Below are 55,046 nucleotides of genomic sequence, written 5' to 3' on the forward strand. Positions count from 1 at the left end.
CGCCTGCGCACCCTGCGAGAGTTGCTCGGACTCACCGGAGCTGCACTGTCTGATATGTGTGGTATGAGTAAGAGTTGGATCTCTCAAGTCGAGACCAAGGCTCGGGAGGCCTCCGAGGAAGGCCTCCGAGCCGTAGCTGAGAGCACCGGAACGCCGATGTCTTTCTTCTACGCGCGTCCCTCGTCTATCCCTCTCGATTCATTGCACTTCCGGAAACTCGCGTCTGCAAGTCGCACTGTCACGAAGCGCGTTCAAGCTTTCTATAGCGAAAGCTATCGGATTACTGAAGACCTATTGCGTGATGCCAAATATCCGGCACCCCCTCTCCCCTATGCGACGTCAGACGACCTCGCAATGGACGATATCGAGGAACTAGCCGCGCAGACCAGAGAGGCATTGCGCATTGCTCCAGACAAGCCAATTCCGAATCTGACCCGCGCGATGGAGCGGTCCGGAATCGCAGTGGCACCTATTGTGCTTACCGATCCGGCCGGGGAAGAACAAAGTGGCACACAGCATCATTTCGGCCTATCTCACTGGGGCGGAATCGGAGACGTAGCGCTCGTGGCTTACTTCCCCGGGGCGCAAGGAGACCGCGATCGCTTTACGCTTGCTCACGAGCTAGGCCATTTGGTACTGCACACGTTTCGTCCACACGCTAAAGACCCAGAGGCAGAAGCGAATAGCTTTGCGGCAGCGCTGCTCGTTCCGAAAAGTCGCGCCACTGTGGATATTACCGATCGGCTATCGTTGACGGGATACGCACGCCTGAAGGCGACGTGGGGAGTTTCTATTCAGGCATTGATTATGCGCGGTCATGCCATTGGAAATATCAACGAGAGCCGCAAGCGCTCGCTCTTCGTTCAGCTGACTCAACGAGGCTGGCGTAAGGAAGAGCCTGTAACCGTAGGACATGAATATCCTCTCTTGCTATGGACAATGCTGGAGAGGGGGTATGGGTCGAAGCCGTACCTGTCGGCGGCGGAAGAACTAGCGATCCATCCGACGGTTCTGCGCTCTATCGCACCGACTCCTGCTAGTAAATCTGCCGCGAGGCAGGTTATGCAACCAGAAAAGCAAGCTGATGTGCTTGAGTTTCGCCGTTCGTCGAAGCGTCCTGACGGTGCTCTCGACGTAGCTGTCCGCTGACCGTCCTCTCGCAGGTGCAGAGGGTGTTTGTGGGGCCGCTGGCTGACTGCGCTGGCGCGCCCTGCGCGGTTTGGGCGATCGCTAGGCAGGGCTTGGCACAATGTGAGGAGTTAGCCAATGCGTCGAGAGGCTCGCATACTCAAAGAAAAGTCGCTAGCATCGCTTACAAATGCTGTTACAGCATTCAACTCTCCACAGGCTAGCGGGATCCGAGTCACAATCGTCCTAATGTCCACTCAGCATGCCTTTGAAATGTTGCTGAAGTCTGCTCTAGTGCAGCAGCGCGTTGACGTGTTTGATCGCGACGCCGATATGAGCTTCGGCTTCGACAAATGCGTCAATTTGTGCACCGAGAGGTTGCAGGTCTCCACCCAGGAGGCCGGGTTCTTGCGGATGCTTGCCAAGTTGCGAGACGCAGAACAGCACTGGTATGGAGTGGTTTCAGAAGGAATTCTGTACACGTGCATGAGAGCTGCGGTGACTCTTTTTGATGAGCTGCTTCGCCGTGCCTTCTCAGAATCTCTAGCGAAACACCTGCCGGATCGAATTCTTCCTATATCCACTTACCCGCCTAAGCATATACAAGCCTTGATTGATGAGGAGTTCAGGCAAGTTCAGGAGCTCTTGCGACCTGGCAAACGTCATGGCGCGGAAGCGCGTGGAAGAATACGAACGCTACTGGCCATTCAGGCTCTAGAAATCGAAGAATTTCGCATCAGTGAGCGTGATATTGATAAATTTGAACAAGGGGTCAGGAAAGGTGAAGGGCGGGCTGATTTGCTGCCGAACCTGTCCACTGTAGGAACAGAAGTCAGTGGTGAAGGCATTAATGTGACGGTGCACTTCACTAAGACTCAAGGCGCTCCCGTCCGCTGGGCTGGCGGTGATGACGCAGCGGCTGCCGTTAAGGTGGAGGATCTCTGGAATAAGTTCCATTGGACTCGGGGAAAGCTGGCAGCGAAGCTCGGTCTCAGCACCGGTTACGCCGCCGCACTAAGGTGGAAGCTGGGCATCGATGATGATGAGAGCTGTCACATGCATAGATTCCACAATAGAACTCGCATCGATGGCTATTCGGACAACGCCTTCCGTAAGATGAAGGAAGTGATGACTGCACCAGGCTTCGATATTCGGGCCATCTATCAAGAATATCGGTTTAGGAATTCGATATAAGGTGCGCTTCCGGCATTGGAGGTAGTTGGACAAGCGGGGGAGTCTCGATGACTCAATCAAGCCCATGATGCGCCGCCGATCCGTGGGGGCGGCGCATCACGGGCAACGCAGGCTTTGAGGCCTGACTTCATCCTTATCAGGTCGATCACGGGGAGTTGGCGACATCGGTCAACCGGCTCGGGTGCCTCGGTTGATCATCCGCCACTGATTGCCGACATCCGACCCTGTTGGTCAGCGCACTTAAGCGGCAAAACGTGCACTAAGACTTGGCTAAAAACGATTGACTGCTACTCCACCACACAAGCCCATACTCACTCCAGCTCCCATCCCGTCCGCCGTCGACCCACACACCGTGGAGCGGGCGTGGCTCATGGCGTCCAGGTGGAGCGCGCCACTGTACGAACGACCTGGACGCCATGAGCCGCGGCTGCTCGGCTCTGCCTGGGTCGACGGCGGACGGGATGGGAGCACCCCGCGCACGCCACTACGGGCCCGCACTCGGGAACGGCGCCCCTCCATCCCGGTGCTGGCCGATCCCCTGCCGGAGGCATCGTTCTGACCGCGGCCGCTCCCATGCGGAACTCGAGTCGCGGCCTTCGGCTCGTTGATGTACGCGCGGCACGGGCGCCGGCCGGGCTGGAGCGGGGCGGAGACAGGAGCGCAGGCCCGGCCGGGGGTCGGGCCGCGCGCGGGGAGCGGAGCGAGCCGCCTTGAACCCGTAGAGAAGGTTGTTACTCACCGGCTCCGCAGGCTCCGCGGAGCGAGCGTTGGCCTTGGGGTGAACTGACTTGCACACGGCGGGAGCTGGGCTGCCTGGCGGTTGGCCAGTGTCAGGAAGATGACCGGGCGGGCTGTCCAGGTGATCCGCGTGCTTCGGTGGTGGATCGTGAAGGCGCACTGCTCGCCGCTCGCCAGGGCTTCCAGGTCGGCTACGTAGCCTCCGCTGAGCCACTCCCAGGCGTTCGCGAACGCGTTGCGGTCGAGTGCTGAGGCGATCGTGCGGACTGCGATGCGAATCCAGCGGATCGACGTGACTGCGTTCGGGGCGTCGAGCGACGCGAGCAGCGCCGGCACTTCGCCGGTTGCCGGGCTCTGGGTCCAGCACTCGCACCAGTACCCCGGGGTGACGAGCGGAGCGTTCGGCTTCATCGGGCGGCTCCCGTCGGGCGGGCCGTCAGGGCGTAGCGCATCGGGTCGTCGAAGACGGTGAAGACATAGGGCTCGCCGCTGGCCAACAGCGCTAAGGCGCGTTCGTGTTCGGCGGTGTCGTTGATCCAGTGGCGGCCTGGTCGTGCGGCTCGTGGGTCGAGCTGGTCGGTGATGTCGCGGGCTCGGCGCATGAGCCATCGCAGGGCGAGACGTGGTGTGGCGGCCGGGAGCGCGCCAAGGGGGAAGCACTGGCGGTCGTCGGGGGTGTATGCGACCGCTTCGCACTCGTACGGGGCCTGCGGCCTGCGGTCCGGTGGGACTCCGCCCCCGCTGCCGCCGGGGTCCGCCCATGCGGAATCCATGGATGTGGCGAAAGCGGCTGTGCTGAGCGGCTGACTGCTCGTATACTCGTGCATACAAGTTGCTTTCTGCTAGTAGGCCGCCATGGGTAGGGATTACGGGCTAGACGAGTTTCACGCCGTCATGGGCGCGGACGGCTGGCGGGGACGCTGCGTCGAGGGCGTCCAGGACGCGGATCGCGTAAGCCTCGTCGGCGAGTTCGGCCACTTCCTCGCGGGTCGCCCAGCGAAGTGCGCGGGTCTCCGCGCCCGTGGTCGGGCTGCCGTCGATCGCCTCGCAGCGGAAGACCATGGAGACGATCAAGCGGGACATGTTCTTGTAGATCCCGGTCAGGGTCGCCGGAAGCGCGATCTTGATGCCGGTCTCTTCGAGTACCTCGCGCTGCAACGCGTCCGGGACGGTCTCGCCGGACTCCAGGACTCCGCCGGGCGGCTCCCACTGGCCGTTGTCCCGGCGCTGGATCAGCAGGGCACGGCCGCAGTCATCCACGATGACTCCGGCGACGCTCACGGAGTGCGGACGCTCGATCGGCACGGTGGGGACCCTCTCGGCTGGCTAGGCTTCCCACCGTAGCAACAAAAGTCAGCCGCTCGTCTAGATACCTAAAGGAGTGGATATGCCCTCTGCGTCTCCCACCGTTCTCGGGGCGCTTGACCCGACCAGCGACCGCGCGGTGTTCCGGCAGATCGCCGACCAGCTGCGCGAAGCGATCGACAAGGGCCGCTTCAAGGAGGGCGACAAGCTCCCCTCGGAGGCCGAGCTGGTGGAGCACTACGGCGTCTCGCGGATGACCGTACGCAACTCGCTGTCCGTCCTCCAGGGTGAGGGCCTGGTGGTCTCCGAGCACGGCAAGGGCGTCTTCGTCCGTCCCCGGCCTCCGGTTCGGCGGCTGGCCTCGGATCGCTTCGCCCGCCGGCACCGCCAGCAGGGCAAGTCCGCCTTCACGGTGGAGGCCGAAGCCGCGGGCTCCCGACCGGAGGTCGACAGCCTGGAGGTCAAGGAAGAGCGACCCACCCAGGAGATCTCGACTCGGCTCGGCGGACCTCGCCGGGTGCTCGCGCGGCGCCGCCGCTACCTGCTGGACGGGCGGCCGGTCGAGTTCGCCGTCTCCTACCTCCCGCTGGACCTGGCCAGCGAGACACCGATCGCCGAGCCGAACCCCGGGCCCGGCGGCATCTACGCCCGGCTGGAGGAGAACGGCCACCGCCTGGACCACTTCGACGAAGAGGTCTGCGCCCGGATGCCCTCCCCGCAGGAGGCCAAGACGCTCCGGCTCGCCGCCGGGGTCCCAGTCATCCATCTGATCCGCACCGCATACGACACCGAGGGCCGCGCGGTGGAGGTCTGCGACACGGTGATGGCGGCTGACGCCTACGTTCTCGCGTATCAGCTTCCGGCCACCTGACCTGCGGCGATGCCGGCGTTCCTGGGTCTTGTCCCGAACTCGTACACATCGGCACGGAAACTCGTATAGACGAGTAGCCCTCCCTCGTGTCATAGTGGCTCCGTTCCCGGCTCCCCGGGGGCAAAGAACACAGCTTGTCTAGACGACTAGCTGTCATGACGGGAGAGAGCTTTGCGTTCCATTCGAGTCGAGACCTCGGCGGCCACGATCCTGCTGACCGAGGCCCCGGAGAAGAAGGTCAAGGACCGCAGGTCCGGCGAGATCGCCACCGATCCGGTGACAGGTGAGGTGCTGTGGACGGTCGGCGTGGTCTACATCGAGGGTGGTGAGTCGTCGTTGATCAAGGTCACGGTCCCCGAGCGCGGAGTCACCGAAGGGCTGACCCTGGGGGCGCCGGTCTCGCTGGTCGACCTGGTGGCCCGGCCGTGGGAGTCGACGTTCAACGGGCAGCAGCGGCACGGCATCGCCTACCGCGCGGCCGTCGTCGCCCCGGCGGCCTTCCCGGCCGAGGTGGGGGCCTGACCGCCGTGTCCGACGTGTTGACGCTGATGGAGGTGGGAGGTCCCGCTGCCGGTCTGGTCGGCGGGGCCGCCTACCTGCGGGCCAAGCATCCTGCCGCGTACTGGTCGACGGCCGGTCTGCCGGTCTCGACGGCCCGGCTGATCGGCTCCTACGGCTCGGTGATGGAGGCCTGTGGACTGACCGTGGCTCCGTCACGGCTGAGGGTGCTGGCGGTGCGGTCGATGACTCGGCGGGAGGTGCGGCCGGTTCCGCCCAGGCGCGGGATCATCCGTCCGACCGCGACCGGGATGCGTATTCGGCTGCGGCTGGCGCCGGGGCAGGAACCGCAGGACGTCGCCGCCGCGGCCGAACGGCTCCGGCACGCCTGGGGCGTGCACGCGGTCTACGTCTCGGTGGTCAAGCCGGGCGTGGTCGAACTGCGGCTCGTCGGCTTCGACGTGCTGCGCAAGGTCCGCATGCCCCGGAAGGTGCAGGGTGGGTTCCTGCGGGTGCCGGTGGCGCTGCGGGAGGACGCGACCGCGTTCGTCCGCGACTACCGGGCCATACCGCACCAACTCACGCTCGGCGCCACCCTGTCGGGGAAGTCGATGTTCCTGCGCCACCTCGTTGCCGGGCTCGCCCGCCAACCGGTCGCGCTGGTCGGGGTCGACTGCAAGCGCGGGGTGGAGCTGGCCCCGTTCGCGCCCCGCCTGTCGGCGCTGGCCACCGACCCGGAACAGGTCGCCGAGCTGCTGCCGGTGCTCGTGCGGCTGATGGAGGAACGGTACGACCTGATCAAGGCCCGGCAGGGCATCGCCCCGTCGACGCCGGACGAGGAGATCACCTCTGACGTGTGGGGGCTGCCGGAGGGTGAGCGGCCGGTGCCGGTCGTCGTGGTCATCGATGAGGTGGCCGAGCTGTTCATGGTCGCCACCCGTAAGGATGAGGAACTGCGGGACGAGTTGGTAACCCAGCTCATCCGCCTCGCCCAGCTCGGCCGCGCCGCCGGCATCTACCTGGAGGTCTGCGGCCGGCGCTTCGGCGCCGAGCTGGGCAAGGGCGCCACCATGCTGCGGGCCCAACTCACCGGCCGGATCTGCCACCGCGTCAACGATGAAGCCTCCGCCAAGATGGCGCTCGGCGACATCGCCCCCGAAGCGGTCGACGCCGCGTGCGCCATCGCCCCGGAACGCCCTGGGCTGGCTGTTGCCGGGGACACCTCGGGCGGCTGGTCCCGGATCCGCACCCCGTACCTGTCCCTCGCCGCCGCTGCCGCCGTCTGCGCCGAGTACACCGACCTCGTACCGCGCGTGCCCGCGCTCGATCCGTTCCGGCCCGCGGTACCGGCTCCACCTGTCGACCGCCCGGTGACGCTGGTCAAGCCGCTACCCGCCACCGACTGAGCGGCTTCTTCCCGACGGTCGGCGCGACCGCCTCGCGCCAGGTCCCAACCCCCGCCATGCCTGATCTGCCGGGAGGAAACCACTCGTGTCTCGTCCCACCGTTTCCGAGGTCTCGGCGTTCCTCGCCGACCTGAGGTCCCACCACGACGACCCCTCGGCGTACGCCGACCTCATGGCCCGCAAGGCGGACCTCCTCGAACGCATCGCCGCCGACCGCCCCGACGACCCCGAGGCCGCCCAGATCGCTGCCGCTGCCCGCGCCCGCGCCGAACGACTCACCAGCAACTGATGCAAGGAAGGAGGCCGCGCCATGCGCGCGTACCTAACCCGTGTTGACGCGGTGCTCGTCCAAGCCGTCATCGCCGCCGCGCTGTCCTTCGCCCACCTGCACGACATCGCCGCGCTCGCTGGTCAGAGCGGATGGAAGGCGTGGGCCTACCCCGTCTCGGTGGACCTGCTGCTCGTCGCAGCCTGGCGACGGCTCCGTGGTGGCACCTCGCGGGCGGCGGCATGGTGCTGGTTCGTCATCGCGCTCACCGCGTCCCTCGGCGCGAACGTCGCCACCGCTGGACTGCTCGACGTGCACGCCGTCCCGGCCTGGCTGCGCATCCTCGTCGCCGGATGGCCCGCGGTCGCCTTCCTCGGCGGAACGCTGCTCGCCCACACCGTCGAACCGCCGGCCCAAACCGACCTCGAAGCGGCGCCCGAACCTGTTGCTGTCGCTGCCGAGTTGGGCTGCCGCGAACCGACCCCGGAAGCGCCCCCCGCCGCACCGCCGACCGCTGCGGCGCCCTCGGTCCCCCCGGTACCGCCGACCGTCCCCGCGGCCCTGATCGACCACGCCCGCAAGGTCGCCGCCGACCACCACGCCCGCACCGGCCACCCGATCGACACCCCGACCCTGCGCGCCCGCCTCGGCGTCCCCGCACCACTCGCCGAAGCCATCGCCGCCCAACTCTGACAAGGAGAGCTGCTCGTGCCCGCCAACCGCCGCTTCCGCAACGTCGTGCGCATCGGCCCCGTCCGCGTCGGCACCGCCTACGACCACCACGGCCGCGAGAAGCACACCGCCGCCTGCACCGCGCCCCGCTGCGGCTTCTCCGCCGACTACGACTCCCGCGCCGCCGCCGAGCTGGCCGCCCGCACCCACCGCTGCCCCGTCCGCTGAGAGAAGGTTCCGACCCCGTGTCCGTCACGCTGCCGCTGGTCTTCGTCCTGGGCGTCATCGCCTGGGCCGCCATCAAGTTCATGGGCATCCGCCTGTGGGTCGCCGTCGTCATCGCACTTTTCGGCTTCTACCTCGCCCACACCTTCCTCGCCCCCGCCGTGGAGTCCGGCGCCCGCACCGGCGTGCACATCTTCAATGGACAACACACCTAGACGAGTAGAGGAGATCGCTCCCGTGTTCCTCCGCCCCGAGTACCCCGAGGCACCGACCTTCCCGACCGCTGTCACCGCCGACCCGGTCATCCCGACCCAGGCCACTCACCCGCAGCACGCCCCGGCGCCGTGCTCCTGCCGGCACTCCGCCGCCGCCGTCCCGGCTCCTCGCCGGTCCGCCGCGCCCCTCGTCGCCGCCGGTGCGGGCGGAGTCGCTGCCGTGATCGCCGTCGGCGTCGTGCTCACCGCGCTCCTGGCCACCGTCGCGGTCACCGCCGTGTCCGTCGCCGTCTGCGCCCTCGTCCTGCGCGCCCTGCTCGCCGACACCCGCCGCCACCGCTGAAAGGAGACACGCACCCGATGGCCACTCGCACCACCCCGCCACCCCTCCACGACCTCGCGGACCTAGCCTCCCTGGGCACCATGCCCGCCCTGCTCCGGCAACTCTCCGGCCTGGGCGGGTGTGCCCGTCCCATCCGGCTCGACGGCCACCGCACCGAGTACGCCTTGGACACCGCCACCGGCGAGATCGGCCCGGCCGTCCACCGGTTGACCTCCGACAGCCTGCCGGCCGGTCACCTCCTGGTCCGCTGCAACAACCGCCGCACCACCCGCTGCCCCGCCTGCGCCGAGACCTACCGCCGCGACACCTACCACCTGATCACCGCCGGCCTGCGCGGCGGCAAAGGCACCCCGGAGCATGTCGCGACGCACCCCCGGGTCTTCGCCACCTTCACCGCACCGTCCTTCGGCCCGGTCCACAACCGCCCCGACTCCGGCCGTTGCCGCTGCGGCGTCCAGCACCCGCAAGATGCCACCGAGTTGGGGACCCCGCTCACTCCGCAGACGTACGACTACGAGGCGGCCGTCCTGTGGAACGCGCACGCGGGAGCCCTGTGGCGCCGGTTCTCCATCTACCTCCGCCGGGAGATCGCCAAGCGCGCCGGACTGTCCCAACGCGCCTTCCGCCACCACGCCCGCGTGTCCTTCGCCAAGGTCGCCGAGTACCAAAAGCGCGGCGCCGTCCACTTCCACGCGGTCATCCGCCTTGACGGCCCCACCGGCGGCGACACCCCGCCCCCGGCCTGGGCCACCGCCGAACTGCTGACCGACGCCATCCGCGCGGCCACCGCCAAAGCCACCGTCACCGGTCCGGTCATCGACGGCCGGGAGCACGCCTTCGCCTTCGGCCGCCAGCTCGACATCCGCCCCATTCGCACCGCCGACTTCACCACCGGCACCGACCTGACCGAACGCGCCGTCGCCGCCTACATCGCCAAGTACGCCACCAAAGGCGCCGAGACCGCCACCGGCACCCTCGACCGCCCGCTCAAGCTCCTCGCCGAACTCGCCCACCTCGACATCACCGACCACGCCCGCCGCATGATCCGCACCGCCTGGACCCTCGGCGCCCGCCCCGATCTCGAACACCTCCGCCTCCGCGCCTGGGCCCACATGCTCGGCTTCCGCGGCCACTTCTCCACCAAAACCCGCCGCTACTCCACCACCCTCGGCGCCCTGCGCACCGCCCGTGCCCAATGGCGCCGCCTGCAAGCCGCCCTCGCCCACGACGACCTGGCAGCCCTGGCCCCTGAGGAGGACGAGACGACGCTCGTCCTCGCCCACTGGACCTTCGCCGGCACCGGCCTGACCCCCGCCGAGGAATGGCTCGCCGCCAGCCTCACGCCCGCCCCAGGAACGGAAGGAGAACCCACCCATGGCTGACCGACGCCTTGCCGTTGCCGACGTGGCCGCTGTTCCACGGGCCTTGCCCGCTCGGTACCTCACGCCGGAAGACCTGGTGTCGATGTTTGATCTGCCGAGCGTCGAGACGGTCTACCAGTGGCGCCGCAAGCGCACCGGTCCGCGAGGATTCCGGGTCGGCCGCCATCTCCGTTTCGACCCGGACGACGTACGCACTTGGGTGGAGTGCCAGCTCAAGGGGGCTGCTGCCTGATGGCCGGACACATCCAGGACCGCTGGTACAAGGAAGAGAAGGGGTCGGACGGCAAGACTCGCAGAGTCAAAACCGAGCGCTACGGCACGGGCATGCGCTACCGCGCCCGCTACGTCGGCCCGGACGGCACCGAGAAGTCCAAGAGCTTCCCCGACCGTCAGAAGCGGCTTGCCGAACAGTGGCTCTCGCAGACTGAAGCGGACATGACGCGGGGGCAGTACATCGACCCACGCGCGGCTCGGATCACCTTCCAGCAGTACGCCGAGAAGTGGGTGACCCACGCGCCGGACCCGAACACTCAGGCCTCGATGGAGTCACAACTCCGGTTGCACGCCTATCCCTACCTGGGGTCGCGCCCTCTCGGCTCCTTCCAGCCCGCTCACATCCGCGATTGGGTGCGGCAGCTCCAGGAGAACGGCGTCCGTGGCTCGTACGCCCGGACGATCTACTCCAACGTGCGCGCTGCTCTCAGCGCGGCCGTCGACGACGGGCACCTTCCCCGGAACCCATGCGCCGCCCGCTCAGTTCGTCCACCGGCTGTGGACAACAAGCGCGTCGTGCCCTGGACGCCGGAACGAGTCTTCGCCGTCCGGGCCGGCATGCCTGACCGCTACCAAGCCATGGTCGACCTGGGCGGCGGCTGCGGCCTTCGACAGGGCGAGATCCTGGGCGTGGCCGTCGACGCGATCGACTTCGAGTCGGACACGCTCCACGTGGTCCAGCAGCTCAAGCTGAGCCGCAGCAAGCCCGTGTTCGCCCCGCCCAAGGGCGGCAAGCTCCGCGACGTGCCGCTTCCCGGTCCAGTCGCGGACGCCCTCCGGGCCCACATGAAGCGGTTCCCGCCGGTCGAGATCACCTTGCCGTGGAAGGTGGCGGACGGACCTCCTATAACCAAGCGGCTGATCTTCACCGGACCGCGCGGCGGGCACGTCTGGCGTACGTCCCTCAACGAGGAGGCGTGGAAGCGGGCGCTGGCCTCAGCCGGGGTGATCCCTACACGGAAACCGGGTGAGCCGTACGCCGAGTCCCGCGAGAACGGCATGCACGCCCTCCGTCACTTCTACGCCTCGGTGCTCCTGGACGCGGGGGAGAACATCAAGGCCCTCGCCGAGTACCTCGGCCACTCGGACCCCGGCCTGACGCTCCGCGTGTACGCGCATCTCATGCCCTCCAGCCAGGAGCGCACCCGCAAGGCCGTGGCCGCCGTCTTCGACACGGCCCAGTCCGCCGAACTCAGCACCTGACGGCCCAGCGACGGCCCAGAGGCAGCGAAAAGCCCCCTGCCAGCGGAAGAACCGCAGGTAGGGGGCTAATTCGTGGGCGCTTACTTCTTCTTGCCCTGGTTCTTGACCGCCTCGATGGCTGCCGCTGCCGCGTCCGGGTCGAGGTACGTGCCGCCGGGGTTGGTCGGGCGGAAGTTCTCGTCCAGGTCGTAGACCAGCGGGATGCCCGTGGGGATGTTCAGGCCCGCGATGTCCGCGTCGGAGATGCCGTCCAGGTGCTTGACCAGGGCGCGCAGCGAGTTGCCGTGGGCGGCGACCAGGACCGTGCGGCCGGTCAGGAGGTCGGGGACGATGCCGTCGTACCAGTACGGCAGCATCCGCGCGACGACGTCCTTGAGGCACTCGGTGCGCGGGCGGGCCTCCGGCGGGATCGTCGCGTAGCGCGCGTCGTCGCTCTGGGAGAACTCGGTGCCGTCCTCCAGCGCGGGCGGCGGGGTGTCGTACGAGCGGCGCCAGAGCATGAACTGCTCCTCGCCGAACTCCGCCAGCGTCTGCGCCTTGTCCTTGCCCTGGAGCGCGCCGTAGTGGCGCTCGTTCAGCCGCCAGGTGCGGTGAACCGGGATCCAGTGGCGGTCGGCGGCCTCCAGCGCGAGCTGCGCGGTGCGGATGGCGCGCTTCTGGAGGGAGGTGTGGACGACGTCCGGCAGCAGGCCCGCCTGGACGAGCAGCTCGCCGCCGCGGACGGCTTCCTTCTCGCCCTTGTCGGTCAGGTTGACGTCCACCCAGCCGGTGAACAGGTTCTTCGCGTTCCACTCGCTCTCGCCGTGGCGGAGGAGGATCAGCTTGTACTGAGCAGCAGCCATGGTCGTGAGCCTAGTCGAAAAGCACTGGCGGGCCCCGGGGCGACCCCCGTAAGCTACGAATCACTGTTTCACCTATTACCTCGTTCCGTCTGCCGCCGCACTGCCGCTGTCCGCGTTCCGGTCGGCGACGGGCACCGCGCCACGCCGCACCACATCCAGCCGCACCACATCCATCGGGGGAATCACCTTGGCCGCCGCCGCTTCAGGATCCGGATCCGTACCGCTCTCCGCCCGGCTCGCCGGAGCCGCCCGCGACACCGCCGGCGGGCTGCCGCGCGCCTTCTGGTGGCTGTGGACCAGCACGCTGATCAACCGGCTCGGCGGCTTCGTCACCGTCTTCCTCGCGCTCTACCTCACCGTCGACCGCGGCTACCCCGCGGCGTACGCGGGTCTGGTCGGCGCGCTCTACGGGCTCGGCGGGGCCGGTGGGGCGTTGCTCGGCGGGGTGCTGGCGGACCGCTGGGGGCGGCGCTCGACGATGCTCGCGGCGCAGCTGGGCACTGCGGTCGCGACGGCCGCGCTGGGGTTCGTCCGCGGGCCGGTGGCGATCGCGGCGGTGGCCTGCGCGGTCGGCGTGGCGAGCAACACCTCGCGGCCCGCCGTGCAGGCGATGATGGCGGACGTGGTGCCGGCGCCGGACCGGCTGCGGGCGTTCTCGCTCAACTACTGGGCGATCAACATCGGTTTCGGCGTCTCCGCGGCCGGTGCGGGCGTCATCGCGGCCCACGGCTACCTGCTGCTCTTCCTCCTCGACGCGCTCACCACCGTGCTGTGCGCGCTCGTCGTCTTCGTCCGTATCCCGGAGTCGATGCCGTCAACCACGGTGACCAGCACAGTCGTCGAGGCGCCGGGGAGCCTGGTCGACGTGCTGCGAGACCGGCGGTTCATGGCGCTCGTCGGGATCACGTTCCTGTTGGGAACGGTGACGCAGCAAGGGACCACCACGCTCGCGGTGTCGATGGGCCGCTCCGGGCTGACGCCCAGTCAGTACGGCCTGGTCATCGGGCTGAACGGGCTGCTGATCGTGCTGTTCCAGATCCCGCTGACCCGGCTGACGCGGGGGCGCGGGCGGACCGGGCTGCTGGTGGCGGCGGCGCTGCTGCTGGGGTGGGGGTTCGGGCTGACCGCCTTCGCCGGGTCGGCCGGGTTCTACGCGCTGACGGTGGTCGTGTGGACGCTGGGCGAGATGCTCCAGGCGCCGACCTCGACCGCGGTCGTCACGGAGATGTCGCCGACCCGGGCCCGGGGGCGCTATCAGGGCATGTACACGCTGGCGTGGTCGGCGGCGTCGTTCGTGGGACCGCTCGCGGGCGGCGTCGCGTTGCAGGCCTGGGGCAGCGCGATGTGGCTCGCCTGCGCGGGCGTGGGAACGGTGGCGGCGCTGGGCTACTGGCTGCTGCTGCGGAGTCGTGGCGACCGCCCCCGCGATCCCGCCGACCCCGCGGCCCCTTCCCGTCCAGCCGCCCACCCCGCGACGACCTCCCGTCCAGCCGCCCACGCCCCGGCCGCCCATGCCCCCGGCGCCTACGCCTCCCCCGACTCCGGCGACCGCTCCTCCCCCGACGTCCCCTCTCCCGTCAGATGACGGAACGCCTCCAGGTTCCGCGTCGACTCCCCCCGCGACGTCCGCCACGCGTACTCCCTGCGGATCGCCTCCGCGAAGCCCAGCTCCAGCAGGGTGTTGAAGCTTCCGTCCGCGTTCTCCACGACCGACCCCAGCAGCCGGTCGACCTCCTCGGGGGTCACCGCGGACAGCGGGAGGCGGCCGGTGAGGTAGACGTCGCCGAGGCGGTCGACCGAGTAACTCACCCCGTACATCCGCACGTTGCGCTCCAGCAGCCAGCGGTAGACCGCCTCGTGGTTCTCGTCGGGGTGGCGCACGACGAACGCGTTGACGGCGAGCGTGTGGCGGCCGACCGTCAACGCGCAGGTCGTGGCGAGTTTGCGGGTGCCGGGCAGCGTCACCACGTACGTGCGCGGTGAGCCCTCCGGGTGCTCCCAGTCGAGTTCCGCGTCCTTGAAGACCTGCTCAAGGACGCGGCACGCCGCCTCCTGCGTCCGTTCCGCCTCGCTCGCGCTCGCCATGGGGCCGATCGTAGGGCCTAGGCTCGCGCCGCCAGCCGGTGGTGCTGTACGGCACCCGTGTAGACGTCGGCCGTCGCGGCGGCGGAGGCGTCCCAGCCGAACGCGCGGGCGTGGTGGGCGGCAGCCGTGCCCAACTCTTCGACGAGCTGCGGGCGGTCCACGAAACGCCGCAGCACCCTCGCGTAGTCCGCCGGGTCGTGCCCGTCGATCAGGAAGCCGCTGACCCCGTCGCGCACCGCGACCGGCAGCCCGCCCACCGCCGAGGCGACGACCGGCGTGCCGCACGCCTGCGCCTCGATGGCGACCAGGCCGAACGACTCGCTGTGCGAGGGCATCACCAGCACGCTCGCCGCCCGGTACCAGTCCGCGAGCCGGTCCTGCTCCACCGGCGGCTGGAACCGCACCACGTCGCACAGACCCAGCCGCGCCGCCAGCTTCTGCAACCGTTCCGGCTTGGCCAGGCCGCTGCCGCTGGGCCCGCCGACCACCGGGACCACCAGCCGCTGCCGCAGTGACGGCACCTCTTCGAGCAGCAACGCGACCGCGCGCAGCAGCACGTCCGGCGCCTTCAGCGGCTGTATCCGGCCGGCGAACAGCGGGACCAGCGCGTGCTGCGGCAGTCCGAGGCGCTCGCGGGCGGCGGCGCGGCCGTCCGCCGGACGGAAGCGCTCCAGGTTGACGCCGGGGTGGACGACGGCGACCTTCTCGCGGGCGGCGGCGTAGTGCCGTACCAGCTCCTCCGACTCCTCCTCGGTGTTGGCGACCAGCCGGTCGGCCGCCTCGACGATCTGCGTCTCGCCGATCACCCGGGCCGCGGGCTCGGGTGTGTCGCCCTCGGCCAGCGCGGCGTTCTTCACCTTGGCCATGGTGTGCATCGCGTGCACCAGTGGCACGCCCCAGCGCTGCGCGGCCAGCCAGCCGACGTGGCCGGACAGCCAGTAGTGCGAGTGCACCAGGTCGTAGTAGCCGGGCCGCTGCGAGGCCTCCGCCTGCATCACGCCGTGCGTGAACGCGCACAGCTGCGCGGGCAGGTCCTCCTTGGCGAGGCCTTCGTACGGCCCGGCGTCGACGTGCCGGACCAGCACGCCGGGGGCCAGCTCCACCACGTCCGGCAGGCCGCCGGTCGTCGCGCGGGTGAAGACCTCGACCTCGATGCCCAGGTCGGCGAGGCGGCGGGCGAGTTCCACGATGTAGACGTTCATCCCGCCCGCGTCACCGGTGCCGGGCTGGTGCAACGGGGAGGTGTGGACGCTCAGCATGGCGACGCGTCTGACCCCCGCGGCGCCGGCGCGGCGCATGCGGCGCGGGACGACACCGTGAGTGTGCGTGCGGGCGCGACGCGCGCCCAGGCGGGGCACGTACTGGCTCACCGGCGGTCTCCTCCTACGGCTTGAGGTCTGCCACGGCCCGGGGCGGACACCCGCGCGATCGTCCCCTACGGTCGCCTCCGCGCCCCGTACGGTCATCCGGCGTCAGCCTGAGCCATAACCCGTAACCACGCTGTCACGGAGGTTGTTCCCGGGGCCGGGCGGGGACGTCCGGGGCGGGCCGCCAGAACACCCGGGGCCGGAGCCGCCACGGGGAGCGGCCGGGCCCCGCCGGGCGGCCCCTTAAGCTCGGCGCATGCCTGCCAAACCCGTCGGGGCGCCTACCCGCGGGACCACGAACCCCAACCGCCTGCGCCGGATGGACCGCTGGATCGCCGCCACCCAGGCCGCCCGCCTGCGCCGCGCCGAGCCCGCGCCGGTCTCCGTCGACCTCGGCTACGGGGCCGCGCCGTGGACCGCCGTCGAGCTGCTGGAACGGCTGCGGGCGGTCCGGGCGGACGCGCGGGTGGTCGGCATCGAGATCGACCCGGCGCGGGTCGCGGCGGCGGTGCCCTACGAGCGGCCGGGGCTGGCGTTCGCGCACGGCGGCTTCGAGGTGCCGCTGCCGGACGGCGTGCGGCCGACGCTGATCCGGGCGGCGAACGTGCTGCGGCAGTACGACGAGGGCGAGGTCGCCGCGGTCTGGGCCCGGCTGTGCGGGCGGCTGGCGCCGGACGGGCTGCTGGTCGAGGGCACCTGCGACGAGATCGGGCGGCGGCACGTGTGGGTGGCGCTCGGGCCGGCAGGTCCGCGCACGGTGACGTTCGCCACCCGGCTCGGATCCCTGGAGCGCCCCTCCGACCTGGCGGAACGGCTGCCCAAGGCGCTCATCCACCGCAACGTGCCGGGCGAACGGGTGCACACCTTCCTCACCGACTTCGACCGCGCGTGGGCGGCCGCGGCCCCGTTCGCGGCGCTGGGCGCGCGGCAGCGCTGGATCCGGGCGGTGCGGGCGCTGCGGGACGGCGGCTGGCCCCTGGCGGACGGCCCGACCCGCTGGCGGCAGGGCGAGATCACGGTGCGGTGGGAGGCACTGGCGCCGGAGGGATGGCCGGGACGCTGACGGAGGGGTGGCCGGGGCGCTGACGAAGGGGTGGCCGGGGCGCTGGCGGAGGGATGGCCACCGGGGCGGGACTGAAGCGGTCCGGGGACGCGCGTTTCCGGGCACGCGGTTCCGGCCTCCCCCTGCCACGACCCGTGATGTATGTCATGCCCGGCTCGCCCCGAGTCGCCCGGAAACCCGCTCCGACCGGCGGATATGCCCGCGGCCGTCGCGCGTCGCGGTCTCCCGGGCGGTCCGTGCGGGCCGCTATCGTCGCCAGGCATGCCCGGCGACCGCAGGACGTTCCACGGCCGCCACACCCTCGGGGGAGGGAAGGATCGACACGTGATGTCCGCTACCGGGCGGTCCACCGACCGGCAGTCAGACCAGCACGCCACCGCCGCGCCCGACCAGCGCCCGGTGGCGCTTCCGCGCCAGCGGGCCGCCGGTTCCCGACCGGAGCCGCCCGCCCCGGCGCCGTTCACCCTGCTCGTCGTCGGCGACGACCCGACGGGCTCCTTCGCCGCACCCGAACTCGTGGACGCCGCGGGCCACCGCGTCCGCATCCGCCGCGCCCGCAACCTCACCGAGGCGGAGCGCCTGCTGACCGACGACGTCTCGTGCGTCCTGCTCGACCTCGGCCTGGAGAGCGCGGAGGCCGGGGGCGACGGCGCCCGCCCCACGTGCGGCCTCGCCCCGCTGCGCGCGCTTCTGCGCCTGGCACCGACGACGGCCGTGCTGGCGCTGGCCGGTGGCGAACAGGACGCCGAACTCGCCGCCGAGGCGGTCCGCGTCGGCGCGCAGGACTACCTCTTCCGCGACGAGCTGACGGCCTCGCTCCTCAACCGGGCCATGCGCTACGCGGTCGAGCGCAAGCGCGCCGACATGGCGCACCTCCAGCTCACCGAGACCCGCCTGCTGGCCCAGGAGAACGCCCGTCTGGAACGCGGCCTGCTGCCCACGCCGCTGCTGGCGGGCACCGACGACCTGCGGTTCGCCGCCCGCTACCGGCCCGGCCGCAGCCGCGCGCTGCTCGGCGGCGACTTCTACGACGTCGTGCGCACCCCGGACGGCACCGTGCACGCCATGATCGGCGACGTGTGCGGTCACGGCCCCGACGAGGCCGCGCTCGGCGTCGAACTGCGCATCGCCTGGCGCGCGTTGACCTTCGCGGGCCTGAGCGGCGACCGGCTGCTGAGCACGCTGCAACGGGTCCTGGAGTGCGAGCGGCCGGACGACGAGATCTTCGCGACGCTGTGCACGCTGGACATCGCCCCGGACGGACGGCGCGCCTCGCTCGCCCTGGCCGGGCACCCGTCGCCGCTGCTGATCCGCCCCGGGCGCGCGGCGCGGCTGATGCCGTACGAGGAGCACGGCGGCCCGGCGCTGGGACTGCTGCCGGAGGCCGAGTGGGGCTGCCTCGACGTCGAACTGGGCCGCCCCGGCGAGCCGTGGAGCCTGCTGCTGTACACCGACGGCCTGATCGAGGGCCGGATCGGCGAGGGCACCGCCCGGCTCGGCACGGACGGGATGGTCGAGCTGGTCGAACGGCACGTCACCGCGGGCCTGCGGGGCGAAGCGCTGCTGGACGCCACGGTCACCGAGGCGGGCGAGCTCAACGGCGGCGAGCTGACGGACGACGTGGCGACGGTGCTGCTCGAACGCTGCGGAGCCGTCGAACGGACCTGAGGCGGCGGGCCCGGGGTCAGCGGCGGTTGAAACTCAGCGGCGGTTGAACGGGCCGTACGGGCCGTCGCTGCTGCTGCCGCGCTTGCTGCCGCCCAGGAATCGGCCGGTGCGGCGGCTGCCGGCGGAGACCTGCTTGAGCGCGGGCCGCACGTCCACGATGTAGACGATGACCGCCACCAGGCCCACGACGGGAAGTATCGACAGGATCGAGAACAGCTTCATCACCACGGCCGCGATGCCCAGGATGATCAGCCAGAAGCCCTTGTTCTTCTTGTCGGCGGCGCGGTAGGCGTCCTCGCGCTGGATCGCCGCGTTGACGAACGCGAAGAGCGCGAGGCCGAACAGCGCCCAGGAGAGCAGGGCGAACACGCCCGCGAAGCCTTCGATCAACATCCCGTCCACCACCTTGTCGTCCACCGTGGCCCACTGTCCGCCGCCACCGTACCCGTACAACGGGCCGGGCACCTCGTGCGTGCCCGGCCCGTCAACACGGCTCGGTGGTGGTCGCCCGTGCGGGCGACGTCACTCCGCGGGCTTGGCCGGAGTGGGCTTCTTCGGGGTGGTGCGCTTGGCGGCGGCCGGCTTGCGGACCGGCTGCGCGGGCTCGGCGGAGGGCTGCGCGGGGGCCGGGGCCTCGATGACCACGGCCAGGTCCTCGACGTGGTCGGCGGCCTCGCCACGCCAGGTCTTCACCGCGCCACGGCCGCGGTCGACCAGTCCGTTGTAGGTCTCGCCCGCCTTGACCGCGTACTCGGCGGCGCGGCCGACCTGCTGGAGGGCGAAGTCCTGGGCGTTGTCGCGCAGCTTGCGCAGGTCCAGCTCGACGCCGCCGATGACCTCGGTCAGCCGGGTCTGCACGTCCTTGGCCTGCTGGGTGACCCGCTCCTGGACGACCTTCGGGTCGGTGGCGCGCACCTTGCCGAGGCGCTCGGGCGCCTCGTCGCGCAGCTTCTCCAGCAGCGGGGGAACTTCGCGCAGCTTCGCGGCCGCCAGGTCGACGGTGCCGGCCGCCGCGTACAGCGGGGTGGCGTCGGCCAGGGCCTTGCGGACGTTGTCGGTGATCGCCATGAGGGTCCTCTTCGTCTGCTGTCTGTCGTCTGGGGTTACCGCGTCGGGTGTTGCGCGTACGTGTACTGCTGCCCGGCGGGCCGAACGCCTTCCGGAGGAAAACCGCCTGAAACCAGGTCTACCGGATCATTCGGGGATTCCGGGCACGTCGTCGCCGCCGGATCTCTGGCGAGGGGCGGGCGGCGGGCTGTCCGGCGGGGCGTCGGCCACGCCGTTCTCGCGGCGGAAGGACTCGTAGATCTGGAGCAGCACCTGCTTCTGCTTCTCGTTGATCGACGGGTCGGTGAGGATCGCGGTCCGCACCTCGACCCCCTCACGGTCCCGCTCGTCGAGGATTCCGGCCTGCACGTAGAGCGTCTCGGCGGAGATGCGCAGCGCCTTCGCCAACTGCTGGAGGATCTCGGCGCTCGGCTTGCGCAGCCCGCGCTCGATCTGGCTGAGGTACGGGTTCGAGACCCCGGCGGCGTCGGCGAGCTGCCGCAGCGACAGCTGCGCGTTGCGCCGCTGCTCGCGCAGGTACTCGCCGAGACTCCCGACGTTCAGAGAGGCCATACCTCGACCGTGCCACCGTTCGCTAACTTTTGCAAGCAGAGCGCTTGCAAGAGTGTTCCTCGGCTGGGCCGTGGTCGATCGCCTCCCCGGCCCGGCGGCCCCTCCGACCCCCTTTCGGGAATCCCCCGCGGCCGAAGGGGGTTGCTCGCTGTTGCGGCGTTGACGTCCTGGGCCGCGGTCCGTCGCGGGGAAGGGTCGGGAGCGATGAGTCTTCGTCAGTTCGAGTACGCCCTGGCGGTGGCCGAGGAGGGCTCGGTGACGGCGGCGGCTGAGGTGCTGCACGTCGCCCAGCCGTCGGTGTCCCAGCAGATCCGCGGCCTGGAGCGGGAGCTCGGCGTGGAGCTGTTCGCCCGCACGCCGACCGGGCTCGTGCCCACCGTGGTCGGCCGCGTGTTCCTGCGGGAGGCGCAGAGCGCGGTGAACGCGGCGCGGCGGGCGCGGGCGGCGGCCCGGGCCGGTGCCGACGAGCTGGTGGGCGAGCTGGTGGTGGCGGTGCAGATGGGCTTCGGCACGCGGCAGCTACCGGGTGCGCTGAGCGCGCTGCGGCGCCGCTTCCCGCGGCTGGAGGTCACCGTCTTCGAGGAGCCGAGCTCCGCCGAGCTGGAGCGGCTGGGGCGCCGGGGCGCGCTGGACCTCGCCCTGATGGCGGCGTGCGAACGGACTCCCGCCGACGCCCACCACCTCGGGGACGAGGAGTTCGTCGTGGTCCTGGGCGCCGGGCACTCGCTTCTCGGCGCGGACCGGGTCGCACTGCGCGACCTCTCGCGGGAGCCGTGGGTGAGGTTCGACCGGGACAGCGCGCTGGACGGCGTGCTGCTGGAGGTGCTGCGGGAGAACGAGATGACCCCGGCCACCGCCGCCCGCGTGTCCCAGACGGCGACGGCCGTGCGCTGGGCCGCCCACGGGCTGGGGGTGACGCTCGTTCCGGCCTCCGCGGTGCCGCACGGTCACGAGCACCTCGTGCGCCTGGTGTCCCCGGCGGTGTCCCAGCCCGTCATCGCCGTGCTCCGGAACGACGCGGGACCGGCGGAGACGGCACTGCTCGCATTCCTGCGCCAGGAGACCTGGCCCGAAATCCTTTCTCCCTTCGCCTGCACCCTGGAGGCCGAAGAAGCAGCGAGCATGAAATCCGCAGAATTCCTCGTACGGTGAAACGGCGTTCCGCGATTCCGGAGTTCCGCCGCCGTCACCCTCGGGGGAATTCGCCGCCGTCCACGACGAGGCTGCTTCCGGTCAGCCAGCTCGCCCGGCCGGACACGAGGAAGAGCACCGCGTGGGCGATGTCGTCGGGCCGTCCCTCGCGGCCCAGGGGCACGGTGTCGTCGGCGCCGGTCCGCCCCGGCGCCGTGTCCAGGCGCGCCCACTGCTCCCGGGTCGCCTCGCCGCCGGGGGTGGCGACCCTGCCGGGGGTCACGGTGTTGACCCGGACCCCGAACGGGGCCAGTTCCAGGGCCAGTCCACGGCTGTAGTTCTCCAACGCCGCCTTCGCCGCCGTGTAGTGGAGGAACGGCCCCATGGGCGTGTGGACCGCGGCCGACGAGACGTGCACGATCGCCCCCGAACGCCGCTCCCGCATCCCCGGCACCAGCAGCGCGTCAAGTCGCACCGACGCGAGGTAGTTCAGGTCCAGTGCCTCCTGCCACTCCTCGTCGGGAATGGCCGCGGCGTCCTGGTACGGCCGCGCCCCACCCGCGTTGTGGACCACGATGTCCACCCCGCCGAGCACCTCCCGCGCGGTGGCGGCGAGCGCCTGCGCCCCGGCCCGGGTCCGCACGTCGGCCTCGACGAAGGCGGCCCCTTCCGGCACCGTGCTCGTCGCCGACCTCGCGGTCGTGAGCACTTCGGCACCGGCGTCCAGGAGTTGCCGCACGACAGCGGCTCCGATACCGCGCGAACCGCCCGTCACCAGGGCCCGCTTTCCTTCGAGTTCCCGTGTTCCCGATACGTTCTCGGTCGTGGTCATCCCACCGGCCCTTTCGATCGCGTGAAATCCGCCCGGTCGAGCTGTTTCACCGTACGTACGGAAAGGAACGCGCGGCAAAGACGAATAAGCAGCGGGCGCCATAGGAGATCCCTATGGCGTTCCGGCCCCTCCGCCGGTGCGAATGCGTCCCGTTGTCCCGTTGTCCCGTTGGTCCGAGGGCGGGAACCCCGCCGTCGGGCGCGTGGCATCTCACGGAGTGCGGCGGGCGCCGCGCGGCGTACCGCGGCACCCGGCGCACCGCGGGGTGTACCGCGGCCGTGGTTGACCTTGCCCTTGGGGCAGACCGCAGCATCGAGGGCGCCGGAGGTCGTGAAGGGGCCGTCCGGCGACGAGGAGGGCACGGCACATGGAACTGCTGACCATCGGGGCGTTCGCCCGGGCCTCACGGCTGTCGGCCAAGGCACTGCGGCTCTACGACGAGCTGGGGCTGCTGGTCCCGGCCCGCGTCGACCCGGTCAGCGGCTACCGGCTCTACGACCCGGCGCAGCTGCCCCGGGCCCGGCTGGTGGCCTGGCTGCGGCGGCTCGGGATGCCACTGGCCCGGATCCGGTCCGTCTGCGGGCTCGACGCGGCCGGCGCCGCGGCCGAGGTGCGCGCGTACTGGGCCGAGGTCGAGGCGGCCACCGCCGAGCGACGCGATCTGGCCGCCTTCCTCGTCTCCCACCTGTCCCACGAGGAGGCACCCGTGTCCGCACCGTCCATCACGTCCCCGTACGCCATCCGCTACGCCGCCCTGTCCGACGCCGGGCGGGTCCGCGAGAGCAATCAGGACACCGCCTACGCCGGGTCCCGCCTGCTGGCGGTCGCCGACGGCTTCGGCCCCTCCGGCGGTCCGGCGAGCGCCGCGGCCGTCCAGGCCCTGCGCCGCCTGGAGTCCGGTGACGGGCTGCCCGCGGGCGGCCTGCTCGACGCGCTGCACGACGCGGTCGAGGAAGCCGGGCGGGCCGTGCGCGACGCCACCGGGGGCGACACCGAGGCGGGCACCACGCTCACCGCGATGCTGCTGGACGGCTCACGCCTCGCGCTGGTCCACATCGGCGACAGCCGCGCGTACCTGCTGCGCGACGGCGGGTTGTTCCGCGTCACGACCGACCACACGCTCGTGCAGTCCCTGCTCGACGAGGGGCGGCTGACCGAGGAGGAGGCCGCCTCGCACCCGCAGGCGTCGCTGCTGCTGCGGGCGCTGTACGAGGGCGGCGACCCGACCCCGCAGCTGCGGCTGCACGACGCCCTGCCCGGGGACCGCTATCTGCTGTGCTCGGACGGGCTGTCGCGGGTGGTCGCGTCGCGGGAGATCGAACGGGTGCTGCGCGCCTGCGACGAACCGCGGCAGGCGGTGCTCGACCTGGTCGCCGCGGCGAACCGCGCGGGCGGGCCGGACAACGTGAGCTGCGTCGTCGCGGACGTGGTCGAGGCGTAGGCCACGCGGCCCCGGCGGGAGTGTCAGAGGCGAGCACTAGGGTCTGCCTCATGACCGAGACCACCGCCGGGGCCGACCCGGCCGCGACCCCGGAGGCACCCCGATTCCTCGCCCGGGCACGGGAGTTCTACGACGCCGTGGCCGAGGACTACGTCGCCCGCTTCCGGGACGAGTTGCCGCAACGGCCCTGGGACCGGGCCGCGCTCGGGGTGTTCGCCGAGGGCGTGCTCGCGAACGGGGGCGGGCCCGTCGCGGACGTCGGCTGCGGGCCCGGACGGCTGACCGGGACGCTGCGCTCGCTCGGGCTCGACGTGTTCGGGGTGGACCTCTCCCCCGCCATGCTCGCCCTGGCCCGCGAGGCCCACCCCGACGTGCGGTTCACCGAGGGGTCGATGACCGCGCTCGACGTGGCGGACGGCTCGCTGGGCGGGCTCGTCGCCTGGTACTCCGTGATCCACGTGCCCCCGGCGCGCCACCCGGAGGTCTTCGCCGGGTTCCACCGGGCGCTCGCCCCGGGCGGCCGGCTCCAACTCGCCTTCCAGGTGGGCGAGGAGCCGTTCAGGGTGACCGAGCCGTTCGGCCGCCCGGTGGCGCTGGACTTCCACCGCATGGAACCGGAACGCGTACGCATACAGCTGGCGGACGCGGGCTTCGCCGTCGAGGCCGTCGTCGTACGGGAGGCGACCGGGACCGAGCGCGTCCCGCAGGCGTACGTGCTGGCCCGCAAGCCCTGACCGCGTGCCGTAAGCCCTGACCGCGGGCCTTGGACCCCGACCGCGCAGACCTGACCGCGTCCCGTCGCCCCCCGACGCGATCCGCCTACCCCCGCGCCATCACCCCGTCCAGCGCGGCGAGTTGGCCTGACGTCAGCCGCAGCGCGCCCGCCGCGACGTTCTCGGTGAGGTGGTCGAGGCTGCCGGTGCCGGGGATGGCCAGGACGTGCGGTCCCCGGTGCAGGGTCCAGGCCAGGCGGACCTGGGCGGGCGTGGCGTCGTGGGCCCGGGCGACCGCGAGCACGGTCTCGTTCTCCCGCCGCGTCACGCCCGCCTCCTTGCCCTCGCCCGCGATCGCGTAGAACGGCACGAAGGCGATGCCCAGTTCACCGCAGGCGCGCAGCAGCGGGTCGGCTTCGCGGGTGTCGAGGCCGTAGGGGTTCTGGACGCAGACGACCGGGGCGATGGCGCGGGCCGCGGTGAGGTGGTCGACGGTGACATTGGATATGCCGAGGTGGCGGATCAGTCCCGCGTCACGCAGCGCGGCCAGCGCCCCGAAGGCCTCGGCGAACGCCTCGACGCCCTCGCTCCTGCGGATGCGCAGGTTGACCACGTCGAGGTGGTCGCGGCCCAGCTGGCGCAGGTTCTCCTCGACCTGGCCGCGCAGTTGCGCCGGGCTCGCCCAGTGCCAGTCGCCGGACGGGTCGCGGCCGGGGCCGACCTTGGTGGTGATGACCAGGTCGTCCGGGTACGGGGCGAGCGCGCTGTTGATCAGTTCGTTGGCGGAGCGCAGGGCGGAGAAGTAGAAGGCGGCGGTGTCGACGTGGTTGACGCCCAGCTCGACCGCGCGCCGCAGCACGGCGATCGCCCGCCCCCGGTCACTGGGCACGCCCCGGTCGAACGGCCCGCTGCCCGTGGTGCGCATGGCGCCGTAGCCGATCCGGTGCACGGTCAGGTCGCCGAGCCGCCAAGTGCCTGCGGCGTCGGCGGTGACGGGAGCGGAGGCCTGCTGGGCGCGAGCGGGGCGTGTCACTTCGCCGTGCCGAGGACGTAGGGCAGTTCCGCGACGCCGACGACGTCGGCCTGGCGCGGGAAGACGTCCTCCATCAGCACCTCGTGGGCGCGCGCCGACGGGTCGGCGCAGCCGTCGGAGAGCACCAGCAGCCGGTAGTCGCGGTCGCTCGCGTCGCGGATCGTGGACAGCACGACGCCGCTGGTGGAGATCCCGGCGAGCACGAGGGTGTCGATGTCCCGCCGGGACAGCTGCTCGTGCAGGTCGGTGGTGGAGAAGGCGCCGACGCGGGTCTTGCGGACCACGATGTCGCCGTCCCGCGGGGCGAGTTCGCCGACCACCGCGCTGCCCGGGCCCTCCGCGGGCAGCCCGCCGGCGGCCGCGTACCCGGTGAACACCTTGTTCCGCGCGGGCACCGCCGCCACCTCCTCGGGCGTGAAGCCGACCCGGACGTAGCCGACCGTCCCGCCCGCCGCGCGGACCGTGGCGATGGCGTCGGCCACCCGCCGCACCAGCGCACCGGACTCCTGCTCGTCCAGCCGCTCGACGATGAACGCCTGGAAGTCCATCACCAGCAACGCGGTCCTGCCCGGCTCGACCGTGGCGACGGAAGGGGTCATGTGGGGCCTCCGATGGGGGACGTCGGGTGTGCGGGACGCATGATCGACGCGAGCGACCCTACCTCCGCGCGGCCACGGGTCAGCGTTTCACCGCTCGCAGGATCACGAACTTCGGGTCCCCCACGACGAGTTCGCAGTCACCGAAGAGCCTGCGCAGGCGGATGTGGTAGCCGAGGTGGCGGTTGCCGACGACCCACAGCTCGCCGCCGGGGCGCAGCGCGCGCCGCGCGTCGGCGAACATGCGGCGCGCGGTGGTGTCCGTGGTGGCCCGGTGCGAGTGGAACGGCGGGTTGTTCAGCACCAGGTCCACGCTGTCCGGCTCAAGACCGGCGAGGCTGTCCGCCACCAGGAACCGCGCCCGCTCCCCCGCCGCTTCCTCGCCCGCGTTCGCGGTGAACGTGGCCCGCGCCGAGGCCACCGCCTGGTAGGACTCGTCGGTGAACGTGACGGTGGCACCGGGGTTGGCGAGCGCCGCGGCCGTGCCGACGACGCCGTTGCCGCAGCCGAGGTCCACGATCCGGTCGGCGCCGGAGCGCTCGGGCAGGTGGTTCAGGAAGAAGCGGGTGCCGATGTCGAGGCGGTCGGCGCAGAAGATCCCGGCGTGGTTGACGACGGTCAGGCCGGAGGCGGCGCCCGCGTCGGAGGGCAGGACGTAGGAGCGCGGCCAGGGGTCGGCGGGCGCGGCGGCTCCGGACGCGGGTCCGGCGGCACTGGAAGCGGATTCGGCGGCTCCGGGAGCCGGTCCGGCGGCTCCGCCGGCTCTGGCAGCGGGACGCGGCGCGCAGAAGATCAGCCGTGCTTTCTTCACCGCCAGCGAGGTCCTGGTCGGGCCCAGCACGCGGTCGAAGAGCTTCAGGGTCGAGGTGTGGATCTCGCTGACCATGCCCGCGCCGACGATCACCGTGCCCTCGTGCACGGAAGGCGCCAGCCGGATCAGCTGGTCCTCCAGCAGCGCCAGGCTCTTGGGCACCCGCACCAGCAGCACGCCGACGCGCGCGGGCGGCTCGTCCAGGGTGGAGCGCAGCGTCACGGCGTCGTCGGGGACGCCCGCGCGGCGCAGGTTGGCGCGGGTGGCGCACTGGGTGAGGTACGAGTCGGTGATCTGGACCGGCCGGGCGGCGGCGAGCGCGGTGACCAGCGCGCCCCAGCGGTCGCCGAGCGCGACGACGGCCCCGTCGGGACGGCCGGGGCAATCGGGGCCGTCGAGCCGGACGCCTTCGTCGCGCAGGTGCCGCAGCAGGTACTCGTCGGCGGCGTCCCAGGCCCGCAGGGTGTCGCGAGGGTCCTCGGGGAAGCGCGTCAGGTCGTACGCGCCCCAGCCGGTCGTGAAGCGGTTCATCGTCCCGCCAGGCTAACCGAGCCGCGTCCGCGCCCCGAGCCACGCCCGTCCCGCCCGCGCCGTCACCGCTCCGGTTCCTCGGCAGCACCGCGCCCGCGGCAGCCCCACCCCCGCCGGCCTGCCCGCTTGGGCTCCCCCATGCCGGGGGCCGTGCCCGCCTTGCCCTGACCAATGCCTGTGCTTTGCCCGTCGCGGTGTGGTCGCGGCCGCGCAACCGCTGTAGCTTCGCGGCCATGGACCTGCGCATGATCGATGCCGGAGGAATCCGGTTGGCCTGCCGGGTGTCGGGCGACCCTGGCGGGCCGCCGGTGGTGCTGCTGCACGCGCTCGGCGAGGACGGTTCCGACTGGGCGGTGGTGGCCGAGGAACTGGGCCGCCGTCACCGGGTGTTCGTGCCCGACCTGCGCGGCCACGGGCGCAGCGACCGCCCGGGGCAGTACGCGTTCGAGCTGATGCGCGACGACCTGGGCGCGCTGCTGGACGCCCTGCGCGTGGAACGGCCGACGCTGGTCGGGCACTCGATGGGCGGCGTCGTCGCGTACCTCTACGCGGCCAAGCACCCCGACCGGGTGGAACGCCTCGTGCTGGAGGACACCCCGCCGCCGTTCCCGCGCGACACCGCGACCCCGCAACACCCGGACGGTGAACCGGACTTCGACTGGGACGCGGTGACCGCCACGCACGCCCAGCTGGCCCGGCCGCCGGCGGACTGGCCGGCCGCACTGGAGGCGATCACCGCGCCGACGCTGTTCGTGGCGGGCGGATCGCGCAGCCATGTGCCCCAGGACCGGATAGCCGAGATGGCCCGCCGGGTCGCGGACAGCCGCCTGGTCACCATCCCGTGCGGCCACCGGGTGCACGCGTGCCGCCCGGAGGACTTCACCGCCACCCTGAACGGCTTCCTCCCGGACGGAACGCGCCACCCCCATCGTTGATCAACCCGTCTGCATCAAGTCGTACTTGACCTGACGTCAGGAAAGCTCCGCCGCCACCAGTTCCGCGATCTGCACCGCGTTCAGCGCCGCGCCCTTGCGCAGGTTGTCGCTGGAGCAGAAGAGCGACAGGCCGTGCTCCACCGTCTCGTCGGCGCGCACCCGTCCCACGTACGTCGGGTCCTGTCCGGCCGCCTGCTGCGGGGTGGGGATCTCCGACAGCGCCACGCCGGGCGCGCCGCCCAGCAGTTCGTACGCGCGCGACGGCGTGAGCGGCCGGGCGAAGCGGGCGTTGATCTGGAGCGAGTGGCCGGTGAAGACCGGGACGCGCACGCAGCTGCCGGAGACGGCGAGGTCGGGGATCTCCAGGATCTTGCGGCTCTCGTTGCGCAGCTTCTGCTCCTCGTCGGTCTCGCCGGAGCCGTCGTCCACCAGCGAGCCCGCCATCGGCAGCACGTTGAACGCGATGGGCCGGGCGTAGACCTTGGGCACGGGGAAGTCCACCGCGTCGCCGTCGAAGGTGAGTTGGCGAGCCTGGCCGCCCGCCGCCTCGGCCTGGTCGGCGAGTTCGGCGACGCCCGCGAGGCCGCTGCCGGAGACCGCCTGGTAGGTGGCGACCACCAGCGCGGTCAGCCCGGCCTCCTCGTGCAGCGGGCGCAGCACCGGCATGGCCGCCATGGTGGTGCAGTTGGGGTTGGCGATGATGCCCTTGGGGCGGTCGGCGACCGCGTGCGGGTTGACCTCGGAGACGACCAGCGGCACGTCGGGGTCGAGACGCCAGGCGGAGGAGTTGTCGACCACGACCGCGCCGGCCTCGGCGACACGCGGCGCGAGCGCCAGGGAGGCGGTCTTGCCCGCGGAGAACAGCACGATGTCCAGGCCCCGGTAGTCCGCGGTGTCAGCGTCCTCGACCACGATCTCGCCGTCCCGCCAGGGCAGCGTGCGGCCTGCGGAACGCGCCGAGGCGAACAGCCTCAGCTCGTCCACCACGAGTCCGAGCCCCTCGGCCGCGCGCTGCTGGAGCACCCGCCGCATCACGCCGCCGACCTGCCCGGTGGCTCCTACGATTCCGACCTTCATCCGCCTCACCTTTCCGGTTCCCACTGTGCCCGCGCGGTCTCGATCTCGCGCCGCGCCGCCTCCACCGCCGCCCCGCTCGCGGGCAGCAGCGGCAGCCGTACCGCCGCCGTGGGGATACGCCCCTCAGCATGCAGGACGCCCTTGATCACGGACGGGTTCGGCTCGGCGAACAGCCGCCCGGCCACCCTGGACAGCCCCGCGCCCAGCGACCGGGCGAGCGCGGCGTCGCCGTCCCGCCACGCCTCGGCGAGCCGCGTCCACCGCCCGGTCAGCACGTGGGCGGAGGCCAGGACGCCGCCGTGCGCGCCGAGCGCCAGCAGCGCCGGGGCGAACACGTCGTCCCCGGCCAGCACCGCGAAGCCCGGCGGCGGATCGGCCAGCAGCGCCACGCTGTCCGCGTCCACGCCGCCGACCGCCTGCTTCACGGCGGCGACCCGGGGCAGCGCGGCGATCTCGCGCAGCGCGTCGGCGCCGAGATGGCAGGCGGTGCGGTACGGGACGTTGTAGACGACGAGGGGGACGCCGGGGCCGGTGGTCAGGGCGCGGAAGTGCGCGACCACGCCGGCCTGCGAGGGCCGGGTGAAGGACGGCACCGGCACCAGCGCGGCGGCCCGCGGCCACCGTCGGCCGAGCGCTTCCAGCGCGGCGGCGGTGGCACGGGTGCCGTCGCCACCGCCGACCCCGATGGTGAGCGCGGCCGAGCGCTCGTCGCAGACCCGGGCCACCGTCCCGATGACCGCCCGCCGCTCGTCGGGGTCGAGCGCGGACGGCTCGCCCGTGGTGCCGAGCGCGACCAGGCCCGCGGCGCCCGCGTCCAGCACCTCGTGCGCCAGCGCCTCCAACGCGTCGAGGGCCACGCCGCCGTCCGCCGCGAACGGGGTGACGAGCGGGACGTGCATCCCGCCCGTCACCCGCCGACCCGGCGTGCCCGGGTCCGCACCCGGCTCCGTCGACGCCGCACTCGCGTTGTCCGCATGCACGCCGCCACTCGCGCCGCCCGCACGCACGCCACCCGCACTCACGCCGCCCGCACTCGCGCTCTCCATGCCGCGAGCCTCGCGCAGGCGGACGCTTCAGGTCCAGTTAATTGATCTGCGGGACACGACTAAGCAACGCTAAGACGTGCCCCCGCTGAGAACGTGCCCCCCGTTCATTCGTCGTTCATTCGTCCGGCGGCGTCCCACGAGGGACGCCTACGCGAAGTCCGCCACATGGTCCGCGACCCATTCCGCGTAGGTGCGCGCCGGGCGGCCGGTGACGCGTTCGGCGTCCCGGGAGACCGCGGAGGCCCGGTCGGGCGACTTCGCCGACCAGTCCACCAGCGCCTCGGCGAACGGCAGCGGCAGGCCCCGCGCGGTCATCGCGGCCAGCGCCTCGTCCCGCGACAGTTCCTCGTAGCGCGGGGTGCGCCCGGTGGCCGCACCGATGACGTCCAGCATCTGCTGGGCGGTCAGCGCCTCGGGTCCCGTGACCAGGTAGACCTGGCCGTCGTGGGTGCCGACGCGATCGAGCAGGGCTTCCGCCGCGACCGCCGCGAGGTCGGCCTCGTGCACCGGCGCGGAGCGGGCGGCGGCGCCGGGGCCGCGCACGACGCCGGTGGTGCGGATGGCCTCGGCCCATTCCAGGGTGTTGGTGGCGAACATGCCGCCGCGGACGAACGTCCACTCCAGCCCGGAGGCGCGGATCGCGCGTTCCACGACGGCGTGCATGTGGGCGATCGCGTTGTGCTCGTCGGCCGGGGTGTCGGTCACTCCGGCCGACGACAGCAGCACGACGCGCCGCACGCCCGCCTTGGCCACCGCGTCCACCAGCCGGGTCCCGGCCTGCGGGCCGGTGGCCGCGAGGTTGAGGAAGACCGCGTCGGCGCCCTCGAAGAGCGAGGGCGACGGTTCGTCGTCCGCGCCGAACTCGGCCCGTACCACCTCGGCCGCCTCGGGAAGTCCGGCGCGTTCGGGCGACCGGGTCAGCGCGCGCACCGGGGCGTCACGCGCGAGGAGTTGGTCCACCAGACTGCGTCCGACGTTGCCGGTCGCGCCCGTCACGACGATCACGATGTTGCCCTCCGGGGTTGTCCTTGCGGGTGGTCGTCCTGCCACCCCACCACGGACGCGCGGCTCGGGCCAGCCCCTGCCGCGCCAACACGCCCCATGCGTAAGGGCGTTGACTGCCTTCGCGGCCGGAGACGGTTCAGAACATGTCCGGGCACCACGGCCTGCGCGAGGTGCGCGTCAGCAGGTCGGCGCGGGCGGCCGCGCCGGGCGTCAGCTCCTCGATCCGGCCCAGCGTCGCCAGCCGCACCACCGATTCGTCGCCGAGGTACAGGGCGGCCAACTCCCGTACGTCCATGGCCAGATCGGCGTCCCGCGTGGTGGTGCGCACCTCGCTGGCGCCGGGTTCGGTGGACGCGTTCAGCTCGTAGCGGCCGCCCGCGATGCCCGCCTCGTCGTGGATCCGGAGCACCAGCGAGCCGGTGGTGCCGTAGGAACGGGCGCGCAGCGCGGCGGGGACGTCCAGCACCCGCAGCCACATGTAGTCCCCGTGCGTGGTCACCTGGGCCGCGCGCGGGTCGCCCAGCAGCAGCGGGAGCACGTCGTCCGGGGGTCGCGGGCCGGTGTGCAGCTTCGCCGTCCAGTCGACCGACAGCGCGTAGTGCCACAGCGCGCGCTCGGCCTCGGGGGTGGCGGCCAGCGCGTGCCGGACGGTCAGCGGGCACTGCGGGAGCTTGCCCTCCCAGATGTCCTCGACGGTGTAGACGAGCAGGCCGTCGACGCGTCCCGAGTCGTCCCGGTAGAGCGCGTAGAACGGGTCCCTCCACTGCCGGATCGGCGGCTGGATCTCGCCGGTGTTCACCTGCCACCACCGCGCGTCCCTGCTGATCGCGCCGGGGACCGACCGGCGGAAACGGTCGTGCAGGGCGGGACCGGCCGCGCGGACCTCGGCGGCCTCCGCGAGGTCCACCCGGCCGCCGCGCGGCGGCTCGTAGCGGCCGAGCCCGGTGCGCGGCACGTCCACCGTCCACTCGGTGGTCCAGGTCGCGGGGCCGAAGCCGAACCGGCCGTAGATCGGGTACTCCGCCGCGATCAGGATGGCCACCGCCTCGCCGCGGTCGCGGGCCGCGGGCAGCTCCCGCGCCATCATCCGGCCGAGCAGCCCGCGCCTGCGGTGCGTGGCGGTCACGGTGACCGAGCTGACCGCGCAGGCCGTGAGCAGACCGCCGCCGGGGGCGGTCAGCTCGCGCGAGAAGGTCCGGAAGGTGCCGACGCAGCGGTCGCCGTCGTACGCGCCCAGGACGCGGCCCGGGACCATCTCCAGCACCGAGGGGGACAGGGCGAGGTCCTCGTCGGTGATGGCGGAGCGCAGGAAGCCCCTGTGGCAGGCGCGGGTCCACGCGGCGTACCCGTCCTCGTCCACCGCGCGCAGGTCCACGCCGTCGTCCTGGCCCCGATCATGGCTCATGACCGCAGGCTAGGGGCGGACGCGCCGGGAGCGCACCCGAGTTTCCGCCCGCCCCCGCGAGCGCCCCCGCCGACCTCCGCGAGCGTCCCGCGCCGCACGTCCGCGAGCGTCACGCGCCCCGCGTCCGCGAGCGTCACGCGCCCCGCGTCAGAACGCCGCGCGCACCTCGCCCACCCGCACGCCGCCGCCCAGCAGCGGCGCGTCACCTATGCGGTCGACGACCTCGCCCTCGACGCCCGTCATCCGCAGCGCCCGGGCCAGCACCGGACCCAGCGCGCGGCCGCCACCGTCCTCGATCTTGAAGGCGAGCGCCCGGCCGTCCGGCAGCGCCACCGCCTGCACCGCCTCGGCCCCCATCTTGGACAGCGCCCCCGGCACGGCCCGCATCAGCCAGGTGTCGGGGCGCCGGGTGCCGGCCACGTACTCCGGGTGCGCCCGCATCGCGTCGGCGACGGCGCGGCGCGTGGTGCCCGGGTCGGCGAGCACGTACGAGCGGAAGGCGCGGGCCAGCCCGGTCAGGCTCAGCGCCATCAGCGGCGCGCCGCAGCCGTCCACGCCGACGGTGTCCACCGGCTCCCCCGAGACCTCGCGCACGACCTCCAGCACCAGCTGCTGCACCGGGTGGCCGGGGTCGAGGTAGCTGTCCAGCGGCCAGCCGTTGCGCACGCACACCGCGAGCATGGCCGCGTGCTTGCCCGAGCAGTTCATCAGCACCCGCTCGCGGCGGCCTCCGCTACGCAGCCAGGCCTCCGCCTCCTCGTGGTCGAGGGGCAGGTCGGGCGGGGTCAGCAGGGCGTCCTCGGTGAGCCCGGCCCCGGCCAGGATCTTCCGCACGCCCTCAAGATGGAACGTTTCTCCTGAGTGGCTGGCGGCAGCGAGCGCCAGCAGTTCCCCGTCCAGGTCGAGACCGGCCCGCAGCAGTGCGTCGGCCTGCATCGGCTTGTTGCTGGACCGCGGGAAGACCGGTGCACTCACCTCACCCAGCGCCAGCCGCACGCCGCCGTCCGCGTCCAGCAGCACCAGCGAACCCCGGTGCCGCCCCTCGGTGAAGCCGGAGCGCACGACCTCGGCGAGGACGGGCGGCTCGGCGGGCACGGGAACGGGCGGCGTGAGGGAGGTCATCGTCGGCTCTCCGGGGGGTGAGGGAGGGGGGGTGCGACCCCTCCCCGCGGGATCAGCCGCCGGAGAGCAGGTCGTCGATGTGTGCTTCCCCCTCACGGTACCTGCGGGTGATTTCCCCGCTGCACCCGTCCACCGTGGCCTGGAGCCGCCTGCGCAGCCGGGAGACCTCCTGCTCGTGGCCGACCAGCCGGGCCATCGCCGCGTGCAGTTCCTGGTCGGTGCGGGCGGCCAGGTCCGACAGCTCGACGTCGCCGAGCATCTCCTCGGCCAGCCGCCGGTACTCCTCGCTGTGCGGGGTGCCCAGCGTCACGTGGCGCGCGGAGGACCGCACCCGGGAAGGCCCGTCGGTGAGGATCTCCGGCAGCCGGTCCAGCACCGGGCTGTCCGGCTCCGCGGGCACCGGGCCGTCCGGCTCGCCGCGGCGGCCCAGCTCGGCCCGCAGGATGTCGATCCGGCCGTGGAGCAGCCGCCGCAGGTAGGACAGGTCGGCCTCCTCCCGCTGCCCGTCGCGGCGCAGGGCACGCAGCTGGGCCAGGGTGAGCCGGTCGAAGGGCGGCGGGGCCTGCGGGCCGGCGCCGTCGGCGACGGCCGTGGAGTGCGGCGGACGGGGCCGCGGCGTGCGGGGGTTGAGCGCGTCGGCCTGCAACATGCGGCCTTCCTCGGTCCGAAATGGGTCACGGGATGGGTTACGGGACGGGTCACGGGCTGGGTCACGGGACGGGTCGGCTGTACGGGGTGGTGGTACCGGTTCCGCTCCGGGAGCGGGTACGGGCGCCGGGCCCGCGTCCCGCGCCGCGGGGGCGGCGGATATGTGCGGCGGTGCCGGTGTCCCGGGCGCCGTCGGCGGCGTGGCGGTGGTGTCCGGGACCGCCGGGGTGGCCGGTGTCGCCGGTGTGGCGCCGGAGGCTGGTCCGGTGCCGGTCGTGGTCATCTGTGCGCGTCCCCTCCGTAGGGGCGACACCGCACGGGCCCCCTCGGCGTCGCCTCGCATCAGATCGTGCCACCGCCCGCCGCCGGGGCGCAGCGCCTCTGCACCCGAACGGCCCCGGCGCTCTTGGCTTCCAGGTCTGTCGCCCGGGCGTACGCGCCGGGGCGCGGGTGCGCCGGATTCACCCCTGGGAGTGGTGTGTGTCGCCGCGTTCCGCCCCTGGACAATGGGTGGCATGCGTGCCGTAGCCCAGCGAGTGACCGAGGCCGCCGTGACCGTGGACGGCGAGACCGTAGGCAAGATCACCGGACCGGGGCTGTGCGTCCTGGTCGGCGTCACCCATGAGGACACCCCCGCCAAGGCGGCCCAGCTCGCCCGGAAGCTGTGGTCGCTGCGGATCCTGCCCGAGGAGCGGTCGTGCTCCGACATCGGGGCGCCGCTGCTGGTCATCAGCCAGTTCACGCTGTACGGGGACGCCCGAAAGGGCCGCCGCCCGACCTGGAACGCGGCCGCGCCGGGCCCGGTCGCGGAACCGCTGGTGGACGAGGTGGTCGCCCAGCTGCGGGCACTGGGCGCGCAGGTGGAGACCGGCAGGTTCGGCGCCTCGATGAAGGTGTCGCTGACCAACGACGGCCCGTTCACGCTGGTCGTCGAGGTCTGAGCGGCCCCGCCGGGCCGAGCCCTGGCAGCTTCCTACGGCTCGACCACGGTCTCCTGGGTGCCGGGCACGGTGTCGGCCAGCAGCACCGCGTCCGCCGGAACGTTCCGCTTGACCAGGGCCAGCGCGATCGGGCCCAGCTCGTGGTGGCGGGCGGAGGAGGTCACGAAGCCGACCTGCCGCCCGTCCGGCCCGTCCGACGACAGCCGCACCGGCGCGCCGTGCCCCGGCAGCTTCACCTCGCTGCCGTCCAGGTGCAGGAAGACCAGGCGGCGCGGCGGACGGCCGAGGTTGTGCACCCGGGCCACGGTCTCCTGACCCCGGTAGCAGCCCTTGGCGAGGTGGACCGCGCTGTCCAGCCAGCCCACCTCGTGCGGGATCGTGCGGTGGTCGGTCTCCAGGCCGAGCCGCGGGCGGTGCGCCTCTATGCGCAGCGCCTCCAGGGCCAGCACCCCGATCGCGGGGCCGTGGTCCCGGGCGAAGGACTCCAGCTCGGCACGCGGGACGAACACGTCCCTGCCGTACGGCGTCTCGCGCACCGCCCAGCCCTCCCCGGGCTCGGCGATCGACCCGGCGGGCAGGTGGACCACCGCGTACGCGTCCGTCGCGTCGGCGGTCTCCACGCGGTAGAAGAACTTCATGCTCTCCAGGTACGCCAGCAGCTCGCCCTGGGTGCCGGGCTCGACGTGCGCCCAGGTGGTGGTGCCGTCGTCCACCAGGTAGAGGGCGTGCTCGACGTGGCCGTGGGCGGACAGGACCAGCGCCTCGGTGGCCTGCCCCGGCGGCAGTTCGCTGACGTACTGGGTGAGCAGCAGGTGCAGCCAGCTCAGCCGGTCGGGGCCGGTGACGGTGACCACGCCGCGGTGCGACAGGTCGACGAAGCCGGTTCCCTGGGCGAGGGCGCGCTGCTCGCGGAAGAGGTCGCCGTAGTGCGCGGCGACGCCTTCGTCAGGCGCTTCGGCGGGGACGGCACCGGGCAGCGAGAGCAGCGGACTGATCGTCATGCGCCAAGCCTACGACCCGTCGTCCTGGCCTTCCGCCGGGCAGTTCGCACACCGTCCGAAGATCGCGAAGTGCTTCATGTCGGTCTCGAAGCCGAACTCCCGGCGCAGCTGGTCGGTGAAGCCCGAGGCGACCGAGACGTCGGCCTCGATCACCGAACCGCACTCCCGGCAGACCAGGTGCATGTGGTGGTGACGGTCGGCCAGGTGGTAGGTGGGGGCGCCGTGGCCGAGGTGGGCATGGCTGACCAGGCCCAGTTCCTCCAGCAGCTCCAGCGTGCGGTAGACGGTGGAGATGTTGACGCCGCTCGCGGTACGCCGGACCTCGCCGAGGATGTCGTCCGGGGTGGCGTGTTCCAGATGGTCGACAGCCTCCAGCACCAGCTGGCGCTGCGGAGTCAGCCGGTACCCGCGCTCGCGCAGGTCCTTCTTCCAGTCGGTGGTCACCACGCGACCAGTGTAAGGACCCGGCCGGGCGACCGGGGTGGACGCGAACGGGCCCGGGCGCCGCGGGGGCGCCCGGACCGCCCGACCCGGCTTCAGACACTCCGCACCGGACCCGGCTCAGGCGCTCCGCGCGGGCCCGCAGGTCCCGGCGGTCACCCGTCCGTCACGTGAAGCACCCGTCCGTCACTTGAAGAAGGCGATGCCGTCGTCCGGCAGGTCCCCCAGGTCCTTGGCCCACTCGCTCGGGTCCACGACCTTCTTCAGCTGGGCCGACATGTACGGCCGCAGCTCCACCTCGGGCGTGGCCTTCTCGCCGACCCACATCAGGTCGCCCTTGACGTACCCGTACAACCGCTTGCCGCCGGTGTAGGCCGGGGCGGAGGCCAGCCGGCCCACCGCGTCCGTCGCGAGGTCGATCTGCGGCTTGCCCTCGGCCAGCTCGCCGTACCAGGTCTCGATGACACCGGCGTCACGGGCCATCACGACCTCGACCTTGCGGTCGGCGTCGAGCCGCCAGTACCCGGACTCGGTCTCCAGCGGCCGGACCTTCTCGCCCTTCTCGTCCAGCGCCCAGGTGCGGGAGACGTACTCCAGGAACGGGCGGCCGTCGTGGCGGAAGGAGACCTCCTGCCCGAAGTTGCACTTCTCGTCGCCGGGGAAGTCGAAGACACCGGCGCCCTGCCAGTCGCCCAGCAGGAAGACGAGCGGTACGAGGTCGGGGTGGAGGTCGGAGGGGATCTCGATCATGAGGTCAGCGCTGGCCCTGGTAGAGCTTCTTGACGGTCAGGCCCGCGAACGCGATCACGGCCACGGCGACCAGGACGAGAAGGGTTTCGAAGAAGGCTTCCAGCACGTCGGTGCTCCTACGCAGGCGGTGACAGTGGTGTCGTACGGTCCGCTGACGAGTCTAGTGGGCGCACCGGCTCACCCGAGCAGCTGGGCCTGCAACGTCACCGTCTGCCGGAACGGCACGTACGCGGTGCTGCCCTTGTGCTGGACGAACACGAGCCCGTCGAGCGTGCCGGGGATCTGGTCGCCCGGCTTGGTGTTCTCCCCGGCCACGGCGAACTGCTCGGAGTCGTAGAAGTCCTTCGCGGGGTCGGTCGTGCCGCGGGAGGTGAACTGGATCAGCCGGACGCCCACCCAGTCGCCCGTGCTGTCGACCCGCCAGTCCCGGGCGGCCAGCCTGCGAAAGCCCTCGCCGAGCAGCTCGGCGAACTCGTCGGCGGGGTGCCGGTACCCCGAGGCCCAGCTGGAGACCGTGCCCCAGTTGCCCACCGCGTCGTCGTCCGTGGCCGAGACGTCCCTCGACCCGTCAGGCATCGGCAGCAGCAGCTTGCGCAGGTCGCCGTCGGTCCTGGTCAGGTCGTCGTCGGACGCGGTCGCGTACGGGCCCTTCGCGGTGTGGTCGGGGCGGAAGAGGCCCGCCTGGCCCAGCTTGGGCAGCGGTGTCCGCGGGCGGCCGGACTGGATGACGTAGCCCGTGACCGATCCGGCGATCACGCCGAACGCGGCGGCGCAGGCGACGAGCAGCGCGGTGCGGCCGCCGCGGCGGAAACGGAAGAGGCCCCGGCGCGGGGACGGCGCCGACTCGGGCGTCAGCTCAGGCGTCAGCTCAGGCGTCGGCTTAGCCATCGATGGCTCAGGCGTCGGCGAAGACGACGTTTCGGACATGGGCATGACATCGACCGGGTCCGCAGGACCCGAATCCGTTTCCACGAGAAAGCCCCCCACAGGCATGCGCGCCCGGCCCGCGGATCGCGGGGCGGGCGCGAGAAGTTGAAGGCATTATGCACGGGCGATCACAAAGCCTTCACACCGCGTTCCTCTTCCGGCGACGGCGTAGGGTGCGGGGCGTGACCAAGCAGCTGGTGATCAAGGTGACGGCGGGGGCGGACGCCCCCGAAAGGTGCTCCCAGGCGTTCACGGTGGCGGCGGTGGCCGTCGCCAGCGGGGTACGGGTCTCGCTCTGGCTGACCGGCGAGTCCTCGTGGTTCGCGCTGCCGGGGAAGGCGGCGGAGTTCGAGCTGCCGCACGCGGCCCCGCTGCCCGACCTCCTGGACTCCCTGCTGGCCGGCGGCGCCGTGACCCTGTGCACGCAGTGCGCCGCGCGGCGCGGGATCACCCAGGACGACGTGCTGGACGGCGTGCGGATCGCCGGTGCGCAGGTCTTCGTGCAGGAGGTCATGGAGGAGGACGTGCGGGCGCTGGTCTACTGAAGCGCCCCGCCGCTCCGGGGCCCCGATGCTCCCTCGCTACTTCCCCGCGCCCGAACCCGCGCCGCCGGAGTCCGGGCCGCCGCCGTCGTCGGGGTGGCGGCGGCCGCTCCTGGCCCGTTCCATCGCGGCGCGTTCGTCGCGCTGCCAGGTGTCGTCCTTGGGCTCGTCCTTGAGCCAGTTGTCGTCCGGCTCGTCCCACCACACGTCGTCCGGCCCGCGCCGGTTGGCCACGATCGCGGCGACCGGCGGGATGACCATCGCCACCACGCACATCCCTACGGCGACCGGGACCGACCACAGCCGCACCACGCCCCACGCCAGGACGAACAGCGCGATGCAGATGCCCATCATGGCGAAGTACCAGTGCCTACGCCGCGTGTACATACCTCCACGGTACGCCCGCGAGCAGCGCGAAGCGCAGCACGAAGGGCCGCATCCCGTGAGGCGTCCAACCCTGGGATGCGGCCCTTCAGGTCCTTCGGGTCCGCACGCCCGTCAGGCCTTCCGGCCGGCCGGGCGCGGTCCTCAGACCGCGATGGCGATGTCCGCCGCGGCGCCGCGCTGGGCGACGACCGTGCGGTCCACCGAGCCGCCGGGCACCAGCGCGCGCAGCGTCCAGGTGCCGGGGGCGGCGAAGAAGCGGAACTGCCCGGTCGCCGAGGTCGGCACCTCGGCGGTGAACTCGCCGCCGCCGTCCAGCAGCCGGACGTAGCCGGAGACCGGCTCGCCGTCGCGGGTCAGCGAACCCTGGATGATCGTCTCGCCCGCCACGTCCACACCGGCGAGGTCCGGGCCGCCGGCCTTGGCTCCACACATACGCTGATTCCTTACGCCTGAAGAGGGGTCTTCGGTCGGTCAGTTGGCGCCGAGCTCGATCGGCACGCCCACCAGCGAGCCGTACTCGGTCCACGAGCCGTCGTAGTTCTTGACGTTGGGCTGGCCCAGCAGCTCGTGCAGCACGAACCAGGTGTGCGCCGAGCGCTCGCCGATGCGGCAGTAGGCGACGGTGTCCTTGGACAGGTCCACGCCGGCGCCCTCGTAGAGGTCCTTCAGCTCGCTGTCGGACTTGAACGTGCCGTCGTCGTTGGCCGACTTCGACCACGGGATGTTGCGCGCGGTCGGGATGTGGCCGGGGCGCTGCGACTGCTCCTGCGGCAGGTGCGCCGGGGCGAGCAGCTTGCCGCTGAACTCGTCGGGCGAGCGCACGTCGACCAGGTTGAGGGTGCCGATCGCGTTCACGGCGTCGTCGCGGAAGGCGCGGATCGAGGTGTCCTGGTCCTGCGCGCGGTACTCGGTGCGCGGCCGGGTGGGCACCTCGGCGACCAGGTCGCGGGAGTCCAGCTCCCACTTCTTGCGGCCGCCGTCGAGCAGGCGGACGTCGCGGTGGCCGTAGAGCTTGAAGTACCAGTAGGCGTAGGCGGCGAACCAGTTGTTGTTGCCGCCGTAGAGCACGACCGTGTCGTCGTTGGCGATGCCCCGCTCCGACAGCAGCTCCTCGAAGCCGCTCTTGTCCACGAAGTCGCGGCGCACCGGGTCCTGGAGGTCCTTCTTCCAGTCGACGCGGATCGCGTTGCGGATGTGGTTCTTCTCGTAGGCCGAGGTGTCCTCGTCGACCTCGACGACGACCACCTTGGGGTCGTCCAGGTGGGACTGGACCCAGTCGGCGTCCACGAGGACGTCACTGCGGCTCATGCTGTTCTCCTCCGGGGCAGGTGCGGCGGGTGCGGGTGGATCGGGGGTGCGCCGGACGCGTCGCGCGCAGGCGTGAGGCAGGGCGCGGGGTGGAAGGAGCCGACGCGGGGTCCGGGCGGCAGGGCCCGGGAGCGGTCCGGACGGGATCCGGCCCTACCGCGGGGAGAGCGGAGCGCGGGCACGGCGTCCGGGGCGTCGCCCCTTCACGCCGTACGACAGAGCATGGCGGCGACACGGCACAGGTCGACTGCCCGCCGCTTCGTGAGATCCGCCTGTCGCTTCATGGCCTCGATCGTAGGGAAGCACGGGCCCGAGTGTCACCGGCGTTTCAGGATACGAGACGAGATCGACCGCATGGCGGAACGAGCCCTTGTCCAGGCCTGCCCCCGAAGGCTTCCGGGCGGGCGACGACGGCCCGATCGACCGTCACCCGGTCAGCGGCATCTCACCTGCTGGACCGGGTGGGCCGGAGGGCCGAGGGAGGCCGCCTCAGCTGTCGGCGAGGCCGTCAGCTGCCGGTGTGGCCGCCTCAGCTGCCGGTGTGGCCGCCTCAGCTGCTGGTGAGGCTGACGTGCTGTCCGGTCAGGGAGACCACCACGCCGTCCTGGGTGGCCTGCACTCCGCTGAGCGTGATGCCCGCGGGCAGCCCGGACAGGGTGCGGGCGAAGTCGATGCGGTCGCGGACCAGCTGGCCGAGGCCGGGGATCGTGCCCGCGTCGGGGATCGTCTTGGCGTGCAGCTGGACGGTGTTGCCGCCGGTCACCTGGACCGAGCTGACGACGCTGCGCCTGATGGTCTGGCCGAGGAGGGTGATGCTGCCGCTCACCTTGACCTGGCCGTCGCCGCCGTAGGAGACGGTCACGCCGTCGGGGGCGCCCTGCTGGAGGTCCGCGTACGAGATCAGGGCGGTGCCGGTCGCGGTGTCGGCGACCGCGCTGGAGAAGGAGCTGTCGATCCGCACGTCGTGCAGGTCGACGGTGAGCTTGTCTATCCGCAGCCGCCCGTCACCGCTCGCGGAGGTGCCCTGCGCGGCCTGGAAGTCGGTGGCGGTCGCGGTGACCTCGTTCAGGTCGCGCCCGGCCACCTGGGTCAGGAACGGGAAGCCCTTGATCGACACGTCCGGCTTGCTGCTGAGGCCGCGGGCGCTCTGGATGCGGTCGGCGATCTTGGACTGCGCGTACGAGACGGCGATCCGGTCCGCCGCGACGAACAGGCCGCCGAGCACCACGACGACCACCACGAGTATCCGGATCCCACGCCCGCGCATCGTTCTCCCCACCCCGTAAACCGTCCGGGTACGTACTCCTGTCCTGAGTCCGTACGCCTGTCCACCCGGCGCGAGCCTATCCGTTCGAGTCCGAGGCGGGTTCGAACGGCCGGGCGGACCGCGCCGTCTCCTGGATCACGCGCGGCGGCGCCGGGTGGTTCCCGGTACGGGCCCGGCGCCGGGTCACGCGGCCGTCAGGCCAGGGCGTGCCCCACCGCGTAGACCACCGGCGCCGCGAGCGCCAGCGGCAGCGCGACACCGGCCGTGAAGTGCACGAACCGCGACGGCCAGTCGTAACTGGCGACCCGCAGCCCGACCAGCGCGCACACGGCGGCGGCCAGCGCGGTGGCGGCGCAGGAGGCGGGCATGTGCAGCAGGTGACCGGCGAACGCGCCCGCGCCGCCGCCCACGAGCAGCGCGGCCGCCACGGACACGGACGCGGGCAGCCGTACCGCGCGCACCAGCGTCGCCGCGCCCACCGCGACCGCTCCCACGATCACCGGATGCGCGCCGCCCTTCGTGCCGTCCAGCGCGACCCAGCCCGCGGCGAGCACCGTCAGCAGGGTCGAGGCGGCGGTGGCCGTGAGGCCGGCGAGGCGTTCGTCGGCGCTGCCGCGGTGCCGCATCTGCTGCACGAGGATGAGCAGCACCCACACCCCGAGCGTGCCCAGGATCGCCGCCGGGGCCCGGTCCGCCGGGGCCAGCAGCAGCGCCACGTCGGCGGTGACCCCGGCCAGGAAGGCCAGCATGATGCCCTGCCGGGCGGGCCACATGCCGTTGAGCCGGAACCACCCGGCGGCGGTGACCGCCTGGAGCAGCACCGCCGCGACCGCGAGCGCGGGCCGCGCCAGCCCCGCCGCCCCGGCCGTCAGCGCCGCGAGGACGACGGTCAGCAGCGCGGGCTGGACGCCGGGCGGGATGATCGGGGAGCCGGTGCGCCGCGAGGGCGCCTGCGGGGTCGCCGCCTGCGGCTCGGGAACGGGCTCGTACGCGGGCGCGGGCAGCGGCTGGGCAGCGGTGTCGTACGAGGGGTCGTGGGCACCGTAGCCGCCCGCGGGATCGTACGCGGGCGCGTCACCGAAGCCCGCGGCCGGGGCGGGGGCCGGGGCCGCCGGGTCGTGGCCGGACGCCGGGGGCGCGTCGTACGCCTGGTAGGCGTCGTACCCGGCCTCGTCGTAACCGGCCTGCGGCTGCGGCTGTTGCCACGCATCGCCCGCCTGCGGCTGCTGCGGCCATGAGGCGTCTGCCTGCGGCTGCTGCGGCCATGAGGTGTCCGCGTACGGCTGCTGTGGTTGCTGCCACCGCGTGTCGTACGGCGCGTCGTACTGCGGCTGTCGCTGCCACTGGCCGTCCCCGTACGGGTCCGGGCCCGGGTCCTGGGGGTGGGGCCGGGGCGCGGGTGTGCCGTGGTGCCGGTCGTGGCCCGGGTCGGGCCACTCGGGCGTCGTCTCAGGTGTCGTCATCGTCCCGCGCTCACCCTCCCGCGAACGGCGGGAGCACCTCGACGGTGCCGCCGTCCGCCAGTTGGACGCCCTCGTGGTCGCGGGTGCCGACCGAGAGCCCGTCGACCAGGAACGAGGAGCGCTCCAGCACCCTGCCGAACTCCGGCTGCCCGCGGTGCCGTCGCCGGGCCTCGGCCAGGGCGCCGGCCAGCGTCGCGGCGCGGTACGGCTCCTCGGCCGTGCCCGCCGCCGCCTTCGCCGCCGCCCAGTAGCGGATGGTCCCGTGGGGCACCGGGTCGCCGGGGGCGGACTGCTCCGCCGTCTCGGTGGCGGCCATGGCGGCTCCTTCGCTGGGTTCTCGCTCCACGCTCGGCCACGCTCCGCGCGTCCCGGTCGGACCCGGTGCGGTGGCCTTCTGCGCCGTCCATGATGACGGGTCGGCGGCCGGGCACCCCAATCCGCCGGTCACGCAGGGGGCGTCACGCCCGCTTCGCGGCTTCGGCGTGGTCCGTCACCCAGGTGCCGACGCGCCGCAGCAGCGCGGTGTCCGCCGCGTTCTCCGCGTGGCCGAAGCCGCGCTCGATCCACAGCTCGGCCGCGTCGCCCGCCGCCCGGGCGATCGCGAGCGGGTGGTCGAGCGGGAAGTACGCGTCCCGGTCGCCGTGGACGATCAGCAGCGGGGTCGGGGCGATCAGCGGGGCCGCCTCGACGGGGGACGGCGGCACCGGGTTCCAGTCCTCGGAGTGGATGCGGGTCTTCAGCCCGTACCGGGAGACCGCGCGCCCGACCGGCCGGGTGACCATCCAGTGCAGCCGCCGCATCGGCGCCGTGCCCCGGTAGTACCAGCGCGCGGGGCTGCTGACCGCGACCACGGCGTCCGGCCGCGTCCCGGCGTCGGCACCGGGCAGCCCGGCCGCCCGCCCCGCCTGCCGCAGCACGACCGAACCGCCCATCGAGAAGCCCACGGTCGCCACCCTGCGGTAGCCCAGCGAGCGCGCCCAGCGGATCGCCGCGTCCAGGTCGTGCACCTCGCGGTCGCCGACGGTGGACCGCCCGCCGGAGCGCCCATGGCCCCGGAAGGAGAAGGTGACCACGCCCGCGTACCGGGTGAACTCGCGCGCCGCCCGGCGCACGGCGGGCCGCTCCAGCGCTCCGGTGAACCCGTGCGCCACGACGATCACCAGGTCCCCGGCGTCACCGGGGGATACGGCGGATGCGGCGGAGACGTCATCGGCGTCGGCGCGGGCCTGCCCAGCGCGGGAGGCGCTCGCGGCGTACGGCTGGTGCTCGGCCTCGATCCGCACGCCGTCGTCCGTCAACAACGACGCACGCGACGATCTCTTTCGGATGACCTTCTGACCTGCGCGTACGCTCGTGCCAGTGGTTCCCGGGCCGACCCCCGACGTGATCGACGAAACAGCCGGTCGCGCGATGTCGCCCTCACTCACGGAGTCCATGTCGGCTATTCTCCTGAGGGAAGAGGATCCGGGCAGCGCCGCCCCCGGGTCCTTTCGTGCTTTCCGGCCCCGGACGGCACGACGTCCTCGCAGGGACCGAGGAGGGTTTCGCACGTGAGCAAACCGAACAGGTCGCACGGACCGGGCGCCCCCGCGCCGCGGTCGCACTCCACGCACGGTTCGCCCGTCTCCCGCCGACGGGCGGGCGCCCCCGCCGAGGGGAGCGGCCGATGAGTTCCCTCCTGCTGCTCACCAACGCGCTCCAGCCCTCCGCCGAGGTGCTGCCCGCGCTCGGCCTGCTGCTGCACAACGTACGTGTGGCGCCCGCCGAGGCGGCGGCCCTGGTCGACACCCCGGGCGCCGACGTCATCCTGATCGACGGGCGGCGCGACCTGCCGCAGGTGCGCAGCCTGTGCCAGCTGCTGCGGTCCACCGGGCCCGGCTGCCCGCTGGTGCTCGTGGTCACCGAGGGCGGGCTCGCCGCGGTCACCGCCGAGTGGGGCATCGACGACGTGCTGCTGGACACCGCGGGCCCGGCCGAGGTCGAGGCGCGGCTGCGGCTGGCCACCGGCCGCCAGCAGATCGGCGGCGACGACAGCCCGCTGGAGATCCGCAACGGCGACCTGTCGGTGGACGAGGCGACCTACAGCGCCAAGCTCAAGGGCCGGGTGCTCGACCTGACCTTCAAGGAGTTCGAGCTGCTGAAGTACCTCGCGCAGCACCCCGGCCGGGTCTTCACCCGCGCCCAGCTGCTCCAGGAGGTGTGGGGCTACGACTACTTCGGCGGCACCCGCACCGTGGATGTCCACGTACGACGCCTGCGCGCCAAGCTCGGGCCCGAGCACGAGTCCCTGATCGGCACCGTGCGCAACGTCGGCTACCGCTTCGTCAGCCCCGAGCGCAACACGCAGGACAAGGCGGACGCTGGGGACGCGGCGGACGCGGGGGACGGCGGGGCGGACGAGCCCGCGGCGGCCGAGGGCGCCGACGACGCGCCCCGCGCCCGGGCGGCGGCCGGTGCCCGCGGCCGCGGCGACGAGGCGTGATACGGCAGGTAACGGCGGCGGTTCACCCGCGTAGACTGCCCGCGTGCCCAAGGTGACGCGTGACGACGTGGCCAGACTGGCGGGGACCTCGACCGCGGTCGTCAGCTACGTCATCAACAATGGACCCCGGCCGGTCGCACCGGCCACCCGCGAGCGGGTGCTCGCGGCCATCAAGCAGCTCGGCTACCGCCCGGACCGGGTGGCCCAGGCGATGGCGAGCCGCCGTACCGACCTGATAGGCCTGATCGTCCCCGACGCGCGCCAGCCGTTCTTCGGCGAGATGGCGCACGCCGTGGAACGGGCGGCCGCCGAGCGCGGCAAGATGGTCCTGGTCGGCAACTCCGACTACCTGACCGATCGCGAGATGCACTACCTGCGGGCCTTCCTGGGCATGCGGGTCGCCGGGCTGATCCTCATCAGCCAGGGCCTGAGCGCGTCCGCGGCGGCCGAGATCGACGCCTGGGACGCCCGTGTGGTGTTGCTGCACGAGCGTCCCGAGGCGATCGACGACGTCGCGGTGATGACCGACGACATCGGCGGCGCCCAGCTCGCCACCCGCCACCTGCTGGAACACGGCCACGCGTCCGTGGCCTGCCTCGGCGGCACCGAGGAGACACCGACCGTCGGCGACCCGGTCACCGACCACGTCGAAGGCTGGCGGCGCGCCATGCGGGAGTCCCGGCGCCCCACCGAGGGCCTGCTGTTCCAGGCCGCGTACAACCGCTACGACGCGTACCGGGTGGGCCTGGACATCCTGGCCGGTCCCGGCCGCCCCACCGCGATCTTCTGCTCCACCGACGACCAGGCGATCGGCCTGCTGCGGGCCGCCCGCGAGCTGCGCATCGACGTCCCCGGCGAGCTGGCGGTCGCGGGCTTCGACGACGTGAAGGAGGCGGCCCTCACCGACCCGCCGCTGACCACGGTCGCCTCGGACCGGCCCGCGATGGCCCGCGCGGCGGTGGACCTGGTGCTGGACGACGGACTGCGGGTGCACGGGACGCGGCGCGAGCGGCTCAAGCAGTTCCCGTCCCGGCTGGTCGTGCGCCGCTCCTGCGGCTGCGCGTGACGAAGGCCCGTCCGCGCCGATGTCCCGTAAGTCCCCTTCGCCGGTAAGGGAGTTGGAGCCGCGTAAACGGCGGACGCCCGGCACCCCTTCGGCCTTTATTTCGGGCATACCCACTTCTGTCGGGCTTCTCAGTCGGCGCTCAGACGGCTCTCATCATGGGCGAGCACAGTCATAGGCATGACGGAGAGCACCCACCCCAGCAGCGGCTCGCAGCAGCCTCACGGCGAAGGCCGGCAGCAGGCCGAGACCCCCTACGGCGCGGCCGGAGGGTCCTACCCGCCGCCGCCCTCGCACCGCCCGGGCGAGCAGGGCGATCCGGTCACCACGCCGAACGGCATGACCGTCTGGCCGGGGGGTCCGCAGGGACCGCGCGGTCCGTTCGACGGCCCGCAGGGACCGTACGGCGGCGGCCCCTACGGTGACGGCGCCCCGTACGGCGACGGCCCCCAGGGTCCGCAGCACGGCGCCCCGCGCAGGCGCGGCAAGGTCGTCGCGCTGGTGGCGGCGGTCGCGCTGGCCTCCGGCCTGATCGGCGGCGGCGCCGCGGCCCTGATAGGCCACGCCACGCAGACCACGGCCGCCTCGGCGCCGGTGGTCGGCACGGCGACCGCCTCCAAGCCGCTCGGCAGCGTCAGCGCGGTCGCGGCGGCGGTCTCCCCGAGCGTCGTGGAGATCACCGCGACCTCCGGCGACGGCGAGTCCATCGGTTCGGGCGTGGTCCTCAACTCCAGCGGCGACATCCTCACCAACAACCACGTCATAGCCGACTCCGACTCCGTCAAGGTGGCGTTCAGCAACGGCAAGACGGCCACCGCGAAGGTCGTCACCACCTCCCCCGACAAGGACCTGGCCGTCATCCAGGTCAGCGGCGTCAGTGGCCTGAAGACCGCCACGCTGGGCGAGTCCGACGACGTGGCCGTCGGCGACCAGGTGGTCGCGATCGGCTCCCCCGAGGGCCTGGCCGGCACGGTCACCAGCGGCGTGGTCTCAGCGCTCGACCGCGACGTGACGGTCCCCGTCGAAGGCGGCTCGAACGACCAGGGCAGCGGCTCGGGCGGGCAGAGCGGCCAGGGTGACGGCGGCGGCTACGGCGGAAGCGGCAACGGCGGCGGGTTCGGCGGCTACGGCGGCGGCAGCGGGGAGAGCGGCGGCAGCGACAACGGTGGCGGCGGCAGCGACCAGTGGCCGTTCGAGTTCGGCGGCGGCCAGTACAACGGCCAGGTCGGCGGCAACACCACCACGTACAAGGCGATCCAGACCGACGCCTCGCTCAACCCCGGCAACTCCGGCGGCGCCCTGATCAACATGGCCGGCCAGATCGTCGGCATCAACTCCGCGATGTACGCGCCGAGTTCGAGCAGCGGCAGCAGCAGCTCCTCCAGCGACTCGGGCAGCGTGGGCCTCGGCTTCGCGATCCCGATCGACACCGTGAAGTCGTTCCTGAGCAGCAACCACATCAGCTACAACGGCTGAGCACGGCGGCAGCGGCGGGAGCGGAGCGCCTCGACGCCTCCCGCGGCCCGCCGCCCCCGCACCGGCCCGCGCGACGGCGCACCGCGCCACCGGAACACCGCGGCACGCCGCGTCGCGGGCCCGTCCGTGCGAGGCTGACAGTCGACACCCTTCCGTCCGCAGCGAAGTCAGAGGTAGTACGTGATGAGCCCCGAGGGCAGCGGCGAGCAGCCGTCCCGGATCCTGGTGGTGGACGACGAGCCGGCGGTGCGCGAGGCGATCCGCCGCAGCCTCGCGTTCGAGGGTTACGACACCGAGCTGGCGGCGGACGGCATCGCCGCCCTCGACCAGGTCGCCGCCTACCAGCCGGACGCCATCGTGCTGGACGTGCTCATGCCGCGGATGGACGGCCTCACCACGGCCCGGCGGCTGCGTTCGGCGGGGATCACCACGCCCATCCTGATGCTCACCGCCCGCGACACGGTGGGCGACCGGGTGACCGGGCTCGACGCGGGCGCCGACGACTACCTGGTCAAGCCGTTCGAACTCGACGAACTGCTGGCCCGGCTGCGGGCCCTGCTGCGGCGCAGCTCCTACGCCGCCGCCGCGGCCGCCCAGGCGGACGCCCCGGAGGACGCCGCGCTGACCTTCGCCGACCTGCGGATGGACCCGGCCACCCGCGAGGTCGCCCGGGCGGGCAAGCCGGTGGAGCTGACCCGCACCGAGTACACGCTGCTGGAGCTGTTCCTGACCCACCCGCGGCAGGTGCTCACCCGTGAGCAGATCCTCAAGTCGGTGTGGGGCTTCGACTTCGAGCCGAGCTCCAACTCCCTCGACGTCTACGTGATGTACCTGCGCCGCAAGACCGAGGCGGGCGGGCTGCCCCGGCTGGTGCACACCGTGCGCGGGGTGGGCTACGTGCTGCGGTCCGCCGAGGGCAAGCCGTGACCGAGGCCCCGTCCCACCGCTCGCCGACCGGTCTGCGACGCCTGTGGCGCTTCCGTACGCTCCCGCTGCGGTCGAGGCTGGCGATCCTGACGGCGGCGGCGGTGGCGGTCGCGGTCGGCGCGGTGGCCGTCTCCGCGTGGTTCATCACCCGCAGCGCGCTGACCGACCGGCTCGACAGCTCGCTGAAGGGCTCGTACCACCAGGCGGAGGCGTTCGCGGTGCGGCGCGGCGGCTGCGTGCCCGGCACACAGCCCAAGGGCGACCAGGAACAGCGGCTGTACCTGGGCTCGACCGCGCAGGTGGTGGGCCCGGACGGCACGACCTGCCAGCTGTGGGGCTACCTGGTGAAGCCGCAGGCGGTGGACCGGGCGATCGCGGCGGGACAGCGGCCCAGCGCGTTCCACGACTCGACCGACTCCAACGGGACCAAGGTCCGCGTCTACACCGAGTTCGACCCGAAGTTCACCACCAACGAGAGCCAGGGGCTGACCATCTCGGTCGCCCAGCCGCTCAACCAGGTCACCGACCCGCTGGCCGAACTCGCCCTCATCCTCAGCATCGTCGCCGGGATAGGGGTGCTGGGCGCGGCCACCGCGGGCCTGGTGATCGCCCGGGCGGGTCTGCGGCCGGTGGACCGGCTGACCGACGCGGTCGAGCACATCGCCAAGACCGAGGACCTGGCGATCCGCATCCCGGTCGAGGGCGAGGACGAGATCGCCCGGCTGTCGGCGTCGTTCAACTCGATGACCGCGCAGCTCGCCGCCTCCCGGGACCGCCAGCAGCAGCTGATCGCCGACGCGGGCCACGAGCTGCGCACGCCGCTGACCAGCCTGCGCACCAACATCGAGCTGCTGGCCCGCAGCGAGGAGACCGGCCGTCCGCTGCCGCCCGAGGACCGCAAGGCGCTGCTGGCCTCGGTCAAGGCGCAGATGTCCGAACTCGCCCTGCTCATCGGCGACTTGCAGGAGCTCTCCCGCCCCGACGCGGCCCCCGGCAGCGGCCCGCTCCAGGAGGTCGCGGTCCACGAGGTGGCCGAACACGCCGTGCAGCGCGCCCGGTTGCGCGGCCCGGACCTGCGCATCAACGCGGAGCTGGCCCCCTGGTACCTCCAGGCGGAACCGGCGTCGATGGAACGGGCGCTGGTCAACCTGCTGGACAACGCGGTCAAGTTCAGCCCGTCGGGCGGGGAGATCGACGTGCGCCTCGTGCGCGGCGAGTTCAGCGTCCGCGACCACGGCCCCGGTATCCCGGCCGAGGACCTCCCGCATGTCTTCGACCGTTTCTGGCGCTCCCCCTCGGCCCGCAGCCTGCCCGGCTCCGGCCTGGGCCTGTCCATCGTGGCCCGCACGATCCAGCAGGTGGGCGGCGCGGTGGCCCTCCACGCGGCCCACGGCGGCGGCACGGTAGCGGTGATCCGCCTCCCGGGCACCCCGGAACCCCGCGAACTCGCCTGAGGGCTCCGCGCGGGGACGCCCCCGCCGTCCCGGCGGCAACCGGCCGCCGCCCTCGGCCCCTTGGGCGGGCGGCCCGGCGTGGCCCGGCTCCGGGGCGTCGTCGGTCATACACTCGGCCGCATGAGCGAAGCCGCACGTTCCTCCGCAGTCGTCCGCCGGGTCGAGACGCTGGACGCCGTTCCGCCGGGTGTCGTGGACGAGGTGACGGCGCTGGTCGAACGGGCGCGGCGGGACGACGGGCAGGCCGCGGTCTCCGAGCAGGGGCGTCTCAACCTGGGTGGCGGCGCCCGTGACGGCGTGCGCCACGTCCTGCTGTACGCCGACGAACAGCTCGCCGGATACGGCCAGTTGGAGGGCGCCGACCCGGTCGAGGCGCCGGCCGCGGAATTCGTGGTCGACCCCGAGCAGCGGCACCGCGGTCACGGCCGGGCTCTGGGCCGCGCGCTGCTCGACCTGTCCGGGCAGCGGCTGCGGGTGTGGGCGCACGGCGGCCACCCCGCCGCCCGCCACCTCGCCACCCAGCTGGGCCTCGCGCTCTTCCGCGAGCTGCGGCAGATGCGCCGCCCACTGCCCGGCGACCCGCTGCCCGACCCGGTGCTGCCGCAGGGTGTCACCGTGCGCGCCTTCCGGCCGGGCGAGGACGACGCCCAGTGGCTCGCGGTGAACGCCGCGGCCTTCGCCCACCACCCCGAGCAGGGCTCCCTCACGCAGCGTGACCTCGACGACCGCGAGGCGGAGGACTGGTTCGACCCGGAGGGCTTCTTCCTCGCCGTGCGCGACGGCCGCGTCGTCGGCTTCCACTGGACCAAGACCCACCCCGCCGAGGGCCTCGGGGAGGTCTACGTGGTCGGCGTCAGCCCCGACGAGCAGGGCTCGGGGCTGGGCAGGGCGCTGACCACGATCGGCCTGCGGCACCTGGCGTACGACCGCAAGCTGCCCGCCGCGATGCTCTACGTCGACGCCGACAACGTCCCCGCGGTCACCGTCTACGAGCGGCTGGGCTTCACCGTGCACGAGGTCGACCTGATGTACCGCACCGAGGGCTGACCGGCGCCGTCCGTCGGGGGCGCCTCCCGCGCGGGCGCCGGGTGCCGCCCCCGTCATCCGTTCGGACGCACACCACCCGCGGGACGTGCCCCGCTTTCCTGCCTGCCACCTGCTCGTTACCGGTCATTCAAACTCGCTTGCGAACATCGCCCAATGCAGCCCGCTGTGCCGACCCCACGCGGTGATCGCCCGCGCCGTCCCCGCCCGGCGCGACATCCCCTTCCCCGCCCCTCCGACCTGCCGGTTTCCGATGTGACGCAGGAGAATGGAGGGGACGCAACCGAACCGGCGAAGGGCGGCACCGGCATGAACGCGCCACGCACCGCGGACTCACCCGCGCTCGACGTGCTGGGCCCCTCCGACATCGACGCCGGGCTGGACGCGGACACCGACGCCCTGCCCGGCACGGACGAGGCCGCGCCGCAGGGTGAGGAAGGGCTGCCGGAGCTGCCGCAGGGCCGGTTCCTGGACCGCGAGCGCAGCTGGCTGGCGTTCAACGAACGCGTGCTGGAGCTGGCCGAGGACCCCACCACGCCCCTGCTGGAACGCGCCAACTTCCTGGCCATCTTCGCGGGCAACCTCGACGAGTTCTTCATGGTCAGGGTCGCAGGCCTCAAGCGCCGCATCGCCACCGGCGTCGCCACCCGCTCCGCCTCCGGGCTCCAGCCGCGCGAAGTGCTCGACCTGATCTGGAACCGCTCGCGCGAGCTCATGGCCCGCCACGCCGCCTGCTTCCAGAACGACATCGCCCCGGAGCTCGCCGCCAGCGGCGTCGACCTCATCCGCTGGCACGAGCTGACCGAGCAGGAGCAGGGCCGCCTCTTCACCCTCTTCCGGCAGCGGATCTTCCCCGTCCTGACCCCGCTGGCCGTCGACCCGGCGCACCCCTTCCCGTACATCTCCGGCCTGTCGCTCAACCTCGCCGTCGTCGTGCGCAACCCGGCCAGCGGCCACCAGCACTTCGCCCGCGTGAAGGTGCCGCCGCTGCTGCCGCGCTTCCTGGAGGCCGGTCCGCAGCGCTACGTGCCGCTGGAGGACGTGATAGCGGCCCACCTGGAGGAGCTGTTCCCGGGCATGGAGGTGCTGGCGCACCACACCTTCCGGGTCACCCGCAACGAGGACCTGGAGGTCGAGGAGGACGACGCGGAGAACCTTCTCCAGGCCCTGGAGAAGGAGCTGATGCGGCGGCGCTTCGGGCCCCCGGTGCGCCTGGAGGTCGAGGAGTCCATCGACCCGTACGTACTCGACCTGCTGGTGAGGGAGTTGAAGGTCTCCGACGCGGAGGTCTACCCGCTGCCCGGGCCGCTGGACCTGACCGGGCTGTACGGGGTCGCGGCGCTGGACCGGCCGGAGCTGAAGTACCCGAAGTTCATCGCGGGCACCCACCGCGACCTCGCCGAGGTCGAGTCGGCCTCGCCGCCGGACATCTTCGCCGCGCTGCGCGAACGCGACGTGCTGCTGCACCACCCGTACGACTCGTTCTCCACCTCGGTGCAGTCGTTCCTGGAACAGGCCGCCGCCGACCCGGACGTGCTGGCGATCAAGCAGACGCTGTACCGCACCTCCGGCGACTCGCCGATCGTGGACGCGCTGATCGACGCCGCCGAGTCCGGCAAGCAGGTCCTGGTGCTGGTCGAGATCAAGGCGCGCTTCGACGAGCAGGCCAACATCAAGTGGGCGCGCAAGCTGGAGGAGGCGGGCTGCCATGTCGTGTACGGGCTCGTGGGGCTCAAGACGCACTGCAAACTGTCGCTGGTCGTCCGCCAGGAGGGCGAGACGCTGCGCCGCTACTCGCACGTGGGGACGGGCAACTACCACCCCAAGACCGCGCGGCTGTACGAGGACCTGGGACTGCTGACCGCCGACCCGCAGGTGGGCGCCGACCTCTCCGACCTGTTCAACCGGCTGTCGGGCTACTCGCGCCGCGAGTCCTACCGCAGGCTGCTGGTGGCGCCGCTGTCGCTGCGCGACGGGCTGATCTCGCGCATCGGCCGGGAGATCGACCACCACCGGGCCGGGCGGCCCGCGTTCGTGCGGCTGAAGGTCAACTCCATCGTGGACGAGGCCGTCATCGACGCCCTCTACCGCGCCTCGCAGGCGGGTGTGCCGGTGGACATCTGGGTGCGCGGCATCTGCGCCGTCCGGCCGGGCGTCGCGGGCCTGTCGGAGAACGTGCGGGTGCGCAGCATACTGGGCCGCTTCCTGGAGCACTCCCGGGTCTTCGTGTTCGGCAACGGCGGCGACAGCGAGGTGTGGCTCGGCAGCGCCGACATGATGCACCGCAACCTCGACCGCCGCATCGAGGCGCTGGTGCGGGTCACCGACCCCGCGCACCGCACCGTCCTCAACACCCTTCTGGAGACCGGGGTCGCCGACGACATCTCCTCCTGGCACCTCGGCCCGGACGGCGACTGGACCCGGCACAGCACCGACGCGGACGGCCGTCCGCTGCGCAACATCCAGGAAATGCTCATCGACGCCCGGAGGCGCCGGCGTGGTCCAGCGACACCCTGACACCCTCACGCGCGAGGCGAGCGCGGGCGAGCTGCTGGGCGCCCATCTGGCGGGCGTCTCGGCCCAGTTCCTGCGGGCGCTGCGCTCGCGTGAGCAGAACGAGACGGCGGCGTCCGACACGCTGAGCGCCTCGGCCCGCCGCATCAGCGCCGCCCTGCACACCTACGAGCCCCTGGTGGACGCCGCCTGGGCCCGCACCCTGCGCACCGAACTGGCCTGGCTGGGCGGCACGTTGTCGCTGGAGCGCCGCCTCACGGTGCAACTCGCCCGTGTCCACGCCGCGTTGCACCGGCTGGCGACGAACGCGCCGCAGGGCGCCGACAGCGCGGCGGACGGGGCGGACGCGGCGGACGACGGCACGCCC

The 55,046-nt window shown here is 72.5% G+C and carries 61 protein-coding genes (2 of these 61 only partly in view); 30 read left to right on the forward strand and 31 right to left on the reverse strand.

Annotated features, from left to right (window positions below):
* Both K7472_RS09125 and K7472_RS09130 read left to right on the forward strand, forming a co-directional pair.
* Nucleotides 1-1,149 carry the 3' portion of a helix-turn-helix domain-containing protein gene (locus K7472_RS09125; RefSeq protein ID WP_252395289.1) on the forward strand. Its footprint begins 33 nt before the window's first position, so only the last 1,149 of its 1,182 coding nucleotides appear in the window; its start codon lies beyond the left edge, outside the window; its stop codon occupies nt 1,147-1,149.
* Between the two features lie 117 nt (nt 1,150-1,266).
* Nucleotides 1,267-2,322 (forward strand): DUF3644 domain-containing protein, encoded by a 1,056-nt coding sequence (locus tag K7472_RS09130; RefSeq protein WP_372457943.1) that lies wholly within the window; start codon nt 1,267-1,269, stop codon nt 2,320-2,322.
* 735 nt (nt 2,323-3,057) lie between these two features.
* On the opposite strand, the gene K7472_RS09135 is transcribed toward K7472_RS09130, so the two are convergent.
* From K7472_RS09135 to K7472_RS09145, 3 genes are all read right to left on the reverse strand, one after another.
* Nucleotides 3,058-3,471: a hypothetical protein gene (locus tag K7472_RS09135; RefSeq protein WP_222975927.1), complete on the reverse strand. Its 414-nt coding sequence runs from the start codon at nt 3,469-3,471 to the stop codon at nt 3,058-3,060.
* Entirely contained in the window at nt 3,468-3,833 is a 366-nt protein-coding gene (locus K7472_RS09140) for a hypothetical protein (RefSeq protein ID WP_222975929.1), read from the reverse strand. The genes K7472_RS09135 and K7472_RS09140 overlap by 4 nt, the downstream gene beginning before the upstream one ends.
* Before the next feature lie 100 nt (nt 3,834-3,933).
* On the reverse strand, nt 3,934-4,341 hold the full coding sequence (locus K7472_RS09145; RefSeq protein ID WP_222976146.1) for an NUDIX hydrolase: 408 nt from the start codon (nt 4,339-4,341) through the stop codon (nt 3,934-3,936).
* A gap of 106 nt (nt 4,342-4,447) precedes the next feature.
* Between K7472_RS09145 and K7472_RS09150 the strand changes: the two genes are divergently transcribed.
* The 11 genes from K7472_RS09150 to K7472_RS09200 all read left to right on the forward strand — a co-directional run bounded on the left by K7472_RS09150 (nt 4,448) and on the right by K7472_RS09200 (nt 11,721).
* Nucleotides 4,448-5,236 (forward strand): GntR family transcriptional regulator, encoded by a 789-nt coding sequence (locus tag K7472_RS09150; protein ID WP_222975931.1) that lies wholly within the window; start codon nt 4,448-4,450, stop codon nt 5,234-5,236.
* A 171-nt stretch (nt 5,237-5,407) separates the two neighbouring features.
* Entirely contained in the window at nt 5,408-5,758 is a 351-nt protein-coding gene (locus K7472_RS09155) for an SCO3933 family regulatory protein (RefSeq protein WP_222975933.1), read from the forward strand.
* Between the two features lie 5 nt (nt 5,759-5,763).
* Nucleotides 5,764-7,140 (forward strand): FtsK/SpoIIIE domain-containing protein, encoded by a 1,377-nt coding sequence (locus tag K7472_RS09160; protein WP_222975935.1) that lies wholly within the window; start codon nt 5,764-5,766, stop codon nt 7,138-7,140.
* A gap of 85 nt (nt 7,141-7,225) precedes the next feature.
* On the forward strand, nt 7,226-7,429 hold the full coding sequence (locus K7472_RS09165; RefSeq protein ID WP_222975937.1) for a hypothetical protein: 204 nt from the start codon (nt 7,226-7,228) through the stop codon (nt 7,427-7,429).
* A gap of 21 nt (nt 7,430-7,450) precedes the next feature.
* On the forward strand, nt 7,451-8,101 hold the full coding sequence (locus K7472_RS09170; protein WP_222975939.1) for a DUF2637 domain-containing protein: 651 nt from the start codon (nt 7,451-7,453) through the stop codon (nt 8,099-8,101).
* 15 nt (nt 8,102-8,116) lie between these two features.
* Entirely contained in the window at nt 8,117-8,308 is a 192-nt protein-coding gene (locus tag K7472_RS09175; RefSeq protein ID WP_222975941.1) for a mobile element transfer protein, read from the forward strand.
* Nucleotides 8,309-8,325: 17 nt separating this feature from the next.
* Nucleotides 8,326-8,520, forward strand: coding sequence for a hypothetical protein (locus K7472_RS09180; RefSeq protein WP_222975943.1), 195 nt, complete (start codon nt 8,326-8,328; stop codon nt 8,518-8,520).
* Nucleotides 8,521-8,542: 22 nt separating this feature from the next.
* Nucleotides 8,543-8,863, forward strand: a complete 321-nt coding sequence (locus tag K7472_RS09185; protein WP_308013823.1) for a hypothetical protein — start codon at nt 8,543-8,545, stop codon at nt 8,861-8,863.
* 17 nt (nt 8,864-8,880) lie between these two features.
* Nucleotides 8,881-10,245 carry a replication initiator gene (locus tag K7472_RS09190; RefSeq protein ID WP_222975947.1) on the forward strand — a complete coding sequence of 455 codons (1,365 nt, stop codon included), beginning with the start codon at nt 8,881-8,883 and terminating at the stop codon, nt 10,243-10,245.
* The gene (locus K7472_RS09195) at nt 10,238-10,477 is read left to right on the forward strand and encodes a helix-turn-helix domain-containing protein (RefSeq protein ID WP_222975949.1); all 240 of its coding nucleotides are present in this window, start codon (nt 10,238-10,240) and stop codon (nt 10,475-10,477) included. The genes K7472_RS09190 and K7472_RS09195 overlap by 8 nt, the downstream gene beginning before the upstream one ends.
* Nucleotides 10,477-11,721 (forward strand): tyrosine-type recombinase/integrase, encoded by a 1,245-nt coding sequence (locus tag K7472_RS09200; protein WP_222975951.1) that lies wholly within the window; start codon nt 10,477-10,479, stop codon nt 11,719-11,721. The genes K7472_RS09195 and K7472_RS09200 overlap by 1 nt, the downstream gene beginning before the upstream one ends.
* Nucleotides 11,722-11,801: 80 nt before the next feature.
* On the opposite strand, the gene K7472_RS09205 is transcribed toward K7472_RS09200, so the two are convergent.
* Entirely contained in the window at nt 11,802-12,563 is a 762-nt protein-coding gene (locus K7472_RS09205; protein WP_222975953.1) for a phosphoglyceromutase, read from the reverse strand.
* A gap of 187 nt (nt 12,564-12,750) precedes the next feature.
* Here K7472_RS09205 and K7472_RS09210 point away from each other — a divergent pair, with 187 nt between their 5' ends.
* A complete protein-coding gene (locus K7472_RS09210) occupies nt 12,751-14,148 on the forward strand; it encodes an MDR family MFS transporter (protein ID WP_222975955.1) in 1,398 nt (465 codons plus the stop codon).
* Here K7472_RS09210 and K7472_RS09215 read toward each other — a convergent pair.
* Nucleotides 14,088-14,648: a type III secretion system chaperone family protein gene (locus tag K7472_RS09215; protein WP_222975957.1), complete on the reverse strand. Its 561-nt coding sequence runs from the start codon at nt 14,646-14,648 to the stop codon at nt 14,088-14,090. The two genes, K7472_RS09210 and K7472_RS09215, sit on opposite strands and share 61 nt — an antisense overlap.
* A 17-nt stretch (nt 14,649-14,665) precedes the next feature.
* Nucleotides 14,666-16,018, reverse strand: a complete 1,353-nt coding sequence (gene mshA, locus K7472_RS09220) for a D-inositol-3-phosphate glycosyltransferase (RefSeq protein ID WP_372457944.1) — start codon at nt 16,016-16,018, stop codon at nt 14,666-14,668.
* A 253-nt stretch (nt 16,019-16,271) separates the two neighbouring features.
* On the opposite strand from mshA, the gene K7472_RS09225 reads away from it, so the two are divergent.
* Complete coding sequence (locus K7472_RS09225; RefSeq protein ID WP_222975959.1) at nt 16,272-17,078, forward strand: class I SAM-dependent methyltransferase; 807 nt, start codon at nt 16,272-16,274, stop codon at nt 17,076-17,078.
* A 141-nt stretch (nt 17,079-17,219) separates the two neighbouring features.
* On the forward strand, nt 17,220-18,746 hold the full coding sequence (locus K7472_RS09230) for a PP2C family protein-serine/threonine phosphatase (protein ID WP_372457945.1): 1,527 nt from the start codon (nt 17,220-17,222) through the stop codon (nt 18,744-18,746).
* 33 nt (nt 18,747-18,779) lie between these two features.
* Here K7472_RS09230 and K7472_RS09235 read toward each other — a convergent pair whose 3' ends face one another.
* The 3 genes from K7472_RS09235 to K7472_RS09245 all read right to left on the reverse strand — a co-directional run bounded on the left by K7472_RS09235 (nt 18,780) and on the right by K7472_RS09245 (nt 20,366).
* Complete coding sequence (locus tag K7472_RS09235; RefSeq protein WP_222976149.1) at nt 18,780-19,139, reverse strand: DUF2516 family protein; 360 nt, start codon at nt 19,137-19,139, stop codon at nt 18,780-18,782.
* Between the two features lie 129 nt (nt 19,140-19,268).
* A complete protein-coding gene (locus tag K7472_RS09240) occupies nt 19,269-19,814 on the reverse strand; it encodes a hypothetical protein (protein ID WP_222975961.1) in 546 nt (181 codons plus the stop codon).
* Nucleotides 19,815-19,940: 126 nt separating this feature from the next.
* Nucleotides 19,941-20,366: a helix-turn-helix domain-containing protein gene (locus tag K7472_RS09245; protein WP_222975963.1), complete on the reverse strand. Its 426-nt coding sequence runs from the start codon at nt 20,364-20,366 to the stop codon at nt 19,941-19,943.
* A 204-nt stretch (nt 20,367-20,570) separates the two neighbouring features.
* Here K7472_RS09245 and K7472_RS09250 point away from each other — a divergent pair, with 204 nt between their 5' ends.
* On the forward strand, nt 20,571-21,518 hold the full coding sequence (locus tag K7472_RS09250) for a LysR family transcriptional regulator (protein ID WP_222975965.1): 948 nt from the start codon (nt 20,571-20,573) through the stop codon (nt 21,516-21,518).
* 34 nt (nt 21,519-21,552) lie between these two features.
* Here K7472_RS09250 and K7472_RS09255 read toward each other — a convergent pair whose 3' ends face one another.
* Nucleotides 21,553-22,329: an oxidoreductase gene (locus K7472_RS09255; protein WP_222975966.1), complete on the reverse strand. Its 777-nt coding sequence runs from the start codon at nt 22,327-22,329 to the stop codon at nt 21,553-21,555.
* 367 nt (nt 22,330-22,696) lie between these two features.
* Here K7472_RS09255 and K7472_RS09260 point away from each other — a divergent pair, with 367 nt between their 5' ends.
* A complete protein-coding gene (locus tag K7472_RS09260) occupies nt 22,697-23,770 on the forward strand; it encodes a MerR family transcriptional regulator (protein WP_222975968.1) in 1,074 nt (357 codons plus the stop codon).
* 50 nt (nt 23,771-23,820) lie between these two features.
* Nucleotides 23,821-24,504, forward strand: coding sequence for a class I SAM-dependent DNA methyltransferase (locus tag K7472_RS09265; RefSeq protein WP_222975970.1), 684 nt, complete (start codon nt 23,821-23,823; stop codon nt 24,502-24,504).
* Nucleotides 24,505-24,589: 85 nt separating this feature from the next.
* On the opposite strand, the gene K7472_RS09270 is transcribed toward K7472_RS09265, so the two are convergent.
* The 3 genes from K7472_RS09270 to K7472_RS09280 form a co-directional block, all read right to left on the reverse strand.
* On the reverse strand, nt 24,590-25,516 hold the full coding sequence (locus tag K7472_RS09270) for an oxidoreductase (protein ID WP_222975972.1): 927 nt from the start codon (nt 25,514-25,516) through the stop codon (nt 24,590-24,592).
* A complete protein-coding gene (locus K7472_RS09275; RefSeq protein WP_222975973.1) occupies nt 25,513-26,115 on the reverse strand; it encodes a cysteine hydrolase family protein in 603 nt (200 codons plus the stop codon). The genes K7472_RS09270 and K7472_RS09275 overlap by 4 nt, the downstream gene beginning before the upstream one ends.
* A 79-nt stretch (nt 26,116-26,194) precedes the next feature.
* A complete protein-coding gene (locus K7472_RS09280; RefSeq protein WP_222975975.1) occupies nt 26,195-27,454 on the reverse strand; it encodes a methyltransferase in 1,260 nt (419 codons plus the stop codon).
* 233 nt (nt 27,455-27,687) lie between these two features.
* Here K7472_RS09280 and K7472_RS09285 point away from each other — a divergent pair, with 233 nt between their 5' ends.
* A complete protein-coding gene (locus K7472_RS09285) occupies nt 27,688-28,389 on the forward strand; it encodes an alpha/beta fold hydrolase (RefSeq protein ID WP_222975978.1) in 702 nt (233 codons plus the stop codon).
* A 36-nt stretch (nt 28,390-28,425) separates the two neighbouring features.
* Here the strand turns inward: K7472_RS09285 and K7472_RS09290 are convergent, their stop codons facing one another.
* The 6 genes from K7472_RS09290 to K7472_RS09315 all read right to left on the reverse strand — a co-directional run bounded on the left by K7472_RS09290 (nt 28,426) and on the right by K7472_RS09315 (nt 34,693).
* Entirely contained in the window at nt 28,426-29,466 is a 1,041-nt protein-coding gene (locus tag K7472_RS09290; protein ID WP_222975980.1) for an aspartate-semialdehyde dehydrogenase, read from the reverse strand.
* Nucleotides 29,467-29,471: 5 nt separating this feature from the next.
* Complete coding sequence (locus tag K7472_RS09295) at nt 29,472-30,365, reverse strand: dihydrodipicolinate synthase family protein (protein ID WP_222975983.1); 894 nt, start codon at nt 30,363-30,365, stop codon at nt 29,472-29,474.
* Nucleotides 30,366-30,659: 294 nt separating this feature from the next.
* Nucleotides 30,660-31,508: an NAD(P)H-binding protein gene (locus tag K7472_RS09300; protein ID WP_308013824.1), complete on the reverse strand. Its 849-nt coding sequence runs from the start codon at nt 31,506-31,508 to the stop codon at nt 30,660-30,662.
* Nucleotides 31,509-31,653: 145 nt separating this feature from the next.
* Nucleotides 31,654-32,922: a GNAT family N-acetyltransferase gene (locus tag K7472_RS09305; protein WP_222975987.1), complete on the reverse strand. Its 1,269-nt coding sequence runs from the start codon at nt 32,920-32,922 to the stop codon at nt 31,654-31,656.
* 147 nt (nt 32,923-33,069) lie between these two features.
* Nucleotides 33,070-34,044 (reverse strand): asparaginase, encoded by a 975-nt coding sequence (locus K7472_RS09310; protein WP_222975988.1) that lies wholly within the window; start codon nt 34,042-34,044, stop codon nt 33,070-33,072.
* 52 nt (nt 34,045-34,096) lie between these two features.
* A complete protein-coding gene (locus K7472_RS09315; RefSeq protein ID WP_252395290.1) occupies nt 34,097-34,693 on the reverse strand; it encodes an RsiG family protein in 597 nt (198 codons plus the stop codon).
* A gap of 514 nt (nt 34,694-35,207) precedes the next feature.
* On the opposite strand from K7472_RS09315, the gene dtd reads away from it, so the two are divergent.
* The gene (gene dtd, locus K7472_RS09320; RefSeq protein ID WP_222975990.1) at nt 35,208-35,633 is read left to right on the forward strand and encodes a D-aminoacyl-tRNA deacylase; all 426 of its coding nucleotides are present in this window, start codon (nt 35,208-35,210) and stop codon (nt 35,631-35,633) included.
* Between the two features lie 32 nt (nt 35,634-35,665).
* Here dtd and ygfZ read toward each other — a convergent pair whose 3' ends face one another.
* The 4 genes from ygfZ to K7472_RS09340 form a co-directional block, all read right to left on the reverse strand.
* Complete coding sequence (gene ygfZ, locus K7472_RS09325) at nt 35,666-36,634, reverse strand: CAF17-like 4Fe-4S cluster assembly/insertion protein YgfZ (RefSeq protein WP_222975992.1); 969 nt, start codon at nt 36,632-36,634, stop codon at nt 35,666-35,668.
* Between the two features lie 9 nt (nt 36,635-36,643).
* Nucleotides 36,644-37,081, reverse strand: coding sequence for a Fur family transcriptional regulator (locus tag K7472_RS09330; protein ID WP_222975994.1), 438 nt, complete (start codon nt 37,079-37,081; stop codon nt 36,644-36,646).
* A 180-nt stretch (nt 37,082-37,261) separates the two neighbouring features.
* Complete coding sequence (locus K7472_RS09335; protein WP_222975996.1) at nt 37,262-37,825, reverse strand: heme-binding beta-barrel domain-containing protein; 564 nt, start codon at nt 37,823-37,825, stop codon at nt 37,262-37,264.
* 177 nt (nt 37,826-38,002) lie between these two features.
* Complete coding sequence (locus K7472_RS09340) at nt 38,003-38,713, reverse strand: hypothetical protein (protein WP_222975998.1); 711 nt, start codon at nt 38,711-38,713, stop codon at nt 38,003-38,005.
* Between the two features lie 221 nt (nt 38,714-38,934).
* On the opposite strand from K7472_RS09340, the gene K7472_RS09345 reads away from it, so the two are divergent.
* Nucleotides 38,935-39,297, forward strand: a complete 363-nt coding sequence (locus K7472_RS09345) for a DsrE family protein (protein ID WP_222976000.1) — start codon at nt 38,935-38,937, stop codon at nt 39,295-39,297.
* Between the two features lie 36 nt (nt 39,298-39,333).
* On the opposite strand, the gene K7472_RS33655 is transcribed toward K7472_RS09345, so the two are convergent.
* From K7472_RS33655 to K7472_RS09380, 8 genes are all read right to left on the reverse strand, one after another.
* Nucleotides 39,334-39,681, reverse strand: a complete 348-nt coding sequence (locus tag K7472_RS33655) for a DUF3099 domain-containing protein (protein WP_222976002.1) — start codon at nt 39,679-39,681, stop codon at nt 39,334-39,336.
* A gap of 141 nt (nt 39,682-39,822) precedes the next feature.
* Nucleotides 39,823-40,113, reverse strand: coding sequence for a DUF1416 domain-containing protein (locus tag K7472_RS09355; protein ID WP_222976004.1), 291 nt, complete (start codon nt 40,111-40,113; stop codon nt 39,823-39,825).
* 39 nt (nt 40,114-40,152) lie between these two features.
* Nucleotides 40,153-40,989, reverse strand: coding sequence for a sulfurtransferase (locus tag K7472_RS09360; protein ID WP_222976006.1), 837 nt, complete (start codon nt 40,987-40,989; stop codon nt 40,153-40,155).
* 203 nt (nt 40,990-41,192) lie between these two features.
* A complete protein-coding gene (locus K7472_RS33660) occupies nt 41,193-41,273 on the reverse strand; it encodes a putative leader peptide (RefSeq protein ID WP_351257108.1) in 81 nt (26 codons plus the stop codon).
* Nucleotides 41,274-41,539: 266 nt separating this feature from the next.
* On the reverse strand, nt 41,540-42,256 hold the full coding sequence (locus K7472_RS09365; RefSeq protein WP_222976008.1) for an LmeA family phospholipid-binding protein: 717 nt from the start codon (nt 42,254-42,256) through the stop codon (nt 41,540-41,542).
* 194 nt (nt 42,257-42,450) lie between these two features.
* On the reverse strand, nt 42,451-43,719 hold the full coding sequence (locus tag K7472_RS09370) for a hypothetical protein (protein ID WP_222976010.1): 1,269 nt from the start codon (nt 43,717-43,719) through the stop codon (nt 42,451-42,453).
* 10 nt (nt 43,720-43,729) lie between these two features.
* Nucleotides 43,730-44,035, reverse strand: a complete 306-nt coding sequence (locus K7472_RS09375) for a MoaD/ThiS family protein (protein WP_222976012.1) — start codon at nt 44,033-44,035, stop codon at nt 43,730-43,732.
* Between the two features lie 142 nt (nt 44,036-44,177).
* On the reverse strand, nt 44,178-45,020 hold the full coding sequence (locus tag K7472_RS09380) for an alpha/beta hydrolase (RefSeq protein ID WP_443729192.1): 843 nt from the start codon (nt 45,018-45,020) through the stop codon (nt 44,178-44,180).
* A gap of 365 nt (nt 45,021-45,385) precedes the next feature.
* Between K7472_RS09380 and K7472_RS09385 the strand changes: the two genes are divergently transcribed.
* From K7472_RS09385 to K7472_RS09420, 8 genes are all read left to right on the forward strand, one after another.
* Nucleotides 45,386-46,201, forward strand: coding sequence for a response regulator transcription factor (locus K7472_RS09385; protein WP_222976016.1), 816 nt, complete (start codon nt 45,386-45,388; stop codon nt 46,199-46,201).
* 43 nt (nt 46,202-46,244) lie between these two features.
* Nucleotides 46,245-47,267 carry a LacI family DNA-binding transcriptional regulator gene (locus K7472_RS09390; protein WP_222976018.1) on the forward strand — a complete coding sequence of 341 codons (1,023 nt, stop codon included), beginning with the start codon at nt 46,245-46,247 and terminating at the stop codon, nt 47,265-47,267.
* Between the two features lie 177 nt (nt 47,268-47,444).
* Complete coding sequence (locus tag K7472_RS09395) at nt 47,445-48,740, forward strand: S1C family serine protease (RefSeq protein WP_222976020.1); 1,296 nt, start codon at nt 47,445-47,447, stop codon at nt 48,738-48,740.
* A gap of 183 nt (nt 48,741-48,923) precedes the next feature.
* A complete protein-coding gene (locus K7472_RS09400; protein WP_222976022.1) occupies nt 48,924-49,667 on the forward strand; it encodes a response regulator transcription factor in 744 nt (247 codons plus the stop codon).
* A complete protein-coding gene (locus K7472_RS09405) occupies nt 49,664-51,121 on the forward strand; it encodes a sensor histidine kinase (RefSeq protein ID WP_222976024.1) in 1,458 nt (485 codons plus the stop codon). Before K7472_RS09400 ends, K7472_RS09405 begins: the two co-directional genes overlap by 4 nt.
* 120 nt (nt 51,122-51,241) lie before the next feature.
* A complete protein-coding gene (mshD, locus tag K7472_RS09410; RefSeq protein ID WP_222976026.1) occupies nt 51,242-52,168 on the forward strand; it encodes a mycothiol synthase in 927 nt (308 codons plus the stop codon).
* A gap of 306 nt (nt 52,169-52,474) precedes the next feature.
* Entirely contained in the window at nt 52,475-54,682 is a 2,208-nt protein-coding gene (locus tag K7472_RS09415; RefSeq protein WP_222976028.1) for an RNA degradosome polyphosphate kinase, read from the forward strand.
* Nucleotides 54,663-55,046, forward strand: the beginning of a protein-coding gene (locus tag K7472_RS09420) for a CHAD domain-containing protein (RefSeq protein WP_222976030.1). It continues 750 nt past the right edge of the window; only the first 384 of its 1,134 coding nucleotides appear in the window; it begins with the start codon at nt 54,663-54,665; the stop codon falls past the right edge of the window. Before K7472_RS09415 ends, K7472_RS09420 begins: the two co-directional genes overlap by 20 nt.

The organism is Streptantibioticus parmotrematis, from assembly GCF_019890615.1.
Classification (GTDB): domain Bacteria; phylum Actinomycetota; class Actinomycetes; order Streptomycetales; family Streptomycetaceae; genus Streptantibioticus_D; species Streptantibioticus_D parmotrematis.

Coding starts and splice junctions, on each gene's coding strand:
- K7472_RS09255 (WP_222975966.1), bottom strand. CDS start 22,329: ATGACCACGACCGAGAACGTATCGGGAACACGGGAACTCGAAGGAAAG.
- K7472_RS09280 (WP_222975975.1), bottom strand. CDS start 27,454: ATGAACCGCTTCACGACCGGCTGGGGCGCGTACGACCTGACGCGCTTC.
- K7472_RS09340 (WP_222975998.1), bottom strand. CDS start 38,713: ATGGCTAAGCCGACGCCTGAGCTGACGCCTGAGCTGACGCCCGAGTCG.
- K7472_RS09225 (WP_222975959.1), top strand. CDS start 16,272: ATGCCTGCCAAACCCGTCGGGGCGCCTACCCGCGGGACCACGAACCCC.
- K7472_RS09230 (WP_372457945.1), top strand. CDS start 17,220: ATGTCATGCCCGGCTCGCCCCGAGTCGCCCGGAAACCCGCTCCGACCG.
- K7472_RS09290 (WP_222975980.1), bottom strand. CDS start 29,466: ATGAAGGTCGGAATCGTAGGAGCCACCGGGCAGGTCGGCGGCGTGATG.
- ygfZ (WP_222975992.1), bottom strand. CDS start 36,634: ATGACGATCAGTCCGCTGCTCTCGCTGCCCGGTGCCGTCCCCGCCGAA.
- K7472_RS09285 (WP_222975978.1), top strand. CDS start 27,688: ATGGACCTGCGCATGATCGATGCCGGAGGAATCCGGTTGGCCTGCCGG.
- K7472_RS09140 (WP_222975929.1), bottom strand. CDS start 3,833: ATGGATTCCGCATGGGCGGACCCCGGCGGCAGCGGGGGCGGAGTCCCA.
- K7472_RS09195 (WP_222975949.1), top strand. CDS start 10,238: ATGGCTGACCGACGCCTTGCCGTTGCCGACGTGGCCGCTGTTCCACGG.
- K7472_RS09150 (WP_222975931.1), top strand. CDS start 4,448: ATGCCCTCTGCGTCTCCCACCGTTCTCGGGGCGCTTGACCCGACCAGC.
- K7472_RS09355 (WP_222976004.1), bottom strand. CDS start 40,113: ATGTGTGGAGCCAAGGCCGGCGGCCCGGACCTCGCCGGTGTGGACGTG.
- dtd (WP_222975990.1), top strand. CDS start 35,208: ATGCGTGCCGTAGCCCAGCGAGTGACCGAGGCCGCCGTGACCGTGGAC.
- K7472_RS09275 (WP_222975973.1), bottom strand. CDS start 26,115: ATGACCCCTTCCGTCGCCACGGTCGAGCCGGGCAGGACCGCGTTGCTG.
- K7472_RS09265 (WP_222975970.1), top strand. CDS start 23,821: ATGACCGAGACCACCGCCGGGGCCGACCCGGCCGCGACCCCGGAGGCA.
- K7472_RS09385 (WP_222976016.1), top strand. CDS start 45,386: ATGAGTTCCCTCCTGCTGCTCACCAACGCGCTCCAGCCCTCCGCCGAG.
- mshD (WP_222976026.1), top strand. CDS start 51,242: ATGAGCGAAGCCGCACGTTCCTCCGCAGTCGTCCGCCGGGTCGAGACG.
- K7472_RS09335 (WP_222975996.1), bottom strand. CDS start 37,825: ATGATCGAGATCCCCTCCGACCTCCACCCCGACCTCGTACCGCTCGTC.
- K7472_RS09135 (WP_222975927.1), bottom strand. CDS start 3,471: ATGAAGCCGAACGCTCCGCTCGTCACCCCGGGGTACTGGTGCGAGTGC.
- K7472_RS09360 (WP_222976006.1), bottom strand. CDS start 40,989: ATGAGCCGCAGTGACGTCCTCGTGGACGCCGACTGGGTCCAGTCCCAC.
- K7472_RS09260 (WP_222975968.1), top strand. CDS start 22,697: ATGGAACTGCTGACCATCGGGGCGTTCGCCCGGGCCTCACGGCTGTCG.
- K7472_RS09310 (WP_222975988.1), bottom strand. CDS start 34,044: ATGACCTCCCTCACGCCGCCCGTTCCCGTGCCCGCCGAGCCGCCCGTC.
- K7472_RS33660 (WP_351257108.1), bottom strand. CDS start 41,273: ATGAAGCGACAGGCGGATCTCACGAAGCGGCGGGCAGTCGACCTGTGC.
- K7472_RS33655 (WP_222976002.1), bottom strand. CDS start 39,681: ATGTACACGCGGCGTAGGCACTGGTACTTCGCCATGATGGGCATCTGC.
- K7472_RS09200 (WP_222975951.1), top strand. CDS start 10,477: ATGGCCGGACACATCCAGGACCGCTGGTACAAGGAAGAGAAGGGGTCG.
- K7472_RS09315 (WP_252395290.1), bottom strand. CDS start 34,693: ATGTTGCAGGCCGACGCGCTCAACCCCCGCACGCCGCGGCCCCGTCCG.
- K7472_RS09395 (WP_222976020.1), top strand. CDS start 47,445: ATGACGGAGAGCACCCACCCCAGCAGCGGCTCGCAGCAGCCTCACGGC.
- K7472_RS09215 (WP_222975957.1), bottom strand. CDS start 14,648: ATGGCGAGCGCGAGCGAGGCGGAACGGACGCAGGAGGCGGCGTGCCGC.
- K7472_RS09375 (WP_222976012.1), bottom strand. CDS start 44,035: ATGGCCGCCACCGAGACGGCGGAGCAGTCCGCCCCCGGCGACCCGGTG.
- K7472_RS09250 (WP_222975965.1), top strand. CDS start 20,571: ATGAGTCTTCGTCAGTTCGAGTACGCCCTGGCGGTGGCCGAGGAGGGC.
- K7472_RS09245 (WP_222975963.1), bottom strand. CDS start 20,366: ATGGCCTCTCTGAACGTCGGGAGTCTCGGCGAGTACCTGCGCGAGCAG.
- K7472_RS09305 (WP_222975987.1), bottom strand. CDS start 32,922: ATGAGCCATGATCGGGGCCAGGACGACGGCGTGGACCTGCGCGCGGTG.
- K7472_RS09400 (WP_222976022.1), top strand. CDS start 48,924: ATGAGCCCCGAGGGCAGCGGCGAGCAGCCGTCCCGGATCCTGGTGGTG.
- K7472_RS09365 (WP_222976008.1), bottom strand. CDS start 42,256: ATGCGCGGGCGTGGGATCCGGATACTCGTGGTGGTCGTCGTGGTGCTC.
- K7472_RS09130 (WP_372457943.1), top strand. CDS start 1,267: ATGCGTCGAGAGGCTCGCATACTCAAAGAAAAGTCGCTAGCATCGCTT.
- K7472_RS09190 (WP_222975947.1), top strand. CDS start 8,881: ATGGCCACTCGCACCACCCCGCCACCCCTCCACGACCTCGCGGACCTA.
- K7472_RS09235 (WP_222976149.1), bottom strand. CDS start 19,139: ATGTTGATCGAAGGCTTCGCGGGCGTGTTCGCCCTGCTCTCCTGGGCG.
- K7472_RS09370 (WP_222976010.1), bottom strand. CDS start 43,719: ATGACGACACCTGAGACGACGCCCGAGTGGCCCGACCCGGGCCACGAC.
- K7472_RS09205 (WP_222975953.1), bottom strand. CDS start 12,563: ATGGCTGCTGCTCAGTACAAGCTGATCCTCCTCCGCCACGGCGAGAGC.
- K7472_RS09170 (WP_222975939.1), top strand. CDS start 7,451: ATGCGCGCGTACCTAACCCGTGTTGACGCGGTGCTCGTCCAAGCCGTC.
- K7472_RS09240 (WP_222975961.1), bottom strand. CDS start 19,814: ATGGCGATCACCGACAACGTCCGCAAGGCCCTGGCCGACGCCACCCCG.
- K7472_RS09295 (WP_222975983.1), bottom strand. CDS start 30,365: ATGCACGTCCCGCTCGTCACCCCGTTCGCGGCGGACGGCGGCGTGGCC.
- K7472_RS09415 (WP_222976028.1), top strand. CDS start 52,475: ATGAACGCGCCACGCACCGCGGACTCACCCGCGCTCGACGTGCTGGGC.